Origin of the sequence: Geobacillus sp. JS12 (assembly GCF_001592395.1) — a bacterium.
Lineage (GTDB): Bacteria > Bacillota > Bacilli > Bacillales > Anoxybacillaceae > Geobacillus > Geobacillus zalihae.
The window spans coordinates 2,654,733-2,712,403 of sequence record NZ_CP014749.1; the positions used below are offsets into that span (position 1 = coordinate 2,654,733).

The 57,671-nt window shown below is 52.4% G+C and carries 49 protein-coding genes, 1 tRNA gene and 8 pseudogenes (2 of these 58 cut by a window edge); 11 read left to right on the plus strand and 47 right to left on the minus strand.

The genetic code is table 11. The annotated features are described in order from the left end of the window. Positions 1-1,314: the 5' portion of a carboxylesterase/lipase family protein gene (locus A0V43_RS13090; RefSeq protein WP_063193274.1), read on the minus strand. The gene continues 183 nt to the left of window position 1, outside the view; 1,314 of the gene's 1,497 nt are visible here — the first part of the coding sequence; the start codon lies at positions 1,312-1,314; the stop codon falls past the left edge of the window. Between the two features lie 409 nt (positions 1,315-1,723). Continuing rightward, positions 1,724-2,791: a hypothetical protein gene (locus A0V43_RS13095; RefSeq protein ID WP_063193275.1), complete on the minus strand. Its 1,068-nt coding sequence runs from the start codon at positions 2,789-2,791 to the stop codon at positions 1,724-1,726. Positions 2,792-2,860: 69 nt separating this feature from the next. Between A0V43_RS13095 and A0V43_RS21030 the strand changes: the two are divergent. Continuing rightward, positions 2,861-3,126, plus strand: a pseudogene (locus tag A0V43_RS21030) (DUF4277 domain-containing protein); the annotation flags it as partial. Between the two features lie 237 nt (positions 3,127-3,363). On the opposite strand, the gene A0V43_RS13100 reads toward A0V43_RS21030, so the two are convergent. From A0V43_RS13100 to rpoN, 9 genes are all read right to left on the minus strand, one after another. Next, complete coding sequence (locus A0V43_RS13100) at positions 3,364-4,134, minus strand: YiiX/YebB-like N1pC/P60 family cysteine hydrolase (protein WP_063193276.1); 771 nt, start codon at positions 4,132-4,134, stop codon at positions 3,364-3,366. Positions 4,135-4,519: 385 nt separating this feature from the next. Next, positions 4,520-5,812, minus strand: a complete 1,293-nt coding sequence (eno, locus tag A0V43_RS13105) for a phosphopyruvate hydratase (protein ID WP_063193277.1) — start codon at positions 5,810-5,812, stop codon at positions 4,520-4,522. A 41-nt stretch (positions 5,813-5,853) separates the two neighbouring features. Next, positions 5,854-7,389 carry a 2,3-bisphosphoglycerate-independent phosphoglycerate mutase gene (gpmI, locus tag A0V43_RS13110; RefSeq protein ID WP_063193278.1) on the minus strand — a complete coding sequence of 512 codons (1,536 nt, stop codon included), beginning with the start codon at positions 7,387-7,389 and terminating at the stop codon, positions 5,854-5,856. Continuing rightward, the gene (gene tpiA / locus A0V43_RS13115; protein ID WP_063193279.1) at positions 7,382-8,143 is read right to left on the minus strand and encodes a triose-phosphate isomerase; all 762 of its coding nucleotides are present in this window, start codon (positions 8,141-8,143) and stop codon (positions 7,382-7,384) included. The genes gpmI and tpiA overlap by 8 nt, the downstream gene beginning before the upstream one ends. 61 nt (positions 8,144-8,204) lie before the next feature. Beyond that, positions 8,205-9,389, minus strand: a complete 1,185-nt coding sequence (locus A0V43_RS13120; protein ID WP_063193280.1) for a phosphoglycerate kinase — start codon at positions 9,387-9,389, stop codon at positions 8,205-8,207. 127 nt (positions 9,390-9,516) lie between these two features. Next, the gene (gene gap, locus A0V43_RS13125; protein WP_011232528.1) at positions 9,517-10,524 is read right to left on the minus strand and encodes a type I glyceraldehyde-3-phosphate dehydrogenase; all 1,008 of its coding nucleotides are present in this window, start codon (positions 10,522-10,524) and stop codon (positions 9,517-9,519) included. A 43-nt stretch (positions 10,525-10,567) separates the two neighbouring features. Further along, complete coding sequence (locus A0V43_RS13130; RefSeq protein WP_063193281.1) at positions 10,568-11,587, minus strand: sugar-binding transcriptional regulator; 1,020 nt, start codon at positions 11,585-11,587, stop codon at positions 10,568-10,570. 122 nt (positions 11,588-11,709) lie between these two features. Next, positions 11,710-11,955, minus strand: a complete 246-nt coding sequence (locus tag A0V43_RS13135; RefSeq protein ID WP_063193282.1) for a glutaredoxin family protein — start codon at positions 11,953-11,955, stop codon at positions 11,710-11,712. 34 nt (positions 11,956-11,989) lie between these two features. Beyond that, on the minus strand, positions 11,990-13,297 hold the full coding sequence (gene rpoN / locus A0V43_RS13140; RefSeq protein ID WP_063193283.1) for an RNA polymerase factor sigma-54: 1,308 nt from the start codon (positions 13,295-13,297) through the stop codon (positions 11,990-11,992). Between the two features lie 610 nt (positions 13,298-13,907). On the opposite strand from rpoN, the pseudogene A0V43_RS19225 reads away from it, so the two are divergent. After that, a pseudogene (locus A0V43_RS19225) lies at positions 13,908-14,098 on the plus strand (type II toxin-antitoxin system HicA family toxin). Positions 14,099-14,122: 24 nt separating this feature from the next. Beyond that, a complete protein-coding gene (locus tag A0V43_RS13145) occupies positions 14,123-14,533 on the plus strand; it encodes a type II toxin-antitoxin system HicB family antitoxin (protein WP_033012079.1) in 411 nt (136 codons plus the stop codon). 123 nt (positions 14,534-14,656) lie between these two features. Here A0V43_RS13145 and A0V43_RS19850 read toward each other — a convergent pair whose 3' ends face one another. The 3 genes and pseudogenes from A0V43_RS19850 to A0V43_RS13160 all read right to left on the minus strand — a co-directional run bounded on the left by A0V43_RS19850 (position 14,657) and on the right by A0V43_RS13160 (position 16,868). Next, positions 14,657-14,809: a hypothetical protein gene (locus A0V43_RS19850; protein WP_033012077.1), complete on the minus strand. Its 153-nt coding sequence runs from the start codon at positions 14,807-14,809 to the stop codon at positions 14,657-14,659. 229 nt (positions 14,810-15,038) lie between these two features. Next, positions 15,039-15,110: transfer RNA gene (locus A0V43_RS13155), tRNA-Arg, on the minus strand. Between the two features lie 239 nt (positions 15,111-15,349). After that, a pseudogene (locus tag A0V43_RS13160) lies at positions 15,350-16,868 on the minus strand (ISLre2 family transposase). Between the two features lie 261 nt (positions 16,869-17,129). Between A0V43_RS13160 and clpP the strand changes: the two are divergent. Next, the gene (gene clpP / locus A0V43_RS13165; protein ID WP_011232532.1) at positions 17,130-17,720 is read left to right on the plus strand and encodes an ATP-dependent Clp endopeptidase proteolytic subunit ClpP; all 591 of its coding nucleotides are present in this window, start codon (positions 17,130-17,132) and stop codon (positions 17,718-17,720) included. Positions 17,721-17,846: 126 nt separating this feature from the next. On the opposite strand, the gene A0V43_RS13170 is transcribed toward clpP, so the two are convergent. The 18 genes and pseudogenes from A0V43_RS13170 to A0V43_RS20530 all read right to left on the minus strand — a co-directional run bounded on the left by A0V43_RS13170 (position 17,847) and on the right by A0V43_RS20530 (position 31,841). Continuing rightward, positions 17,847-18,104, minus strand: a complete 258-nt coding sequence (locus tag A0V43_RS13170; RefSeq protein ID WP_015375787.1) for an HPr family phosphocarrier protein — start codon at positions 18,102-18,104, stop codon at positions 17,847-17,849. A gap of 14 nt (positions 18,105-18,118) precedes the next feature. Continuing rightward, on the minus strand, positions 18,119-19,081 hold the full coding sequence (gene whiA / locus A0V43_RS13175; protein WP_011232534.1) for a DNA-binding protein WhiA: 963 nt from the start codon (positions 19,079-19,081) through the stop codon (positions 18,119-18,121). A 120-nt stretch (positions 19,082-19,201) separates the two neighbouring features. Further along, positions 19,202-20,154: pseudogene (locus tag A0V43_RS13180) on the minus strand (gluconeogenesis factor YvcK family protein). Then, positions 20,151-21,047: an RNase adapter RapZ gene (gene rapZ, locus A0V43_RS13185; protein ID WP_013146374.1), complete on the minus strand. Its 897-nt coding sequence runs from the start codon at positions 21,045-21,047 to the stop codon at positions 20,151-20,153. The pseudogene A0V43_RS13180 and the gene rapZ overlap by 4 nt, the downstream one beginning before the upstream one ends. An 18-nt stretch (positions 21,048-21,065) precedes the next feature. Further along, complete coding sequence (locus A0V43_RS13190) at positions 21,066-21,542, minus strand: NUDIX hydrolase (protein WP_014196721.1); 477 nt, start codon at positions 21,540-21,542, stop codon at positions 21,066-21,068. A 331-nt stretch (positions 21,543-21,873) separates the two neighbouring features. After that, the gene (gene trxB / locus A0V43_RS13195) at positions 21,874-22,830 is read right to left on the minus strand and encodes a thioredoxin-disulfide reductase (protein WP_063193284.1); all 957 of its coding nucleotides are present in this window, start codon (positions 22,828-22,830) and stop codon (positions 21,874-21,876) included. Between the two features lie 75 nt (positions 22,831-22,905). Further along, positions 22,906-24,378, minus strand: coding sequence for a tetratricopeptide repeat protein (locus A0V43_RS13200; RefSeq protein ID WP_063193285.1), 1,473 nt, complete (start codon positions 24,376-24,378; stop codon positions 22,906-22,908). A 149-nt stretch (positions 24,379-24,527) separates the two neighbouring features. After that, complete coding sequence (gene hisIE, locus A0V43_RS13205) at positions 24,528-25,178, minus strand: bifunctional phosphoribosyl-AMP cyclohydrolase/phosphoribosyl-ATP diphosphatase HisIE (protein ID WP_020755648.1); 651 nt, start codon at positions 25,176-25,178, stop codon at positions 24,528-24,530. After that, positions 25,175-25,933, minus strand: coding sequence for an imidazole glycerol phosphate synthase subunit HisF (gene hisF, locus A0V43_RS13210; protein WP_063193286.1), 759 nt, complete (start codon positions 25,931-25,933; stop codon positions 25,175-25,177). Before hisF ends, hisIE begins: the two co-directional genes overlap by 4 nt. After that, complete coding sequence (hisA, locus tag A0V43_RS13215) at positions 25,930-26,664, minus strand: 1-(5-phosphoribosyl)-5-[(5-phosphoribosylamino)methylideneamino]imidazole-4-carboxamide isomerase (protein WP_063193287.1); 735 nt, start codon at positions 26,662-26,664, stop codon at positions 25,930-25,932. The genes hisF and hisA overlap by 4 nt, the downstream gene beginning before the upstream one ends. Next, on the minus strand, positions 26,664-27,305 hold the full coding sequence (hisH, locus tag A0V43_RS13220; protein ID WP_063193288.1) for an imidazole glycerol phosphate synthase subunit HisH: 642 nt from the start codon (positions 27,303-27,305) through the stop codon (positions 26,664-26,666). Before hisH ends, hisA begins: the two co-directional genes overlap by 1 nt. Continuing rightward, positions 27,302-27,430: a hypothetical protein gene (locus A0V43_RS20810; protein WP_257722291.1), complete on the minus strand. Its 129-nt coding sequence runs from the start codon at positions 27,428-27,430 to the stop codon at positions 27,302-27,304. The genes hisH and A0V43_RS20810 overlap by 4 nt, the downstream gene beginning before the upstream one ends. 5 nt (positions 27,431-27,435) lie before the next feature. Then, the gene (hisB, locus tag A0V43_RS13225) at positions 27,436-28,023 is read right to left on the minus strand and encodes an imidazoleglycerol-phosphate dehydratase HisB (protein ID WP_063193289.1); all 588 of its coding nucleotides are present in this window, start codon (positions 28,021-28,023) and stop codon (positions 27,436-27,438) included. A 3-nt stretch (positions 28,024-28,026) separates the two neighbouring features. After that, positions 28,027-29,301, minus strand: coding sequence for a histidinol dehydrogenase (gene hisD, locus A0V43_RS13230; RefSeq protein WP_063193290.1), 1,275 nt, complete (start codon positions 29,299-29,301; stop codon positions 28,027-28,029). Between the two features lie 138 nt (positions 29,302-29,439). Then, positions 29,440-30,063, minus strand: a complete 624-nt coding sequence (gene hisG, locus A0V43_RS13235) for an ATP phosphoribosyltransferase (RefSeq protein ID WP_063193291.1) — start codon at positions 30,061-30,063, stop codon at positions 29,440-29,442. Positions 30,064-30,090: 27 nt separating this feature from the next. After that, positions 30,091-30,252 (minus strand): hypothetical protein, encoded by a 162-nt coding sequence (locus tag A0V43_RS19855; protein WP_164834622.1) that lies wholly within the window; start codon positions 30,250-30,252, stop codon positions 30,091-30,093. Beyond that, positions 30,242-31,426, minus strand: coding sequence for an ATP phosphoribosyltransferase regulatory subunit (locus A0V43_RS13240; RefSeq protein WP_013524599.1), 1,185 nt, complete (start codon positions 31,424-31,426; stop codon positions 30,242-30,244). Before A0V43_RS13240 ends, A0V43_RS19855 begins: the two co-directional genes overlap by 11 nt. A 67-nt stretch (positions 31,427-31,493) precedes the next feature. Further along, complete coding sequence (locus A0V43_RS20530; RefSeq protein ID WP_236930828.1) at positions 31,494-31,841, minus strand: hypothetical protein; 348 nt, start codon at positions 31,839-31,841, stop codon at positions 31,494-31,496. A 931-nt stretch (positions 31,842-32,772) separates the two neighbouring features. Between A0V43_RS20530 and A0V43_RS13255 the strand changes: the two genes are divergently transcribed. Then, positions 32,773-33,405, plus strand: a complete 633-nt coding sequence (locus A0V43_RS13255; RefSeq protein WP_236930829.1) for a type II toxin-antitoxin system PemK/MazF family toxin — start codon at positions 32,773-32,775, stop codon at positions 33,403-33,405. Between the two features lie 597 nt (positions 33,406-34,002). Here A0V43_RS13255 and A0V43_RS19245 read toward each other — a convergent pair. After that, positions 34,003-34,290, minus strand: a complete 288-nt coding sequence (locus tag A0V43_RS19245) for a VanZ family protein (protein WP_335339923.1) — start codon at positions 34,288-34,290, stop codon at positions 34,003-34,005. A gap of 186 nt (positions 34,291-34,476) precedes the next feature. On the opposite strand from A0V43_RS19245, the pseudogene A0V43_RS13260 reads away from it, so the two are divergent. From A0V43_RS13260 to A0V43_RS13270, 3 genes and pseudogenes are all read left to right on the plus strand, one after another. Then, positions 34,477-34,941 (plus strand): annotated as a pseudogene (locus A0V43_RS13260) (helix-turn-helix domain-containing protein); the annotation flags it as partial. A 167-nt stretch (positions 34,942-35,108) separates the two neighbouring features. Beyond that, a complete protein-coding gene (locus A0V43_RS13265) occupies positions 35,109-36,776 on the plus strand; it encodes an IS1634 family transposase (RefSeq protein ID WP_015374097.1) in 1,668 nt (555 codons plus the stop codon). Between the two features lie 92 nt (positions 36,777-36,868). Further along, a pseudogene (locus tag A0V43_RS13270) lies at positions 36,869-37,585 on the plus strand (ISL3 family transposase); the annotation flags it as partial. Between the two features lie 466 nt (positions 37,586-38,051). On the opposite strand, the gene A0V43_RS13275 reads toward A0V43_RS13270, so the two are convergent. Further along, positions 38,052-38,540 carry a hypothetical protein gene (locus A0V43_RS13275; RefSeq protein WP_063193293.1) on the minus strand — a complete coding sequence of 163 codons (489 nt, stop codon included), beginning with the start codon at positions 38,538-38,540 and terminating at the stop codon, positions 38,052-38,054. A gap of 584 nt (positions 38,541-39,124) precedes the next feature. Next, positions 39,125-40,156 carry an amidase domain-containing protein gene (locus tag A0V43_RS13280; protein ID WP_063193294.1) on the minus strand — a complete coding sequence of 344 codons (1,032 nt, stop codon included), beginning with the start codon at positions 40,154-40,156 and terminating at the stop codon, positions 39,125-39,127. A 459-nt stretch (positions 40,157-40,615) separates the two neighbouring features. Here A0V43_RS13280 and A0V43_RS13285 point away from each other — a divergent pair, with 459 nt between their 5' ends. Then, positions 40,616-41,791 carry an ISL3 family transposase gene (locus A0V43_RS13285; RefSeq protein WP_033015914.1) on the plus strand — a complete coding sequence of 392 codons (1,176 nt, stop codon included), beginning with the start codon at positions 40,616-40,618 and terminating at the stop codon, positions 41,789-41,791. Positions 41,792-42,087: 296 nt separating this feature from the next. Here A0V43_RS13285 and A0V43_RS13290 read toward each other — a convergent pair whose 3' ends face one another. From A0V43_RS13290 to A0V43_RS13345, 12 genes and pseudogenes are all read right to left on the minus strand, one after another. Further along, complete coding sequence (locus tag A0V43_RS13290; RefSeq protein ID WP_063193871.1) at positions 42,088-42,585, minus strand: acyltransferase; 498 nt, start codon at positions 42,583-42,585, stop codon at positions 42,088-42,090. A gap of 20 nt (positions 42,586-42,605) precedes the next feature. Beyond that, positions 42,606-43,250 (minus strand): pyrophosphatase PpaX, encoded by a 645-nt coding sequence (gene ppaX / locus A0V43_RS13295; protein WP_063193295.1) that lies wholly within the window; start codon positions 43,248-43,250, stop codon positions 42,606-42,608. Further along, positions 43,247-44,184: pseudogene (locus A0V43_RS13300) on the minus strand (nucleoside recognition domain-containing protein). The gene ppaX and the pseudogene A0V43_RS13300 overlap by 4 nt, the downstream one beginning before the upstream one ends. Before the next feature lie 228 nt (positions 44,185-44,412). Beyond that, positions 44,413-45,225 (minus strand): prolipoprotein diacylglyceryl transferase, encoded by an 813-nt coding sequence (lgt, locus tag A0V43_RS13305; RefSeq protein ID WP_063193296.1) that lies wholly within the window; start codon positions 45,223-45,225, stop codon positions 44,413-44,415. A 66-nt stretch (positions 45,226-45,291) separates the two neighbouring features. Beyond that, positions 45,292-46,227 (minus strand): HPr(Ser) kinase/phosphatase, encoded by a 936-nt coding sequence (gene hprK, locus A0V43_RS13310; RefSeq protein WP_063193297.1) that lies wholly within the window; start codon positions 46,225-46,227, stop codon positions 45,292-45,294. 230 nt (positions 46,228-46,457) lie between these two features. Then, a pseudogene (locus A0V43_RS13315) lies at positions 46,458-47,821 on the minus strand (ISLre2 family transposase). Positions 47,822-48,188: 367 nt separating this feature from the next. Continuing rightward, positions 48,189-48,551: a phage holin family protein gene (locus tag A0V43_RS13320; protein WP_063193298.1), complete on the minus strand. Its 363-nt coding sequence runs from the start codon at positions 48,549-48,551 to the stop codon at positions 48,189-48,191. Positions 48,552-48,663: 112 nt separating this feature from the next. Continuing rightward, a complete protein-coding gene (locus A0V43_RS13325) occupies positions 48,664-48,990 on the minus strand; it encodes a magnetosome magnetite crystal formation protein family (RefSeq protein WP_013146395.1) in 327 nt (108 codons plus the stop codon). 119 nt (positions 48,991-49,109) lie between these two features. Further along, a complete protein-coding gene (gene uvrA, locus A0V43_RS13330) occupies positions 49,110-51,968 on the minus strand; it encodes an excinuclease ABC subunit UvrA (protein ID WP_063193872.1) in 2,859 nt (952 codons plus the stop codon). A gap of 16 nt (positions 51,969-51,984) precedes the next feature. Then, positions 51,985-53,961 carry an excinuclease ABC subunit UvrB gene (gene uvrB, locus A0V43_RS13335; protein ID WP_063193299.1) on the minus strand — a complete coding sequence of 659 codons (1,977 nt, stop codon included), beginning with the start codon at positions 53,959-53,961 and terminating at the stop codon, positions 51,985-51,987. Positions 53,962-54,201: 240 nt separating this feature from the next. After that, positions 54,202-54,426: a CsbA family protein gene (locus A0V43_RS13340; protein WP_063193300.1), complete on the minus strand. Its 225-nt coding sequence runs from the start codon at positions 54,424-54,426 to the stop codon at positions 54,202-54,204. 13 nt (positions 54,427-54,439) lie between these two features. Next, positions 54,440-55,612, minus strand: a complete 1,173-nt coding sequence (locus tag A0V43_RS13345; RefSeq protein WP_063193301.1) for a PDZ domain-containing protein — start codon at positions 55,610-55,612, stop codon at positions 54,440-54,442. A 218-nt stretch (positions 55,613-55,830) separates the two neighbouring features. Between A0V43_RS13345 and A0V43_RS13350 the strand changes: the two genes are divergently transcribed. Then, positions 55,831-56,373, plus strand: coding sequence for a MerR family transcriptional regulator (locus A0V43_RS13350; protein WP_015375808.1), 543 nt, complete (start codon positions 55,831-55,833; stop codon positions 56,371-56,373). A gap of 402 nt (positions 56,374-56,775) precedes the next feature. After that, positions 56,776-57,671: the 5' portion of a DUF6044 family protein gene (locus tag A0V43_RS13355; protein ID WP_063193302.1), read on the plus strand. Its footprint extends 778 nt past the window's final position; only the first 896 of its 1,674 coding nucleotides appear in the window; its start codon is at positions 56,776-56,778; its stop codon lies beyond the right edge, outside the window.

Consider the following 57,671-nt stretch of genomic DNA (forward strand, 5'->3'; position numbering starts at 1 on the left):
GATCGCCTCGCGCTCCGGCCGGTTGCCGACGAAATTCGCGACGCCCGGCTGATGGAGATTGTGAAACACAAACGGCAGCTCGAGCGCGTGGCATGCTTTCAGTTGCCCGCCGAACACCGGCGTTTCATAGTCAAAGCGGTACATGTACACATCCGCCCCTTGCGCCGCTTGGGCGTCCGCCGTCCGCAGCATCCCCTCGACAAACACGCGGTACGTCATGATGCGAAGCCACTTTTGCCAGGCAGGCGCCGACGGCTCCGCCGTTTCTTTGTAATAGCGGATGGCCTCTTCTGGCACCGGCCCGACTTCCCGGTTGATTCGGTCAAGAAGTTCCTTTTCGCCAAGCTTTGTCCATGACGGATCCGTCAAGGTAAACAAGTTGTACTCGTCTTTCGTCACACCGATGAGAATCGGAATGCCGCTGGCCGCCCCGTCGCGGAGCGCCTCGATCGGATGGCGCCGCAATACGCGGCCATCCACCACCGGACCGTACATGATTCCCGGACCGAGCGACAGCGCCGCCCGCAGCAGCTCCTCGGCGGGAATCGACAAGAGCCGGCCGCGGTCACCCGGGCGGATGCCGGCACGCTCGAGAATGCGCTTGGTCATCGCCATGGCGGTCTCCGGCGAACGGAGAAGAAGCGAGCCCGAACCGCTTTGCAAAATGGCGCGCCGAAATAGCCCCTTCGCCTCCGGAAGCGACAACAGCACGCCGACGCTCGCCGCTCCGGCCGATTCGCCGAAAATCGTCACATTGTCCGGATCGCCGCCAAACGCCTCAATGTTCTCCTTCACCCAGCGCAATGCCGCCACTTGGTCCAAAATGCCGAGATTCCCGGCTTGAGCGTACTCTTCGCCAAACAAATCCCCCAGATGCAAAAAGCCAAACACGTTCATTCGGTAGTTGATCGTCACGACAACGACATCGCCGTGTTTCGCCAACGCCGTCCCATCATACCACGGCGAAGAACCCGAACCGAACAAAAAGGCGCCGCCGTGAATCCAAACCAACACCGGGCGCTTCTTCCCATCCGCCGCCGGCGACCAAATGTTCAAGTACAGCCCGTCTTCGCTCGGCGGCTCGCTCATCCGCCCGAGCAATCCGCTGAAAATCGGATCCGACGGCTGCATCACGACAGGACCGAAGGCAGTCGCCTCCCGCACCCCATCCCACGCATCGGGCGGCTCTGGCGGCAAAAACCGACGCTCCCCGACCGGCGCTTTCGCGTACGGAATTCCTTTCCAAACGAAAACGCTTCCATTCACCACACCGCGCAGCCGCCCATACCGCGTCTCGACAATCGTTTGTTCCATCCCTATCCCCCTAAATATTCTGATCATTCAAAAATATTATAAACGAACAAACCACCTCTGTCCATCGACCTATGCGGGACAATGTCAGCTCGTTGGAATAGGAAAAGGAACAGCACCTAAAAGGCCGGGGATTTAGTGAAAAATCGCGGAAAATGGACTTTTTTCTCAAATAGAGAAGTCTTGCAAAACCAACGCTTCTCTTTCGACCGAAAACAATGGGTTCGGCGAAATCAGTCGTTTTTCACCAGCCTTCTAAAGATTTCTTACTTTCCAGGCAAAATTGGACGATGGTGTGCCCTATCATACCATGCCATTTATGGATAAATCTCTACCTTTTTTGATGTTCATCATTCCAACATGTGCTTGATGAAACTTTAAGTTGAGGAACCATGCTCATCTGCAGCAAAGTTTATTTTTCAACCGCTTTAACTATACTGCAATTATCTCCAACTTTCATTTTTTTGATTACTTTGCCGTTTTTCACTAATCGCAGAGTTCCATTTCGGGGATTCGAAACGATGAATTCGTCAAAGCGCTTGTTGTAGTCAAAATACGCTGGATTTTCTATTGCAAAAAAAGACTCACTCAAATCATTTTTATCAATTATTGTAAAAAACTCCCCTTTCATATCTAAATCCGTATAATTATTAATGTATAATTTATTACCAATATTAATTATTTTTTGAGGAAAAGGTTTAGACAATTGTTTCTCAGAAATAATTTTGCCATTATTCAAGTCTACAACCATAAGCTTATTGGTATATCTTTCAGGATTTTTCACCCATCCTGGCCTTGGCCCATAAGAAAAACCTGTAAAAACACAGTACATTTTGTTATCTTCAATCACAAAATCACTTGGTGGTAATTCAATATGATCTTTAATGACAGGATGAAAGGAAAGGGATGCATCATGCATTTGGATCCTATATACGTTGCTATGCTCACTGGATTTACCACCAGAATTTATAGTAATGAAAATTTCATTTTTGTAATGTTTCATTGTACTGACCATTCCACTGGTAAATGTCAATTTTTCTACTTTCCCATTAGACACATTCACAACAAAAAAAGGCATGCCTTCTCTAAATATTTCAGATGAAGCCATGTAAATTTTTTGGTTTAGTACCGCATAAGACGACGGAACATGCGGCAACTTTAATTTCTTTTCCACATGACCACTCGAAAGATTGATAATAAGCATCGATGGCTGAGTTCCCGTATATGTACCATCATCTATTGCATAAACTCGATTTCCTTCTATAGAAAAGCTTTGAAATTTATTTTTATTTTCAATTTCTTTGACTATATTCATCTTTTTATCAAGAAAAATTAATTTGCGATCTCCATCAACAAGTGCAACAAAGGCTGGGGGCGACTTCAGTTTTGTATCGTTTTGGGAGACTGTTTCTTTCCATTTCTCACACCCAACCATTAAAAACAAACAGATGCAATAAATGAAAATCATGATTTTCTTCATTATACAGCCCCTCGCAAATAAGTGTTCATGAAAATAGGACTACTTAAAACCTCGTTCACGTGGAACAATTGGGGTCACACGATTGACCTGGAGAACCCCATCCATCCCGGGCTCCATCCTTCCCTGTTGAATGACGATGCGTTGGCTCGTCGTCTCGACCGCCTGTATAAGGACAGCATTCACCACATCATTAGCGCTTGCTTGATTCATATTTCCCCAAAAGAGGCCTTTCTTCTCCCCGAGTCTTCACGCCGATGCGACGAACAAGGCCCTTTACAGCACGTATGAATCGGCCTCGCTAGAAGCTCTGAAGGTCCACACACGGTAACAACCGCCGTACGAGCATTAGCTGAGGCCGATTCGGTCAACATTCCGCGGAACAATCCCTTTACGTCGGCGGAGAGAAACAGTGCCACGCGCCGGGTTCAAGAACCGTCCTCCGCCTATGAAGGTCACCTGGTTATTTAGTGCAAAATTCTGATCAAATACCGTCGATTTGAGCAAAAAACTAGTTTTTCACTAACCTTCTAAAGATTATTTTACCATCAAGTATGGCGTATTAATCAGCAGAGTCATGAACCAGTTGCAAATATTTTAGTATCTCCGTCTTGATAAATATCATCCGGATAAACGTATAGCCCACCATCGTAATCCAAATCACGATTCCCCATCTCGTAATACGCTTTCCAAGCTAATTTACTACAATACCACGTGCTGTCATCCGACTTGTAAGAACCTACAAATTTATATGGTTCTCCCAATTGGTTTCTAATATAATTACGGGCAAGGGTTCTAAATTGCTGTTCTAAAGTATAGACATATAAACCGACCGCTTGGTCGTAGTTTCTAAATTTCCTTGCCGTGGAATAGTGGACATTACTTTGTCCATCACCAGGTTGGTTTTCTACATTCGCTTCAATGAATGCATATGAATCTAAGCTACCAGTATAATAAGTACCGTCCCATACAGCGGCATGGCGATAATACCCCCATGGTGGTGAACCATCATGTACTACAATAATATCACCAGGTGCAAACGCCGCGAAAGATATGTTATTCGTACCTTTGGGTGAACCGAAAGAATCACCAGGCGCCCAGTCCCGCTTAGGGTCATCCTTGTCATAACCTTTTTTAACTCCCAATTCTGATTTTCTTACTAAATCATACTTATCAATATTCACACTTTGTTTGAGTTTTTCTTTTTGTTCTAACACTTCTTTAACTTCTTTGCTTTCATTGTTTACAACCTCTGAGTTTGCAAAAGCGTAGTTTACCAAATTAAATCCAGATAGTAGTGCTACAAACGATGAGGCCACCAAACATTTCTGAAATTTACCTCTCAAGCAAATCCCTCCTCTACCACTGATGTGTGGATGAAAAATTTTACATAACCACTACTTTCCTTCTCAGTAACTTCGAGCAAACCCGATGACCCTCTTGTTTTTCACCAACTTTCGAATTCTTTTTTGCAACTCCATTCTAAAAAAAAAGATCATTACAAAAAATTCGACTATTTTCTACAAATGATGATACTTGACTTTCTCTTCATCATGAGACAACATCCAACGCTACACTACACAGGATAAAACGGCTGTTTTCTCTCCCGTCTAAAGGAGAGGCGCAGCTTTCCTGAACGCATCAAGAATTCTTGATCACCGCGAGCCATTCAATTCTCTTTTCCCCAGTCAAAACGACAGGCGCCCCCTCCGTTGGGGACGCCTGTTCCCGTTATTTTTTCAAATTGTAAAACGAGCGGATGCCTTGGTAAATGGCCGTGTGGCCGAGTTCATCTTCAATGCGGAGCAGCTGGTTGTATTTCGCGACGCGGTCGGTGCGCGACGGCGCGCCTGTTTTAATTTGACCCGCGTTTGTTGCGACGGCGATGTCGGCGATCGTGCTGTCTTCCGTTTCGCCGGAGCGGTGCGAGACGACAGCCGTGTAGCCGGCGCGTTTCGCCATTTCGATGGCGTCAAACGTTTCCGTCAGCGTGCCGATTTGGTTCACTTTGATCAAAATCGAGTTGCCGACGCCTTTTTCAATGCCTTCGGCCAGTTTTTTCGTGTTTGTGACAAACAAGTCGTCGCCGACAAGCTGCACTTTTTTGCCGAGCCGCTCGGTCAGCAGTTTATGGCCTTCCCAGTCGTTTTCATCGAGCCCGTCTTCGATCGAGATGATCGGATATTTCGATACAAGCTCTTCATACCAAGCGACCATTTCTTCCGACGTTTTCACAACGCCTTCGCCTTCAAGATGATATTTGCCGTCTTCTTTGTTGTACAGCTCGGACGAGGCAACGTCCATGGCGAGCATCACTTGTTCGCCCGGTTTGTAGCCGGCTTTTTCGATCGCTTCGATGATCGTTTGCAGCGCTTCTTCGTTCGATTTCAAGTTCGGGGCGAAGCCGCCTTCATCGCCGACCGCGGTGTTGTAGCCTTTCGCTTTCAGCACCGCTTTTAAGCTGTGGAAAATTTCCGCCCCCATGCGCAGCGCTTCGCGGAAGCTTTCCGCCCCGACCGGCATGATCATAAATTCTTGAATGTCGACGTTGTTGTCCGCATGCGCGCCGCCGTTTAAAATGTTCATCATCGGCACCGGCAGCGTTTTAGCGTTAAAGCCGCCCAAGTATTGGTACAGCGGCAGGCCTAGCTCATCCGCTGCCGCGCGGGCCACGGCAAGCGAGACGCCCAAAATGGCGTTGGCGCCAAGCTTGCTTTTGTTTTCCGTGCCGTCTAGTTCAATCAACTTCCGGTCGATCGCCACTTGGTCAGTGACCTCGAGGCCGATGATTTCCGGCGCAATGATTTCATTCACGTTTTCGACCGCTTTTAACACCCCTTTGCCGAGGTAGCGGTTTTTATCGCCGTCGCGCAGTTCGACCGCTTCATATTCCCCGGTCGAGGCGCCGCTCGGCACCAGCGCGCGGCCGAAGCCGCCGTCTTCTGTGTACACTTCCACTTCTACGGTCGGGTTGCCGCGCGAATCGAGCACTTCACGAGCGTAGACATCGATAATGGCAGACATTAAAACACACTCCTTTTCGTATCGTTTTCTCAAGATCATCGTTATTTGACAATCAACGATTTCCCGGTCATTTCGTTCGGCTGCGGCAAACCGAGCAAATCAAGCATCGTCGGCGCCAAATCGCCTAAGATGCCGCCGTCTCTCAGCTTGATGCCCTTTTTCGTCACGATGACCGGCACCGGATTCGTTGTATGCGCCGTTTGCGGCTTGCCGTCCGGCGTCAGCACTTCATCGGCGTTGCCGTGGTCGGCGGTGATGATGGCGATGCCGCCTTTGGCCAAAATGGCGTCGACGACTTTGCCGAGGCATTCGTCCACGGCCTCCACCGCCTTGATCGTCGGCTCGAGCTTGCCGGAGTGGCCGACCATATCTGGGTTAGCGTAGTTCAAAATGATCGCATCGTACTTATCAGCTTCAATTTCCTTGAGGAGCGCATCGGTCACTTCATAGGCGCTCATTTCCGGCTTTAAGTCGTACGTCGCCACTTTCGGCGAGTTGATCAAAATCCGGTCTTCGCCTGGAAATTTCTCTTCGCGGCCGCCGCTCATAAAAAACGTCACGTGCGGATATTTTTCCGTCTCGGCGATGCGCAGTTGGCGCAGTCCGTGCTGCGACAGCACTTCGCCGAGCGTGTTGTCCAAGTTCGTCGGCTTGAAGGCGACATAGCCTTTCACCGTTTCGCTGAAATGCGTCAAGCAGACAAAGAACAAATGCTTCGGATGTTTCGGGCCGCGGTCAAACTCGCGGAAATCTTCGTTCGTAAACGTGTTCGAAATTTGAATCGCCCGGTCGGGGCGGAAGTTGTAGAAAATAATCGCGTCGTTGTCTTGAATCGTCGCCACCGGCCGGCCGTCTTCGCGAACGATGACCGACGGCAGGACGAATTCGTCGTAAATGCCATGCTTGTATGAGTCTTCAATGCATTCAAGTGGATCGCGGTACGTCGGGCCTTCGCCGTATACCATGGCCCGATACGCCTTTTCGACGCGGTCCCACCGCTTGTCGCGGTCCATCGAGTAGTAGCGGCCCGATAACGTCGCGATTTCGCCGACGCCGTACTCCTTAATTTTTTCCTGCAGTTCTTTAATGTATTGCGGCGCCGTTTGCGGGCCGACGTCGCGGCCGTCCAAAAAGCCGTGGATGTACACACGCTTCACGCCTTCTTTCGCCGCTAAGCGCAAGAGGGCGTACAAATGGTGAATATGGCTGTGCACCCCGCCGTCGGACAGCAGACCAAACAAATGCAAGCTCGTCCCATGCTCTTTCACATGGTTCATCGCCGCCAAAAACGTTTCATTCCGGTCAAACTCGCCTTCGCGAATGGCGATGTTGACTCGCGTTAAGCTTTGGTATACAATGCGCCCGGCGCCGATGTTCAAGTGTCCGACCTCGGAGTTGCCCATCTGCCCTTCCGGAAGCCCGACCGCCTCGCCGCATGCCTTGAGCGTTGTGTGCGGGTATTCGTTCCAATAGCGGTCAAAATTCGGTTTATTCGCCTGAGCGACCGCATTGCCGTACGTTTCCTCGCGCAGCGCAAACCCGTCCAAAATGATGAGCGCAACCGGTCGTTTACTCATGGCGCCCCGCCTCCACCAATTGCAGGAATGAAGCCGGCTCGAGGCTCGCCCCGCCGACTAAGGCGCCGTCGATCTGTTCTTGCGCCAAAAAGTCGCGGATGTTGTCCGGTTTGACGCTGCCGCCGTATTGGATGCGGATCGCTTCCGCCGCTTCCGGGCCAAACAAACGCGAGACGACCGAACGAATATGGCCGCACACGTCGTTCGCATCTTCCGCCGTCGACGATTTGCCCGTGCCGATCGCCCAAATCGGCTCGTAAGCGATGACCGCTTCCTTCACTTGATCCGGCGTCAATCCCGCGAGCGCTTTTTCCACTTGCGAGGCGACAACGGCGTTCGTCTGCCCCGCTTCCCGTTCTTCCAACGTCTCACCGCAGCAAACAATCGGCGTCAAGCCGCGGGTGAAAGCCGCCAATACTTTTTTATTGACGGTCTCATCCGTCTCCGCAAACATCTGCCGGCGCTCCGAATGGCCGAGGATGACGTACGTGACGCCGAGGTCTTTCAGCATGACCGGGCTCACTTCGCCGGTGTACGCCCCTTGGTCGGCAAAATGCATGTTTTGCGCCCCGATTTGCAAATCGGTGCCGTTTGTATTTTGCACCAACCGATCCAAAAACAAAAACGGCGCGCAAACGACGGAATCGACTTCCGCTCTCGGCGGTACAAGCCCTTTCACTTCCTCGACAAACTGAACAGCTTCCGCCAATGTTTTATGCATTTTCCAGTTGCCTGCAATGATCGGTTTTCTCATCGTTCACCTTTCCTTTCGCTAAGCGGCGTCTGCCGCCATTCGCGCCATTGGACGCGATAAGTCATTTGTCGTTTAACGCCACAACCCCTGGGAGCTGTTTTCCTTCCATAAACTCAAGCGACGCGCCGCCACCGGTGGAAATATGATCCATTTTGTCGGCCAAACCGAATTTCTCAACCGCCGCCGCCGAATCCCCGCCGCCGATGACCGAATAAGTATCGGGCGCTTCCGCCAGTGCTTGGGCGACGGCTTTTGTCCCATGGGCGAACGCCTCCATTTCAAAGACGCCCATCGGGCCGTTCCAGACAACGAGCTTCGACCCGCGAATGACATCGCGGTACAATTCGCGCGTTTTCGGGCCGATGTCAAGCGCCTCCCAATCGCTCGGAATGGCGTCAATCGGCACGACTTTCGTGTTGGCGTCGTTCGCAAACCGGTCCGCGACGACCACGTCCACCGGCATATAAAAACGGACGCCTTTTTCTTTCGCCTTTTCCATAAACGATTTGGCGAGTTCGATTTTGTCCTCCTCAAGCAGCGACTTGCCGACGTCATGGCCGAGCGCTTTGACGAACGTATACGCCAGTCCGCCGCCGATGATCAAGTTGTCGACTTTTTCAAGCAAATTGTCGATGACGCCGATTTTGTCTTTCACTTTCGCACCGCCGATGATCGCTGTAAACGGGCGGTCCGGATTCGAAAGCGCCTTGCCGAGCACTTCGAGTTCTTTTTCCATCAAAAACCCAGCTACCGCCGGCAAGTAATGGGCGATGCCTTCCGTCGACGCATGGGCGCGATGGGCGGCGCCGAACGCATCGTTGACATATAGATCCGCGAGCTCCGCAAACGCTTTGGCCAGCGCTGGATCATTCTTCTCTTCGCCAGGGTAAAAACGGACGTTCTCAAGCAAGAGCACATCGCCTTCGTTCAAACGGTCGACCGCCGCCTTCACCTCATCGCCGATCGCTTCATTCGTTTTCACGACCGGGCGTTCAAGCAGCTCGCCGAGCCGCTTGGCAACGGCATCCAAACGCAATTCTTCGACCACTTTTCCTTTCGGGCGGCCGAGGTGGCTCGCCAAAATGACTTTCGCCCCGTGCTCGATCAAATAGCGGATCGTCGGGAGTGCGGCGCGAATGCGCGTGTCATCGGTGATGGCGCCTTGCTCCATCGGAACGTTGAAATCGACGCGGCAAAAGACGCGCTTTCCCCTCACCTCAACGTCACGGATCGTCTTCTTGTTCATCGTTCTAGCCCCCTTCAACGATGGTGTTGGAAAAGGAAAAGGAAAAGGAGTGGGGATCATTTCCCCGCTCCCCTCCATTTTCCTATTATAGACTTGAACGGATGGAAAACTCAACGCCAAGCTGGTTTTACAGCCCTTTCGAGGCGATGTAGGCGGCCAAGTCGACGACGCGGTGCGAATAGCCCGTTTCGTTGTCATACCACGAAACGACTTTCACCATTTTGCCTTCAATGACCATTGTCGACAGCGCGTCGATCGTCGACGAAGCGGTGCTGCCGTTGTAGTCGCGCGACACGAGCGGTTCTTCGCTGTAGGCCAAAATGCCTTTCAGTTCGCCTTCCGCTGCTGCTTTCAACGCGGCATTCACTTCTTCGACCGTCACTTCTTTTTCCAATTCCGCCACCAAGTCGACAACTGATACGTTCGGCGTCGGCACACGCATTGCCATGCCGTTCAATTTGCCTTTCAATTCCGGCAAGACAAGCGCAACAGCTTTCGCCGCCCCGGTCGTCGTCGGAATGATCGATTCCGCGGCCGCGCGAGCCCGGCGCAAATCTTTATGCGGCAAGTCCAAAATTTGTTGGTCGTTCGTGTACGAGTGAACGGTCGTCATCATGCCGCGGACGATGCCGAATTTTTCATGCAGCACTTTGGCAAACGGCGCCAAGCAGTTCGTCGTGCACGAAGCGTTCGAGATGACATGATGGGCTTTCGGATCGTATTTGTCTTGGTTGACGCCCATGACGATCGTAATATCCTCGTCTTTCGCCGGCGCGGAAATGATCACTTTTTTCGCACCCGCTTCCAAATGTTTGGCGGCGTCTTCGCGTTTCGTGAAGCGGCCGGTCGACTCAACGACGATGTCAACGCCGATCTCGCCCCACGCCAAGTTCGCCGGATCGCGTTCCGCCTTGACGATGATTTCTTTGCCGTTGACGACCAAGTTGTTGCCGTTCACCGACACTTCGGCATCCAGACGGCCATGGACGGAGTCGTACTTCAACAAATGAGCAAGCGTATTCGCATCCGTTAAATCGTTCACCGCCACCACTTCAATGTCCGGGTTTTTCAATGCCGCGCGGAAGACGTTGCGTCCGATGCGGCCAAATCCGTTGATTCCCACTTTGACTGCCATCTTAATTTTCCTCCTTGCGATTGGATTGTATCAGCAAGGGAGATTACTCCCCTACGAACGCTTTTGCGGCTCCTTCGTCCGTCACCAATAGCGAGTGCGGCGCCCGTTTCATATACGCGCGAATGGCTTTCGCCTTCGACGCCCCTCCGGCGACGGCGATGACATGCTCGACATGCGGGAGGTGTTCAAGTTGAATGCCGACCGTTTTCACTTTATGGACGACGTCGCCGTACTCGTTGAAATAGTAGCCGAACGCCTCGGCGACCGCATGGCGGGCGATGATTTTCTCCATCTCCACAGGCGGTGTCTTCCGCCGCTTGGCCATCGTCACCGCTTCACCGATGCCATGGACGACCATGCGGCATGATTGGATGAGCTCAAGCACTTCTTTCACCGCCGGCTCTTCGACAAGCGACGCGTACGCTTCATCGCTCAGCTGGTCAGGCACGTGCAGCAACCGATAGCGGCCCATCGCTTTTTCCGCCATTTTCGCACAAATCGTGTTCGCCTGATTCTCGACATCTTCGCCAAGGCCTCCGCGCGCCGGCACGAACAACACATCGCGAAGCTTCGAATCCGGAGTCATCATCTCCGCGACCGCCGCCATCGTCGTTCCGCCGGCCACGGCGACGATGTCCCCGGGCTCAAGCAGCTCCTTCATGCAGGCGACACACGCTCTACCCATTTCTTTTTTTACCCAAGGGGAACGGTCGCTATCCCCGGCAACGACAATCACGCGCGGAATGCCGAGCTGCTCCTGCAGCGCGGCTTCCAGCTCTTTGAGCCCGAGCGCTTCCCGCATCAAATCATTGAGCGTATGAAGGAGCGCCTGGCCTTCCTCCGTCAACCGCATGCCCGACACATCGGCGGAAAGCAAGTTTTGTCCTTTCAAAAATTCTGTTTCCGACCGGAGAACCCGCTCGCTCATGCCGAGGCTCGCCGCCAGCGCCCGCCGCCCGATCGGCGCCATGAGTGAAATGGAGTGCAAAATTTCGTATCGTTTGTGCATAACGTCAAGCAAGTCGGGCGATAATTTTTTCAACGCCTCTACTAACGGTTCCATCGATCCTTCTCCTCAGCGAAACATAGGGACATTTATTGTCCCGGTATGACATATTATGTCCCGCTTTTCCATAAAAAATTCCTCCCGCGTCAGTTTCATTATAGCAGGAGGACGATAGCCGTTCAACTGTTTTGCGTCCGCCGCAACCGTTTTTTCACCGCTTCTTTTTCAATCGCTCCGTAACCGATGACTTCGCCATCCAATTCCACAACCGGGATCATCAGCTGATATTTTTCCAGCAGTTCATCATCTTTGTAAATATCAATTTCTTCCAGCGTAAACAAATAATCCGCCAGCAGTTCCGTCAAAACGGCTTTCGCTTTGTCGCAGAGCGGACAATTGGTTTTCGTATACAATCGGATATGCATTCATTTCTTCCTCTCTTTCTACAGCAGTTTCCGTTTATGGCAGGCCGATATATTGCCTCCGCTTTGCCGAAGACGGGATGCGCAGCTGCTCGCGGTATTTGGCGACCGTGCGGCGCGAAATGGCGATGCCGTATCGATCGCGAAGCAAATCAGCAAGCTGTTGGTCAGACAGCGGCGCCCGCCGATCTTCCTCGGAAATAAGGGCCTCCATGATCGCTTTCACGCGGGCGGACGAGGCCGCTTCATCTCCTGCGGCCGTCGCGGCGTTCGAAAAGAAGCGGCGCAGCTCCACGGTGCCAAACGGCGTTTGCACATATTTATGCCGGACCGCGCGGCTCACCGTCGATTCATGAACGCCGAGCTCCTCGGCCACCTCGCGCATCGTCATCGGCTTGAGCGCCGAAAGCCCAAACTCCAAACACGAGCGCTGGCGGTCGATGATGACAGCCATTAAATGCAGAAGCGTCTGTTTTCGCTGCTCTAGGCTTTTTGCGAGCCATGTAAACTGCCGATATTTTTCTTTGATAAACTGTTCGGCATGCCGGTCGCCGGATGCAGCGATGCGCCGCTCGTAATCCCGATTCCATCCGAGCTCCGGATGGATGTCATCATTATAGGCGGCCATCCAGTCTCCATCCGCCCCGCGGGTGACGATGACATCCGGCACGACCAAAGGCGGCGTTTCGCTCGAATAGTGAATGCCCGGCCGCGGCTCGAGTGTGCGAATGAGCTCGAAGACGCGCTGCAGTTCGCCAAGGCTGACGCCAAGCTGCTTGGCCAGCGTTTTCCACGACTTTTCCGCAAAAGGAACAAAATGATAACGGACGATCGTTTCCGCCAGCTCGTCGCGCTCAGGAAGACGTTCAAGCTGCAGCAAGAGGCATTCCGCCAAATCGCGGGCGCCGACTCCCGGCGGGTCGAGCGACTGCACAAGGCGCAGCCCCCGTTCCATCTCTTGTTCCGATGCGGAAAACCGCGCCGCCAGCTCGGCAAGCGGCACGCGCAAATAACCGTCCTCATCGAGCGAGGCAATGAGATAACGGACGATGCGCTCTCCCCGATCACCGAGCTTTAACGCAGGCAGCTGAGAAAGCAAATGGCCAACAAGCGTCTCTGCGCGGGCGCCAATGTTCTCGAGCCATTGCTTTTGGTCTCTTTCTGTCCGGCTTGGCCGTTGCCGCACCCGGGTGCGGCGAATTTCCAAAAACGGGTTTTCCAGCGACTGTTCATATAAAAACGCTTCCAAATCCACTGCAGAATATTGCAACAGTTCAATCGCCTGCACAAGTTCCTTTGTCAGCGACAACTGCAGCCGCTGCTCTTGCCATAACTCCGCCCTCATCGTCACGCCTCCCTTTCTTTTATTGTACACGACGGGAGCGGGAGGGGGTAGGAGAAATTTTTGACGGCGGAAAGCGGCCTTGGCGACCGCCCGAACCGGCGCCTGTTCAGACGAAAAAACCCAATGCCCCGCCCGAGCCCTTGATTTGGGAACCCTCTCGAGGAAAGCGGCGCGTCCGCTGCTGATCTAAAAGAAAAACAGCCTCCTAGGCGGCTGTTTTGCCTCGGCAGGATTATAACCATACACCAAGTATATGTTTTTTAACCTAAGGGTCTTTATTCCTTCCCATTTCCTCCTCACCGCCCCGCGCACTCGTTTATACGTATCGCGCCGGACCCCATGATCTCCATCCAGTCGCCCCAGGTCATTCTGTCCTTTTTCTTCATGTGGTTTAGCTTTTGTTATCGTTCAATACCTCGTGCAACTTCTACACGTGTATCACCTCACCTAAATAAAAAACGCCGCCCAATCGGGTGACGCAACGGAAGGAGGATTCGGTTTGCACCTTTCACTTATTAGTGGCATTTACACGACAAAAAACAAAAAATTGATTAAAAACTGTTTATACGTGTTAAAATACGTGTTATAATGTAATTAAGGAGGGAGGGAAATGAAGAGTTACTCTTCAAAGGAATTAATAAAAATCATACAACAAGATGGGTGGTACATAGTAAGAACAAGTGGCAGTCATCATCAGTTTAAACATCCCAGTAAACCTGGACTAGTAACCATCCCCATCCAAAGAAAAACTTACCGATCAAAACAGTAAAAAGCATACTCAAACAGGCGGGACTATTATAAGCCCCCTAAAGGAGGTTAACATATATGCACAAAAAAGACCGCTATATTTATCCAGCTATTTTCGATTACAGCAGCGATGGAATATCTGTTGAGTTTCCTGATCTTCCTGGCTGCTTTACTTGCGGAGATACAGAAGAAGACGCTTTTAAAATGGCTAAAGAGGCGATGGCATTACACTTATACGGCTTGGAACAGGAAAATGAAGAGATTCCTGAGCCTTCAAAAGTATCGGAAATTCAAACAGAAAACAATCAAGTAATCGTGTTCATCGAGGTATGGATGCCACCTTTTAGACATGAAATGGAAAACAGAGCCGTTAAAAAGACGTTGACTATCCCGAAATGGCTTGATGATCTAGCGAAAGAACATAACGTGAACTACTCCCAAATTCTTCAAGAAGCATTAAAGAAGCATCTTGGCGCTACCGACCGATAAATACATTATAAAAAGCCTCTTCACTCGCAAAGGCAGCAGAAGAGGCTTTCGTTTATACGTTTTTTTTATTTTTTCTCCGACCGTTCAATCATTGTCTGAACACCACTTGAAGAGGTACACAAATCATTTGCAACTGTAGTCTGGATGAAGAAAGAGCGCTTCCAGATACTCCGTGGCGCCATACGCTTTGTCTGCGGACAAGGTCCGAATCGTGATCGACGGTTGGCGAAACCGAATCGAAGCCAGCTGCTCCAAACTCGTTTCCCGTTCCGCCATATTGTCACTACTCTGCAAACGTACTCGCATATTTTAGATGAGATGGAACAAAAAGAATCCCGGCAGGTCGATCTCGCGATGGCGGAACTGGATTGTACCAAATAGCCGTGCAAAATTTTTTCGGATTCTATCGTTTTTTTCGGGATTCCCCAAAAATGAAAAACGACCGCAAACGCGGTCGTATCAAGGAGTTTAGGAATTCCGATCCGAACAGGTCGGATACAAGTAGCGCCCTCGGCAGGATTCGAACCCACGCTAAGAGAACCGGAATCTCTCGTGCTATCCACTACACTACGAGGGCATATCGTTTCATTATTTCTCTATTTCGTTCCGTCGCATGTTCTATTATAGCAGGATCGCGCAAAAATGCAAGAGGAAAAATGCCATCAGAGTCAGTCAAGACTTTGTGGAGAACATTTTTTCGATTCACTACGGGCGTTGTCAATCACTAGTTAGCGAACCATTTTCAGGAATTCATATCGTAAGCGCTTTCGGACTCTCATCCCTCATCTTGAGACGATGATACGATATTCCATTTTTTTACACCCAACCACCATCCCGGAGCGCCGACAACGCTTGATGGATCGGCGTCCCGGATGACTGTTGCAGACACGGTATATTCTGACGCACCACATCCGCCCACAACTGTCCGGCCTTCCGTTTGGCCTGTTCGATCCGCTTGGACTTTGTTGAGGCCGAGACGGTCGACTGGGGCTCTTGCTCCTCCCACCGTCCCTTTCTCCACCCGATCCCGTCGATTCGGGCTGCCATCGCCCTCAGAAACGCCCGAAGCCCTTGGTCTTTCCAGCTGCGGCGGGATTTCACCCGATGCGCAAACCGGCTCATCACACTCTCCGCATGGCCCATCGGACGCATGCCGGTCGTCTCCACCCCTTGCTCCGACAGCCACCCCGATAGTCCCGGATGCATCCCGGCATCGACTCGATCCGGCGGATCATGGCAGCCAGCTGCTTCTCTTTCGCTTCGTCCTCCAACGTGCCGACCGCGCTGTTCAGCTCTACGAGAAGCCCTTCTTCATCTTGTTTCGCCAGCTTCTTCCGCACCTCCCGCCAACGCGGATGGCCGGACAGACACTGACGCAGCTCCCGCGCCACATGAAATCGATCCAGCTGAAAGCACGCCCGCTTCCCAAAATACTCCCGGCAGGCCGTGATCCACGACGCCGCGTCGCCGTTGATGACCAACAGGTCTTGGCACGGATCATAGGCATATTCCTTCATCAGCCACTCCTCAAACTGTTCCCACACGTCCCCGTCCCTTCATGGAGGTAGTGGCGCCGGTTCACCAGCTCAAGCTGCGACCCGTTTCGTCTCCATCCCTCGTGAACCGCCAGGATTTTCTCTTCTTTCGCCCGTTTCCCTTTCCCCTGGCGGGAAATAAACAGTCCATCGGCCTCCACAAACAGCACCCGGCCGTGCCGTTTGGAAACAGGGTGATGCAGCGAGACAGGGGCCTCCAGCACCAGTTGGCGAATCGCCTCGTGGCTGAGGACCGCATACCCCACGATCGACTCCAGCGTGCGAGCCGCTTTGCGGTAGGAAGAGCACTCGACGGCCAACTCGACCGCCGTTTCCTCGAGGCAAGGGCTGATCGACTGCGCTCCATCAAAGCCCAGTTCGGCATCCAGCAAGAACGTATACGCCCCCGTTTGTCGATCATAGTAGTAGTTCCGTCGGAACGTCACTTCCCCAAACAGCGTTTGGATCGTAGTCGGCCGTTTGTCTTTCAGCTGATACCGGCGCTTGTCCCGCGCTTCCGCCAGTTGTTGATCGATCTCCTCCAAAAGGGCCGCCAACAAGACAGCGAACACCTTTTGAAGAGTTCTCAACAATTGTTCCTCCAACTCTTTTAATAAAGGCCATTCTGTGGTAAGATGTTTCATGGACTCTCTCCCTCCTGTTTTCGGTTGATGTTGACAATCACCATCATAGCAGGGAGAGAGTCCTTTTTGCATGACATTTGCTTGTTCTACCGCGCTTCGCTTGGTGGCCCCGACGAGCGTCGCGAACAAAAGTTCGCAACCCTCGTCGGGGATCATTTCGGAATGTCACCCACAAATATTTTACTCACACATGCCATCAAAAGCAGGAAAAATTGCACCTTTGTTCCTTCCCCCATCAACGGGGCAACAGGTTAAAAAAACGAAAAAGCGGTTATGATGAAAAAAGGGATGTTTGCCGCCAGCCGCGAATATGTTATAAAGGATGGGGAAGGTCGTTTTGTTTGACCTTCATTGACCATGCCTGTATGATTAAAGCGTACATATTGATCCATTAGGATGGAAAAGGAGGCGTTTTTGATGTATTTGATTCCGACTGTCATTGAACAGACGAACCGCGGGGAGCGGGCGTACGACATTTATTCGCGCTTATTGAAAGACCGAATCGTGTTCCTTGGCAGCCCGATCGACGACCAAGTGGCCAACTCGATCGTGTCGCAGCTGCTGTTTTTGGCGGCGGAAGACCCGGACAAAGATATTTCCTTGTACATCAACAGCCCGGGCGGCTCGATCACAGCTGGCCTGGCGATTTACGACACGATGCAGTTCATCAAACCGGACGTATCGACGATTTGCATCGGCATGGCCGCTTCCATGGGGGCGTTTTTGCTTGCCGCCGGTGCGAAAGGGAAACGGTTCGCCTTGCCAAACAGTGAAATCATGATCCACCAACCGCTCGGCGGCGCCCAAGGGCAAGCAACGGAAATCGAAATCGCAGCGAAGCGCATTTTGTTCTTGCGCGACAAATTGAACCGCATTTTATCGGAAAACACCGGCCAACCGATCGAAGTGATCGAGCGCGATACGGATCGCGACAACTTTATGACCGCGCAAAAAGCGATGGAATACGGCATCATTGACCGCGTGCTGACGCGCGCTGATGAAAAATAAGACATGCACACGTTGGCAGAACCGCTATAGAGCTGCGCCTGCACCGACATTGACGAAAAAAGGCTGCTTCCGTCCAAAACGGAGCAGCCTTTTCCATTCCTTTCCCCGCCAGCCCCACATGCTGCTTTACTTTTCCTTTTGCACATAGGCGGCGAGCTTTTCGATCGCTTCTTGCTCATCCGGACCGTCGGCAATGAGCGTGATCACCGCTCCATGGCCGACAGCGAGGCTCATCAAGCCCATAATGCTTTTCGCGTTGACCCGTTTTCCATCTTTTTCCAAAAACACATCAGCGGAAAAACGGTTCGCTTCTTGGACGAACAACGCCGCCGGGCGCGCCTGCAGCCCGGTTTTTAATTTCACTTCCACTTGTTTTTCCACCATTCTCCATCTCCCCTTTACAGCGATTTATGGAAATCGACCGGCTTTCCAGCCCGCAGCCGCTCCGCGATCTCATCAATTTTGCGCAGCCGGTGGTTGATGCCGGATTTGCTGATTTTTCCACCAGCAACCATCTCGCCGAGCTCTTTCAGCGTCACGTCTTGATGCTCGATGCGAAGCTTCGCGATTTCCCGCAGCTTGGCCGGCAGTGAATCAAGGCCGATCGTCTCGTCGATGTAGCGGATGTTCTCCACCTGGCGAAGCGCAGCGCCGATCGTTTTGTTCAAATTGGCGGTCTCGCAATTGACAAGCCGGTTGACCGAGTTGCGCATGTCGCGGACGATGCGAATGTCCTCAAAGCGGAGCAGCGCTTGATGGGCGCCGATGATGTTCAAAAACTCGGCGATTTTTTCCGCCTCTTTTAAATACGTAATAAACCCCTTTTTCCGTTCCAACGTTTTCGCATTTAAAAAAAAGTGGCTGTTCATCAATTCGCATAACGCCCGATTATGCTCCTCATACAGCGAAAAAATTTCCAAATGGTAGGACGACGTCTCCGGGTTGTTGACCGAACCGCCGGCCAAAAATGCGCCGCGCAAATACGAGCGCTTGCAGCATTTTTTCTTGACGAGCTCCGGGGAAATGTCATGGATGAGCGAAAAATCGCCGTTGACAATGTGAAGTTCACGAAGCAAAGAGGCCGCACCGTCGGTCACGCGGACGATGTAGACGTTGTTTTTTTTCAAGCGCATTTTCTTGCGGACAAACAGCTCGACGGCGACATCATACCCTTTTTTCAGCAGCGTATAAATGCGCCGAGCGATCGCCGCATTTTCCGTCTGGACATCGATGGCCATTCGCCCGCCGGAAAACGACAGCGAACCATTCATGCGCAAAAGCGCCGACAGCTCGGCGCGCAAGCAGCAAGGCTTCACCTCTAAATGGGTCAATTCCTTTTTCGTTTCCGATGCAAAAGACACGATCGCTCCACCTCCATTCGTTCCCCGCATCCGGCCGGTTGGAGGTGCCTGACTTTCGGCGCGGCCATCGGGAGCATCACCGCCCATAATGGCGCTTTGCGGCCTACTCGGGTCCCGCCTTTAACGGTGAGGGAGAAGCCCGAGAAGAAGGGCGGCGACTTTCGCCGTATTATGGCGAATGACCCCATCCTCGTACGTGACAATATCGTCGCGGATGACTTGCAACGAAAGCCCGCTGCTGTCGTCACGCACCGGCTCGGCCCGCTCCGCCTCGTAGCGGCGGCGGATCGCTTCCGGGATCGCTCCGCTGTTGATGATCACCGCGTCCAAAAACGGGCCGCCAAGATGAGCATGAAGCGCCTCCACATGGTCGCTCACCGTATAGTGCGGCGTCTCGCCGGCCTGAGTCATAATGTTGCATATATAGACTTTTTTCGCTTTCGCCTTGCATACTTCCTGCCCGATTTTCGGCACGAGCAAATTCGGCAAGATGCTCGTGTATAGGCTCCCCGGCCCGATGACAATCAAATCGGCGCGGCGGATGGCATCAACCGTCTCCGGCAGCGGCTCAATGTCTTCCGGCGTTAAAAACACCCTCTTAATTTTTTTTTCCGCACTCGGGATTTTTGACTCGCCAGAGACAATGGAACCATCTTCCATCTCCGCGTGCAATACGACGCTCTTGTTCGCCGCCGGCAGCACCTGGCCGCGCACGTTCAACACTTTGCTCATCTCACGGATGGCTTTCACAAAGTCGCCGGTGATCGATGTGAGCGCCGCCAAAATCAAATTGCCGAGCGAATGGCCGGATAAGCCGTTGCCGTTTTGAAAACGGTGCTGGAACAGCTCGACAATGAGCGGTTCGACGTCAGACAGCGCGGCCAATACGTTGCGGACATCCCCGGGCGGCGGAATGTGCAGTTCATCCCGCAGCCGCCCGGAACTTCCGCCGTCATCGGCGACCGTGACAATGGCGGTCAAATCCAATTCATGCTGCTTCAGCCCCTCAGCAGCACGGGAAGCCCGGTGCCGCCGCCGATGACGACCAGTTTCGCTGCTCGTTCGTTCCTCATCGGTGTATGTCCTTTCTCCTCTCCATGTCCCGGTGCGAGACAACCGTTTTATAGTCGGCCGAAAAATGGCGGGCGATATATTCTGCGAGCGCCACCGAACGGTGCTGGCCGCCCGTGCAGCCGATGGCGATCACCAGCTGGCTTTTTCCTTCTCGCTGGTAATACGGCAACATAAACGACAACAAATCAATGAGCTTTTCCAAAAACTTTTGCGTTTCCCCCCACTTGAGCACGTAGGACGATACGTCATCGTCCAACCCGGTTTTCGGCCGCATATGTTCAATGTAATGCGGGTTCGGCAAAAAGCGGACGTCAAACACCAAATCCGCATCAATCGGAATGCCGTACTTAAATCCAAACGACATGACGTTGATGGTAAACCCGGATTGAGCATGCGATGAGAACTGGCGGATGATTTTCTCCCGCAGCTCGCGCGGCTTGAGCCCCGTCGTATCGTAAATGATCTGCGCCCGTCCTTTCAGTTCTTCGAGCAGCTTCCGCTCCAAACGGATTCCTTCAAGCGGGGGCTCGTTCGGCGCAAGCGGATGCGTCCGCCGCGTTTCTTTGTAGCGGGCCACCAATGTCGAATCTTGGGCGTCCAAAAACAACACCTGGGGGACGACCCATGCCTGCTCAGCCAACTCATCGAGCGCAGCGAACAAATGATCGAAAAAATCGCGGCTGCGCAAATCCATGACAAGGGCGACTTTGTTCATTTTATTCCCGGACTCTTTGACGAGCTCCAAAAATTTCGGCAGCAGCGTCGGCGGCAAGTTGTCAATACAAAAAAAGCCGAGGTCTTCGAAGCTTTGAATCGCCACCGTCTTTCCCGCGCCGGACATGCCGGTGATGATGACGAGCTGAATCGGCTGCAGCGCCCCATTTTGCCCCATTGTCGTCTCTCCTCTCCATCAACTCGGATCCAACCGATACGAAAGCAGTTCAAACTCCTCTGTATACACAAACACCCCGTACATAACCCCTTTGCCTTTCAAGGCGTAGTCCAAAATATGATAGTCGCCAGGGGCCATCGGCAGCGTCGAAAGCGTCTCCACCTGATGCCAAGCAAGCGTCCCTTCTTCGGAAGACGGCACGTTTTCGCCAATGAAGTCGTCGGCGAAAAACGTAAACATCATCCACTCCGACACTGTTTCATTCCCATTTTTCATCACGATCGTAAAGACGCCTTTCAGCTCTGGATTTTTCAAATAAATGCCCGTCTCTTCCCGGTATTCACGAATGCATGCTTCGCGCACCGTCTCGCCGGGCTCCATTTTCCCGCCCGGAGCGACCCACCAGCCGCGCCTCGGCTTTTGCAACAGCAGCACTTGGCCGTCTTTATATAATACGCAGTTTGTCACCCGTTGCAATTCGTTCACCCCAACCATCCGCAAACACGCACATAATCATCTTTATTTTACCATAAATAGTTAGGCCGCTCCACCTTCAAACCGCTGGAAACCGTCCGCTTCCCGTCTGCAAAAACCTCGGGGCCCAACATTCCGCTTCCAGCCGAAAGACGCCATCCCCGCCGTTTCAAGCGAAACGGCAGGATGCAAGCGCCCGGCAAAAAAAGAGACGCGGACAAACGCCCGCGCCAAAAAGGATCTATATAAAAGGGGGTCAATTACTTACTTATAGCATACGACAAATGTGTTGCGCCCGTGTTACATCTGGGTTAAATAACCATTACGATTTGATTGCGATTTGGTTACCGGATCAGCTGACCCCTTGCTTATGGAGCTTTTCTTTCAGTTCCTCAACGTAATGCTGGGCGCTTTGCGCGGCGATGCTGCCGTCGCCGGTAGCCGTCACGATTTGCCGGAGCGTTTTTTCCCGCACATCACCGGCGGCGAAAATTCCCGGCACTTTCGTCTCCATCTTTTCGTTCGTGACGATATAGCCGTTTTCATTCGTGATGCCAAGATTGGCAAACGGCTTCGAGAGCGGCACCATCCCGATGTAAATGAAAACGCCGTCGCACGGAAATTCGCGCTCCTCGCCCGTTTGCGTATGCACAAGCGTCACGCTGCCGACTTTTCCGTCCTTTTCGTTGATTTGTTTCACCGTATGGTTCCAGATGAAATCAATTTTTTCATTGGCGAACGCCCGGTCTTGCAAAATTTTTTGCGCCCGCAGCTTGTCGCGGCGGTGAACGATCGTCACTTTATTGGCAAACCGCGTCAAATAGACGCCCTCTTCGACCGCCGAGTCGCCCCCGCCCACGACGACCAAATCTTTCCCTTTGAAAAACGCCCCGTCGCACACCGCACAGTACGAAACGCCGCGGCCGCCGAGCTCCGCTTCACCCGGTACGCCGAGTTTTTTATATTCCGCTCCGGTGGCGATGATGACCGCGCGGGCCTTGTACTCTTTGTCGCCGACGATGACCGTTTTGTACGCCTCGCCATCGATGATTTCTTTCACATCGCCGTATGCGTACTCCGCGCCGAATTTTTTCGCATGCTCAAACATTTTCGTCGCCAATTCCGGGCCTAAAATCGTTTCAAAGCCAGGATAGTTCTCGACTTCCTCAGTGTTGACCATCTGCCCGCCCGGGACGCCGCGCTCGATCATCAGCGTCGACAAATTGGCGCGCGATGTATAGACAGCCGCCGTCAGCCCAGCCGGCCCGGCTCCGGTAATAATGACATCGTAAATTTTTTCGTCTGCCACACCGTCCACTCCCTCGCTTGAGAATCCTTCCATTTTCATCGTATAGAAGTCGATTCGCCCTGTCTATTGATTTGCTCATGTATAGAGCCGGCGCACTTTTTGCACGTATTTTTGCACCGTCGCCGCCGAAACGCCGTATTTGGCCGCCATCTCTCTTTGCGTCACACGCTCTCCTTGCTGTCGGCGCCACATGTATTCGATCGCCGCCGCCCACGCGGCTCCGTTCGCAAATGGCTCGCGATCAGCCGACGGATGGACGGCCATCGCGAAGGCGAAGCGGCAGAGCGCTTCCTTTTCCTCATTATGCGCCGAAAGCGCATCGACCATGCGGCCGATGTTCGCCGCCCAAGCGGACGGGCCATCGGTTAAGCCGAACAAAAAGCAGTCGATAAACGGGCGCAGACGGGGATCGGACGGCAAGAGGCGGCATACCGCAAGCGACATCGATGCCTCTTTCGCCTGCGGCGAGCGGCTGAACAAGTACAATCCGTACAGACGGTCGGCCAGCTCGTCGCCCTCCAGCCAAGCCATCAAGCGGATGAGCGCCTCATCCACCGGCGCTGAAACGGCCCACGGCTCCTCACCGCGTTTTTCGGGATGAAGGGTGGCAAGCACCTCCCACATTTGCCGAGCGAGCGACTCATGGCCAGTATAGTAGGCAGCGCAAGCGAGCCAATAATAAAATGGCCCATCACCGTCAAAGCCTTGTTTATACAAACGGTGCAGCCAACGGAACGCCAGATCGAACCGCCCGACAAGCGCGAACGTCGCCCCGAGCTTGTATTGATGCTCGCGAAAAAACGGATACAAACCGGCCAGCGTCTCGCAAAGCGCGACCGCCTGTTCTTCCTCACGCAAGTAATAGGCGAAGACAAGCGCGTTGCAAAGCGCATGCAAATTGCCGGGATCGCATTTGAGCACTTCACGCACTTTCTGTTTCGCTTTGTCGACATCGCCGCTGTAAAAATAAGCAAGCGCCAAATTGTTATGCGCCGACCAAACGTCCGGATAGCGCGCGACGAGCGCTTCAAGCGCTTCAATCGCTTCCGCAAACCGCTCCTCCTCAAGCAAACGGCGGGCCCGATCCTCCAGCACCATCAGCTGCTCTTCTTCTTCCGTCCATTCCGAGCCATCGAGCCGAAGCAGCTCAAGCAAGTCAGCGGCATCGTCGGCAAACTCTCCGGCCGGCTCATGCGCCAAATAACGCTCCGCGTATTGCCTCGCTTCACGAAACAAGCCGAGGCAGGCGAAATTGTTCGCCAAAAAATACAAACAGTCGTACATCGTTTCGTCCAAATCATGGATAATTTTAAACAGCCATTGATTGGAAAATTGATATTCACCAAGCTCCGACAGCACAAGGGCGAGCTGCAAGGCGAATGAGGCGTCGCGCTCATCCAAACGAACGGCGCGCTCCAAATATTTCCTCGCCTTTTCCAAATCGCCTCGGTCGTATGCTTTCATTCCTTTTTTAAAAAAGTAATCTCCGCTTTGAATGAATGGTACAATCGTCGCTTTTCGTGATGATCGCTTCAGTTGTTTTCCCATTCTGTCCTCCGTCGTCCGTAAAATTCGTCGAACAACAGTATACCATATCGGCGGCGAAAACAAGCAAGAAACTTTAGGAATGCGGTTTTTCCGTGCAAAAAAGGAACGCCGGCGCAATGACAGACGTTCCTTTTTCTCACCTAACCATCTTATTCTTTTTTGTCGCCCGCTCCCGCCTTTTGCGCGTGCCGCTCGGCAAGCGTCGCAAGCACCGCGTCAAGCGGCAGCTTTTGTTCGCGCAACAGCACAAGCAAATGGTACAATAAGTCGGCTGCTTCCCATTTCAATTCCTCGTGGTTTTGGTTTTTGGCGGCGATGATGACTTCCGCCGCTTCTTCGCCGACTTTTTTCAAAATCTTATCGACGCCTTTTTCAAACAAGTACGTCGTGTACGACCCTTCCGGCCGTTCGGCGTCGCGCTTGGCGATGATCTGTTCCAACTCGTTCAAAATGGCGAACCGGTCGGCCGCCGGCGTGCGCGCCGCGCCGTCCAACGAGCGGGAAAAACAGGAATACGACCCGGTATGGCAAGCCGGGCCGGCCGGCTCGACGAGAACGAGCAGGGCGTCGGCGTCGCAGTCGTAGCGGATGTCAACAACGCGCTGCACGTTTCCAGATGTCGCCCCTTTATGCCATAGTTCTTGGCGCGAGCGGCTGTAAAACCATGTTTCTCCGGTCTCCAGCGTTTTTTCAAGCGACTCTTTGTTCATATAGGCGAGCGTGAGCACTTCCTTGCTTTGCGCATCTTGGACGATCGCGGGCACCAGCCCTTTTTCATCAAAGCAAATATCCGCCGTCATCGCACGTTCACCCCTCTTTCTTTCAAGTACGCTTTCACTTGCCCGACCGACGTTTCTTTGTAATGGAAAATCGATGCCGCGAGCGCCGCGTCTGCTTTCCCTTTTTCGAACGCTTCGAGGAAATGCTCCGCCTTGCCAGCGCCGCCCGAGGCGATGACCGGAACCGAGACCGCTTCGCTCACTTTGCGCGTCAACTCAATATCAAAACCGTTTTTGCCGCCGTCCGCGTCCATGCTCGTCAGCAAAATCTCCCCGGCGCCAAGACGGACCGCTTCCTGCGCCCACGCGACGACTTCCCATTCGGTCGCGTTGCGGCCGCCGTGCGTATAGACGCGCCATGAACCAAGCGTTTCATCGTATTTCGCGTCAATGGCGACGACGATGCATTGCGAACCGAAAAAGTCCGCCCCTTCCGTGATCAAGGTCGGATGGAGCACCGCGGCGGTGTTGAGCGACACTTTGTCCGCCCCGGCGCGAAGCATCCACTTCATATCCTCAAGCGAGTGGATGCCGCCGCCGACCGTAAACGGAATGGCGAGCTCGGCGGCGACGCGCTCGACGACATCGACCATCGTTTTCCGCCCTTCATGGGAAGCGGAAATGTCCAAAAACACGAGCTCGTCCGCCCCTTGCTCATCGTACGCCTTCGCGAGCTCCACCGGATCGCCGGCATCGCGCAGCTGGACAAATTGCACTCCTTTGACGACGCGCCCGTCTTTCACATCGAGGCACGGGATGATGCGCTTCGTGATCATCGCCCGCTCACCGCCTTTAACGCTTCCGCGAGCGTAAACTGATTCGTATAAAGTGCCTTGCCGACGATCGCGCCGCCGATGCCTTGTCCAGCATATTGGCAGAGCGCGCGCAAATCGTCAAGCGAGCTGACGCCGCCAGAAGCGATCACTTCTTTTCCCGTCGCCTCGGCCAACCGGACCGCGGCGGCGATGTTCGGGCCCGACAACGTGCCATCGGTCGCAATATCGGTGAAAATAAACGTCTCCGCCCCCGCCTCAGCGAGCATCCGCCCGAGCTCTTCCGCCTTGACGTTCGACGTCGCCAGCCACCCTTCTGTCGCCACGAAGCCGTCGCGGGCGTCAATGCCAATCACGATGCGGCGGCCGTATTTTTGGAGCATCTTTTTCACAAACGGCGGATCGGAAATGGCCGCGCTTCCTAAAATGACGCGGGCGACCCCATTTTCTAAATAATGCACGATATCCTCTTCCGTCCGGATGCCGCCGCCCACTTGCACGTTGACGCCCAAGCGGGCCGCTTCAATGACAAACCGGTCGTTGACGCGGCGCCCTTCTTTCGCTCCGTCCAAATCGACCATATGAATCCACTCCGCCCCTTGAGCGGCGAATTGCTCGGCCATCGCGACCGGCGAATCGCCGTACACCGTTTCTTTGTTGTAATCGCCTTGCAGCAGGCGGACGCACTTGCCGCCGCGCATATCGACCGCCGGGTAAATCGTAAACGCCGCCATCAGCCGTTCCCCCTTCCCGTGACGATGCCGACATAATTGTTCAAGATGCTCATGCCGACCGCACCGCTTTTTTCCGGATGAAACTGTGTGCCAAACACACAGCCGCGCCCGACGACCGCCGGAACATCAACGTCATATTCACTGCTCGCGAGCACGACGTCCTCATCCCCTGGAATGACATAATACGAATGGACAAAATAGACATGCCCTTCCTCGACGCCATGAAGGAGCGGCGACGAACGGTGGAAGCGGAGCCGGTTCCAGCCCATGTGCGGCACTTTGTATGGCTCGCCGGTTTTCGTGACGCCCGGAAAGCGGACGGCGCGGCCGCGAAGCAAGCCAAGCCCTTTTGTCGGCCCGTTTTCTTCGCTTTCGTCAAACAACAGCTGCATCCCTAAACAAATGCCGAGCAGCGGCGTGCCGTTTTCAACCGCCGAACGGATGAAAGCAGCTAGGCCTGTCTCATTTAAAATGTGCATCGCATCGCGAAACGAGCCGACACCGGGCAAAATCAGCCCGCGCGCCTGCTCGAGCTCCTCTTTGTCGCCGCTTAGGACATACGGACAGCCGAGCCGCTCGAGCGCTTTGCTGACGCTGTATAAGTTGCCCATGCCATAGTCGATGATCCCGATCATCGTCATCCCATCCTTTTCATTGCCATCATGTTCCCGCCAATTTGCGCGCCGATTTCGCCGGCGCGCAAATTCGTCAAGCCGCCGCCCCTTGGGACGGCCTGCCGGATCGCTTTCGCCAACCCAACGCCCATGGATGCTACAGCATCCCCTTCGTCGACGGAACGCCTTTGACGCGCGGGTCGATCATCGTTGCTTCATCCAACGCCCGCCCGAGCGCCTTAAACACCGCTTCGATCATATGGTGCGTATTGCGCCCGTAATGGACGATGACATGCAAGTTCATCCGCGCTTCAAGCGCCAGTTTCCATAAAAACTCATGCACGAGCTCGACATCAAACGCGCCGACTTTCGCTGCCGGAAACTCGCCGCGAAACTCAAAATGCGGGCGATTGCTCAAGTCGATCACAACTTGCGCCAAGGCGTCATCCATCGGCACAAACGCGTTGCCGTACCGCTTGATTCCTTTTTTGTCGCCAAGCGCTTCCTTGACCGCCTGCCCGAGGCAAATGCCGATGTCTTCCGTCGTATGGTGGTCGTCAATATGCGTGTCGCCTTTCGCGTCAATGCGCAAATCGAACTGGCCGTGCTTGGCGAACAAATCGAGCATATGGGTTAAAAACGGCACGCCCGTTTCCAGTTCGGCTTTTCCTTCGCCGTCAATCGCCAAACGCAGCTCAATGCTCGTCTCGTTCGTCGTTCTCGCGACCGTCGCTTCCCTTGCCATCGTTCATTCCCCCTTCTTCAGCCGCATCTCAACGGCGCGCGCGTGCGCCTCGAGCCCCTCGAGGCGGGCAAAGGCGGCGATTTTTTCTCCATGTTGTTTCAATGCCGCTTCACTGTAAACGATCACGCTTGATTTTTTCACAAACTCATCGACGCTCAAGCCGCTTGAAAACCTTGCCGTCCCGTTCGTCGGCAGCACGTGGTTCGGCCCGGCGAAATAGTCGCCGACCGGCTCGGAGCTGAAGCGGCCGAAAAACATCGCTCCCGCATGGCGGAGCCGGCCGAGCAGCGCGAGCGGTTCCACCGTCATCACTTCCAAATGCTCCGGCGCCAGTTCGTTCACAACATCGACCGCTTCCTCAAGCGTCTCGGTGACGTAAATGGCGCCGTAATTCTCAAGCGCCGCTTGGGCAATGTCGCGGCGCGGCAGCGTTTCAAGCTGCCGTTCGACTTCGCTCGCCACCGCCAGCGCCAATTTCATCGACGGCGTCACCAAAATGGCCGACGCCCGCACGTCATGCTCGGCTTGCGACAACAAATCGGCCGCAATCTCATCCGGTCGGGCCGTTTCATCCGCCAGCACAACAATTTCGCTCGGCCCCGCGATCATGTCGATCGCCACATGCCCGAACACTTCCCGCTTCGCCAATGCCACATAAATATTGCCCGGCCCGAAAATTTTGTCAACCGGCCGGATCGTTTCCGTCCCGTACGCGAGCGCGGCGATCGCCTGCGCGCCGCCGACTTTGTAAATTTCCGTCACCCCAAGTTCATAGGCCGCCGCCAGCACGCCAGCCGGAAGCGCGCCGTCTTGGTTTGGCGGCGAGGTGATGACAATCCGCTTCACCCCCGCCACTTGTGCGGGAATAACGTTCATCAGCACAGACGACGGATAAGCGGCCGTCCCGCCTGGCACGTACAACCCGACCGCATCGAGCGGCGTCACCTTTTGTCCGAGAATGGTGCCGTCTTCTTTCGTCATCCACCATGATTCGCGCTTTTGCCGCTCATGGTAGTCGCGAATGTTCGCCGCCGCTTGGCGAATGATCTCAAGCATCTCCGCGTCCATCGCCGCATGCGCGCGCTTCATTTCCTCTTCCGTCACCTTGAGCGAATCCAAGCGGACGCCGTCAAACCGTTCTGTATATTCTTTGAGCGCCGCATCGCCGCGGGCGCGCACGTTGGCGATGATATCAAGCACCGCGCGCCGCTGCTCCTCCGTTCCGCTTTCAATCGTGCGCCTTAGGGACACGCCGCCTCGGATCCGTTCTATTTTCATCGTTCGCTCCCCTTTCTATAGCATCCATCGGTTCACATCTGTCGAAACCCCATCGGCGCGGCGGACGCCGCCCCGCCAGCCGCCAACGCCGCGCCTCCATCAAGCTCTCTGCGGACACCCGCCTGTTTCCACCTTTTTCTACGATTGTGGGATCACCGCCGCCAATCGCTCGACCAACCGTTCAATGTCCCCGCCGTTTAGCCGGTAGCTCGCCGGGTTGACAATCAGGCGCGACGTCACCTCGGCGATCCGTTCAAGCTCGACAAGCCCGTTTTCTCTGAGCGTCCGCCCCGTGGAAACGATGTCCACGATCCGGTCGGCAAGGCCGATCAGCGGGGCGAGTTCAATGGATCCGTTCAGGCGGATGATTTCGACTTGCTCGCCTTGCTCGCGAAAATACGTTGACGCGATGTTCGGGTATTTCGTCGCCACCCTTGGTGCGATCTCGTTCATCTTGGCGCCGGGCAGCCCGGCGACCGCCAAATGGCAGCGGCTGATTTGCAAATCGAGCAGTTCGTACACATCCCGTTCTTCTTCCATCAGCACGTCCTTGCCGGCAATGCCCAAATCCGCGACCCCATGCTCGACATAGGTGACGACATCCATCGGTTTCGCCAAAATAAAGCGCATGTTTTCCTCTGGCACATCAATGACGAGCTTGCGCGACTCGTCAAATTCCGGCGGCAGCGCATAATCCGCTCGCCGCAGCAACTCGACCGCCTCTTCAAAAATGCGCCCTTTTGGCATGGCAATCGTCAGCATCATTCTTCCTCCTTGCTCCTCATCATGTCAAATGCGGCGCTGGTCCTCGAGTACACCGCATGCTCTCCACCGCCATGGGCAGCCTCTCCCGTCCGTTCTTCGCATCCGCTCTGTCCCGCCAATCGCTGCCGTTTTCAACAGCGTCGATGACCAACCGGCGGCCCCTTCTCTGTTATGTTCACTGCCCATCGCGCCCGCTGCGGCCAAGCAAATACACGATCGACCGGTAGCGCTGGCTGTAGGCGTCAATATCACGAATGCCGGCAATGTGCTGCAAGACGACGCGCTTGCCTTCCGCCCGTTTCACTTCGGCCAATTCCACCGCTTCCGCCAGCCGCTCTTGGCTGAACACGATGCACTCGATGTCATCGCGCACATCCGTTTCCCCAATCGCCTCAATCAACCGATCGACGCGCAACCCAAACCCCGTCGCCGGCGCCGGGCGCGAGAACTTCGCCAATAAATCATCATACCGCCCGCCGTTGCCGATCGGGAATCCAACCTGCTCGGCGTACACTTCAAACAAAATGCCAGTGTAATAGCTCATATGGCTGACAAGCGCCATATCGAGCTTCACCGCCTCGGCCACTCCGTACGTCCGAAGCGCCGCCATGAGCGCCGCCAGCTCATCGGCCGACCGCCGCCCCTCCTCGCTTGTGACGAGCGTTTTCGCCTGTTCAATCACGTCCGTTCCACCGCGCAAGGAAAGAAGATCCAACAGCCGCTTTTGATCGATCGACGAAAGCGGCCACGACTTCACATGTTCACGGTAGCCGACGTAATTTTTCTCATATAAAAAACGGCGCAATACACTCGCCCGCTCCTCATTCCCTAAAATCTCCAAAAACAGTGCGTTCACATACCCAATATGGCCGACCGCCACCGAAAAGCGGCCCAACCCCACGCGCTTCAACAACGCGACCATTAAGCTAATGACCTCGGCGTCGGCCGTCACCGTGCCGTCGCCGATCAACTCCACACCGATCTGCTCAAACTCCGCCGGCCGCCCGCCTTCACGCTGCTGGGCGCGGAACACATTGGCGTTGTACGCCAACCGGAGCGGATTGCCGTCTTCATAAAGCCTTGACGCCGCCACCCGGGCGATCGGCGCCGTCATATCGGGCCGAAGCACGAGCGTATGCCCTTGCTGGTCGAGAAGCTTAAACAGCCGATGATCAGCAATCGCCGACGCCGCCCCGACCGTTTCATAATACTCAAGCGTCGGCGTTTCAATAAACTCGTACCCCCAGCGCTCAATTTCCTCCGCCATCACCGAGCGCACTTGTTTTTTCAACTCATATAAAAACGGCAGCGTATCGCGCATGCCTAACGGTTTTTCAAACATAAACAGCTTTTTTGCCATGTCCCCACGCCCTTTATCAAAATGCTTTAGTTTGCTAATATGGTAGAGAAGTGAAGTTATTAGTAGTTTACTCCTTTGCGGCCACAGCGTCAAGGGGGGAATGCTTTATAAATAACAAAACGGACAAGATCGCTTCAAAAACAAGAAGCGCTTGTCCGTTTCGTTCCATGTCGCATAGGCGATTATCCACACTAATGGAATAAATCCCTAACAAAGTAGAGTACTTATTTAGATTTTCAATCCGGTAGCTATTCCCTTTTGTATCGGTAAAATGGGCAGTAAAATTTGGTCGGTAAGATGAGCCGCCAGCTATATTCACGACCCAACGCACAACCTCGTTTCTATTGTAAGTCAGTTGATTAGTGCTTAAATCCACTTCTAAAGGATAAAACGCAGGAAATACATTTGCTGCCACTGTTTTGTTCGTTCCTAATCATTATGCTCACACTTAAAAACCAGTATAGTAACAAAGCCGCGTAATTTGTTCATAGAATGACCACCCTAGTTAATAGCTTAAGCTAGGATTATAAATGGATGTAGACGCCGTCGTATACTCTTCATTGCCGAAACTAACATTTGCAACGATCTCCGCACCCCTTGGCAGCCCAATAGAGATTCCTAGATCCGCAGCCCATGTGTCATGCCCGTACCAAGCCTTAAAGGCAGAATAAGTTGTTGATTTGATTTTTGACTCGTCATTGCCAATTAAATACACATACGTCGTTCCTTTCGCGTCATACGCCGTACTGGTTAAATCATATAGAAAACCTCCGCCCGACAGACGATCTTCATCAGTCGCATTATAAATGTTCTTTGTGTCCCAATCTTTTTATCACTTTTTCTGGAAATCTTCATTTTTCCAAACAAAACCCTGCTCCCATTCAATTGGAAGGCGGTTCATTCGTGCGGACTGTCGTCGATCCCACAATAGATGGTGCTCAATAATGAATATTTTGTCTCTTTAATGAATTCGATGTTTCAGTGCTATAATTGTTGGTAAGTGAAAATATTGAAAAAAATTTGGTTCATCACCAAAAGATGTACTTGACTTTTAAAGACAAACATGATAGCAATGTTGCTCAAAGAGATGTGTGGTATAAAAAGGAAAAATGCTGTTTTGATTTTCTCTATCATAATCGTCTTTCTTTGTCAAGTACACTTTGTGGTGAAGAGCCAAAAATTTCTAGATGTCATGGAATTTAAGCATACTTTAAAAATCATGATAGCCGAATCCGACATAAACAACATGGCTGCGATCGCCAAGCATTTGTGACATTTCGTTCATCTATTAATAACAACTCGTTAAGGGCTGTCGACTTTATAAAGGTTTGCGGATTGATGGGGGGATGGAATTGCGGTTAGAGATACAAAGCCTCAATGATCGTTTTAACGGAGAGAGGAGAGAAACCATGTTAAAAAAGTTGCATGAGAATAAAGATTTGGTAAGAGAAATGAATAGACAGCTAATGGAACTGCAAAAAATCATTGAGAATATGGACGAAAAGCGGGGAAGAATATTTATTGAGTGGCTTGAAACACAAAACAAATATCTCGTCTGGGAAGAAACATTTGACCCATCTTACCTAAGAGCTTATAAGCGGTCAGAAATCGTTTTAGCGCATTTTGGCTTTAATGTCGGCGCTGAATTCGGCGGCATGCACTATGCTGTTGTCATTCGCGATAGTTCAAAAAACAATCCCGTCGTCAACGTCGTTCCTTTATCTTCATTAGACGAAAACGAAACAGAACAGGATGTACATAAAGACTCGGTCTTTTTAGGTACGATTGAGGGACTGAACGAAAAAAAGGCAGTGGCCATTCCAAACCAAATGCGCCCTATAAGCAAAATTCGCATTTTCAAACCCAAAAAAGCAAAAGACGGCGTTTTCAAATTAACAAGCGAACAAATGGACTTGATTGACGAAAAAATCCGTAGGATGTACACTAAACTTAGAAAAGATCCAGAAAACCGTTCTTGACACTTCTGTCAAAATGCTTTATTATCTTCTTTGCATGAGATTCGGAAAACAAGCATACGATAAATAATGCCCTTTGGGTTCCTTGAACTCAAGTGCGGCCAAAAATATTTTTCAACTGACCGCCGCATGCGCGGTCCAAAAGGAAAAGCCGCCCCATTTACGGGGTGGCTTTTTACGTGTTTCGCTGACTTTGCATCTTGTGAACTCTCTCTTATCCACTTTCACCGAAAGTTGTTATTCCCATTCTCACCTAAACAGGTTAGACATGAAAAGCCCAATATCGTTTATCATATAGGCATGTACATGCGACGAGCCACACGCAAAAACAAAGACGGAACGACCGTGGCGTATCTCCATCTTGCTCACAACGAATAGGATCCAAAGATCAAATGGAGGAAAGCAAAGGTGATGGGGATGGAAGGAATTTTGTTTGTGTCGTGATCGTCGAACTCAGGTAAACAATTCCCTCACTTTTTCTGGCCCCTCATTTTTCCAAACCAAAACCCGCCCCCGTTCAATCGGAAGGCGGTTTGTTCGTGCGGACAATGCGCATCGGGCAGCCGACGGCCATCGCTCCGGGCAGGACGAAATGATAAGCTATTCCTTGAATCTCAAGTTGTTTGTAAAACGTGATAAATCAACATTCCTTTCAATTGAAGGAATCGTGATTCGATATATGAGGTAACCAAATTGTCCTCCCAATGTGTTCAATATCACATCATCGACATCTACTGCTTTATAATGATAATTTAATATCAAAGAAATGAAAAACTGCATAGATTCAATCATGAATGAGCATAAACAAACAATGAAAGATACTCTTTTAAAGCTATTCACTCTATAAAATAAAAGTGGCAGATATATTCCTAGAGGAAGTAGCAACAAAAAGTTGCCCCCAATTTGTGCGAAACCTGTTCCAATTGAGTGTAACGATAATATTTTGGCTCTTCACCACAAGTTGTACTTGATCATTGAAGATCGGTGTGCATAGAGAAAATAGAGGGTACAAAAAAATGCGAATTTTCCTGTATGGTAAAGGTGTTCAAACCAAACCATTGGAGGAAAATTCGCATGTACGCTCAGTTTATCAAAGAACTCATCGATTTACCAGATGTTTTGATTCAAAAGGTGCGAAAAGAAGAAGAACGTTGGATTTTCGAACTTTCTCTTCCCGAACAATGCCCGTTATGTCCTGTTTGCTTGAAACGCACGATCAAAATGACAGGAAAAAAGAAGCAATGGATGCATGGGTATGCTCAACGGATCGGCATCTTTTGGATGGAACTCCCTGTGGAGCGTAGACGTTGTTGTACATGTGGCATGACATTCAGCACGTCTTATCCCGGAATTTCCCCTCGAAGTGCAGCGACGGATGCGTTTCAGCAATGGGTGGCGCAATCTTGCATCGGAACATCCATTCAGGCGGTGGCTCGTATGCTCAAGCTTCCGTACACGACCGTTGAACGCTGGTTTTATACCCATGCCCCTTCCTTCCTATCGAATGACATCCAACCAAAGGCAGTTTGTGTCGATGACCCGAGTTCGACAGTTTTGAGGCCATTTTAGGCAAATGAAAATGGTTAAAATGCTGTAATATCAAGGATTTCACGATGCGGATCCTAGAAAAAAACGCTGAATTTCATAGGCACACGACTTGATGATTTAACCTTTTAAAATAGCCGAATATCGTTTATAATATAGGCATGTACATACGGAGAGTCACACGCAAAAACAAAGATGGAACGACTGTTGCATATCTTCAGCTTGCTCACAACGAATGGGATCCGAAGGCCAAATATGCGAAAGCGAAGGTGATTTATTCGTTTGGGCGCGAAGACGAGGTGGATCGCGCTGTCTTGGAGCGTCTGGCCAAAAGCATTTCGCGATTCCTTTCTCCTGAGCAGGCTTGGGAAATCGAGACGTTGACAGGAGAAGTGTCGGATGACTTTCAGTTTCAATCAAGCAAACGCCTTGGTGGCGCTTGGCTTTTGGATCAGCTCTGGAGACAACTGGGATTGGGAGAGATTCTCCACTCCTTGTTTGCCTCCCGACATCATCAGATTCCGTTGGAACGGCTCATTTTTGCCATGGTGGCGAATCGTGCCCTTCATCCGTCAAGCAAGTTGGCGATGGAGGAGTGGGTGGAGAAGGACGTGCATATCCCTCATCTTCCCCAAGTCGCCAGCCACCAGTTATACCGGGCGATGGATGAGCTGCTGGCTGTGCAGCCGGAATTGGAACGCCAAGTGTTCCATGCCGTGGCCGATTTATTGAACCTGGAAGTCGATTTGATTTACTTTGATACGACTTCGTCGTACTTCGAAGTGGATCCCTCTGAAACACCGGAAGGAGAATCGCTTCGAAAGCAGGGGTTTTCCAAAGATAAGCGTCCTGATTTGGTTCAAATCGTCATTGGGCTGGCTGTCACCCGGGAAGGAATCCCGATTCGCGCTTGGGTATGGCCTGGCAATACCATGGACATGACGGTCATCAAACAGGTGAAACAAGACTTGATTGGCTGGAAGCTTGGACGTGTGATCAGCGTCATGGACCGCGGCTTTTCCTCTGAAGAGAATTTGCGAATCTTGCAACAGGCCGGGGGACACTATATTGTCGGCGAAAAAATGCGATCCGGCAAAGCCGCCGTCGAAGAGGCCCTAAGCCGTCGCGGGCGCTACCAACAAGTTCGCGAGAACTTGCATATCAAAGAAATCATCGTGGGCGACGGAGAAGCGCGTCAGCGCTATGTTCTCGTGTACAATCCCAGCGAAGCCGAACGCCAACGCAAGGAACGGGAAACGCTGCTCGAATCGCTGAAAGAGGAGTTGGAGGGGCTTCGCCAACTCCCCAATGAAGCTCATCATAAGGCCACCTGCCGGCTGCGTTCCCATCCGTCCTACGGAAAATACTTGCGCCAGTTGAAGGATGGAACGCTTCGCATCGACAAGCAGGCGGTTCGTGAAGCGGAAAAGTATGACGGCAAATATCTCATCCGAACATCCGACGATACCTTGTCTGCGGAAGATGTCGCCATCGGGTATAAGCAGCTGGTGGATATCGAGCAGGCCTTTCGGACGTTGAAATCGACACTTGAGCTGCGTCCCATGTATCATCGCTTGGAAGACCGCATCCGGGCGCATGTGCTGCTCAGTTGGCTGGCTCTCTTGTTAGTTCGGATCGTAGAGATCCGGACTCATGAATCGTGGCCGAAAGTAAGGGATGAATGTGAGCGTCTTATGCTTGGACATTTTTCTTCCAAAAACGGCGACCTTTATCAACGAACCGAGCTGACGGCCAAACAAGCGCAACTCTTTACGGCTCTAGGGCTGGAGCCTCCTCCGAAGATCCTAGGCATCCATCCTCGCGCCTAGATACACGCCCGAAGTGTGCCCAAATGTCTCTCGTCCCTTTTGCATCAAGGGGCGAGAGGCATTTTGTTTGCCTAGTCACTGTCGAACTCGGGGATGAGTTTGCGTTTCGAAAAGGACATGATTACGGAGTGGCAGTCATGGATGCCGAAACGGGAGAAGTGTATGCCGTTGAAGCAGGAAAGAACGAGGAAGCCATTGAACGTGTGTTGGCTCCTGTGTCTGGTTCTGTTCAGTATGTCGTGAGCGATTTGGCTCCAGCGATGAAAAAAGCCATTCAAGGGGTGTGTCCGGAAGCGAAGCATGTGGTCGATTATTTTCATGTGATTCAATTGTTTACGGAAGCGTTGGATCGATGTCGCAAATCCTTCGGAAAAGGGAACAAGAAACACGGGCATGTTCGGTATGTTTGCTGCTTATTGACCCAGTGTCCCGAGAAACTCACCGAGGAGGAGCGCCAAACGGTGCGGGAGTGGCAGAAAGAGAGCGATTCCTTGCAGGCTGTCTATCAATCCCTTCAACATTTTCGTTATGTATCCAAAAGCCAAAGCGAGCGACAAGCGAAACGTCGTTTGAACGCCTGGGTTCATCGGTATTTGTTTTGTCCTTGTTCTGCTGTTCGCGCCATCGCAAAATCACTCGTCAAACGAACAGACGAAATCATATCGTGCATTTTATCCCCTTATTCAAATGGGAAAATGGAGGGAACAAATAACAAGATCAAGCTGATGAAACGTCGGGGATACGGATACAGAAATATCCAGCGTTTTGCATTGCGGGTTCGGCTAGAAACAGCTAACATACTTTCATGACAGGTGCAAGTACAACTTTTGGTGATGAACCGTTTTATTTCCAGACCGGGGAGCTTTACTGGAGCCAATATAATCATCTGACCAAAATCCATCTCTATATAAGGCTACGTTGAATGTATCTGTAGTGTCAAAAGTATTATTACAATTGTAATCACGACACGCTACCGAGTAAAACACTCCCACTAAATCTTTACCACCTGTGAAACTTCTTGTTTGACCCGTTAAACCTGTTTCAAAAAAGTAAGATATAGAATAACTATACAAATGCACGTTGAAGTTTTAACATTTTTCGATTGTCACGTGAACGCGTGACGAAGGCAAGTCAAAGGCTTGCCTCCGTCAGTTAAAAAAATGGAGCACCTACTTCTCCACCAACCATCAATCAGTAAAACTTTCCAGTTGTATTCAGATTAACTCGCAAAACACGACTTGCAAAAAAGAGGCCATTTTGTTCTGAAATAACGCATTAATTTACAGTACCAGAACGTGATTCATAATACTTTTTTGCTCTTTGAAAAATTTCCGTTTCAATTTCTGCTTTTTCTGAATTACTTAAATCGATCTTAATATTGTTAGGGAATATCTTTTTGATATCCTCTAAGTACTTATTGTCTCTCGGCATATTAAAATTCTTTACAGATTCACTTTCTAAATCAATAGTTAATGCCATCGGGATCTTTAAACCACTTCCTTTCTCGAATTTATTTGTGAACTCTAAACAATATCCATAAATATAGTATCGAATTTCGGAGTTAGATATTTTTGTACTACCTAACTCTTTATAGGAACAAAAGGGTTTGCCGTTTTTGCTCTTAAAAGCAACTTTATCCTCTAAATACTGAATAGTTACAGCCTTAATCTTTTTTTTATTAATATCATTTAATAAATAACTGTACTCTGGTTGGCAACCAATTAATAATGTTATAAATAACGTAATTAATAGGATTTTATTCATATATTCCTCCTGATTTCCCCCTGTCGTATACAGAGTTTTCCCCCATATCAAATTAGAGTTGGAACGTTCAAATATTACTTGATCCAGTGGAAAAACACTTTAACGGTTCAACATGTTTGATACATCTCTGCAGTCTTTTCCGTGAAAATCCCGTCGGCAAGCGGTCATTTTCATCCCCGGGTGGAGGGCAGATCGCTGCCCATGGAACTTTTCTGTGGGTTCTTTTAGCACATTCGTGACGATGCGAATTTCACGACCAGTCACATTTTGAAAGACGTGCATTGTTAGGCGCAACTGCTCTCTTTTAGAAACCATTATTTCAATAATCGATCGACTTTCTTTTCTGGAAATACCACATGTGACAGGGAGATCACCAATATGGAAAAAAGCCCTGCTCAAAATTTTTCTTTTTGAAAACTTACTTTGCGCTCGACCCTCTCCGGCAGTTGGTGAACATCCTCGGCCAGTTTAGTTATTTTCAACGGATTAGAACAATCTCGTTGGTATGGAGTTCATTGCTACTTACCACATGTGGAATCATGCACACTTTTGAATTTTTACTCTGATTTTGCAACACCGTCAAATCAATGAGAATCTGTTCCCATTTTCCAACCGTAAACCTTATATCCACTACTAAACCATGCAGAAAGCGGGGCATCTTTTTTATCCGATGTATGCTGAGTAACATATAGATTTCCGTTAGATACCAAAGTTACAATTGCTGTATGATCGATATGACCATCTCCACTAAAATCTGCGTTTACTACATCTCCCACAACTAAATCAATATCGTATTTAGCTAGAGTAGCCCAATGCTTCCAGTGATTATAAAAGTTATGAGCGCCACCCCAACTATTTGAAGGTTTTGGCCAATCTCTATAATACCATTGCCATTGATCTGAAGCAAAATATGGATCATTCATTTCTGTTTTACCACCATATTTTAGCGCTTGAGACACAAAGTTTGTGCAATCATTCCAACAGTCATAACAATTATAGTATTTAGAATAATAACCGTATTGGGTATTGTTACGATCATCCCACCACGTATAAGCGTAATCTCTCGCCTTTGTTCCAGAATATGAACCAGCTGCAACAATATTACCATTTAAATTCTGAAAAAGTTCATGAAAGAAACCATACAATTCCTTTAAATCTTCTAGCTCCTCTTTCGTTAAATTTTCATTATTTTTTAATTTGTCTTTGTATTTTTTTAATTTATTATTTTGTTCGTAATTTTCGTACAAGTCTATAAATTTAACCAACCCAACAATTTTTTTGTTTTCTTCCTCTGTAAATACTTGATGACCAAAGGCAAATTGTTTAATAAATCTTTGGAATCTCTCATTATCCAAGTCTACTATTATATTAATGTTATTTTCTTTGATAAACTTTTCTAGCAGTTTAATAGCTTCTTTGTGTTCTGCCAACCCTTTATTTTTTGCTTTCATTTTATCTACATCAGGTACTTTTAACATTCGTATATTCTCTGGTTTCATCTTTTCTTGAGTTAAGTTAGCATTAGGTTTTTCAGCAAAAATAGGTGTCCGTGCATTTGTAGCCACTATACCAAGTACAAGTATAAACACCACTAAAAGTTTCCGTGTTTTTGTCATTAAAACTCCCCTCCTAGAAACTAACTCTATTTATTAAATCCTTGTGTAGAATTAAGAGAGTAAACTCTACCGTTACTACTGGTTAAATTCAGCTATGATGGAGAAAATGTATGTGGATGTACCATAGATCTCTATAATCATTGATGATAACGTACCATCATTTCCCCAAAGCTCCTGTCGGCTCAATCTGTAAACTGAGCCATGGGGAAGGAAGCTCGTTGCAAGAGAAGACAAATGTTCATTTTTCAATGAGCATGTATATACTTCCTGCAGCCAAAGCTATTGTGGGCAGCACTAATGATAAACTAAGTGCAATTGACGAAAATATTTTGGCTCTTCACCACAAGTTGTACTTGAGATTTTAAGATAGGTATGCATAGGGAAAATAGAGGATACAAAAAATGCGAATTTTCCTGTATGGTAAAGGTGTCCAAACCAAACCATTGGAGGAAAATTCGCATGTACGCTCAGTTTATCAAAGAACTCATCGATTTACCAGATGTTTTGATTCAAAAGGTGCGAAAAGAAGAAGAACGTTGGATTTTCGAACTTTCTCTTCCCGAACAATGCCCGTTATGTCCTGTTTGCTTGAAACGCACGATCAAAATGACAGGAAAAAAGAAGCAATGGATGCATGGGTATGCTCAACGGATCGGCATCTTTTGGGTGGAACTCCCTGTGGAGCGTAGACGTTGTTGTACATGTGGCATGACATTCAGCACGTCTTATCCCGGAATTTCCCCTCGAAGTGCAGCGACGGATGCGTTTCAGCAATGGGTGGCGCAATCTTGCATCGGAACATCCATTCAGGCGGTGGCTCGTATGCTCAAGCTTCCGTACACGACCGTTGAACGCTGGTTTTATACCCATGCCCCTTCCTTCCTATCGAATGACATCCAACCAAAGGCAGTTTGTGTCGATGAGTTTGCGTTTCGAAAAGGACATGATTACGGAGTGGCAGTCATGGATGCCGAAACGGGAGAAGTGTATGCCGTTGAAGCAGGAAAGAACGAGGAAGCCATTGGACGTGTGTTGGCTCCTGTGTCTGGTTCTGTTCAGTATGTCGTGAGCGATTTGGCTCCAGCGATGAAAAAAGCCATTCAAGGGGTGTGTCCGGAAGCGAAGCATGTGGTCGATTATTTTCATGTGATTCAATTGTTTACGGAAGCGTTGGATCGATGCCGCCAATCCTTCGGAAAAGGGAACAAGAAACATGGGCATGTTCGGTATGTTTGCCGCTTATTGACCCAGTGCCCCGAGAAACTCACCGAGGAGGAGCGCCAAACGGTGCGGGAGTGGCAGAAAGAGAGCGATTCCTTGCAGGCTGTCTATCAATCCCTTCAACATTTTCGTTATGTATCCAAAAGCCAAAGCGAGCGACAAGCGAAACGTCGTTTGAACGCCTGGGTTCATCGGTATTTGTTTTGTCCTTGTTCTGCTGTTCGCGCCATCGCAAAATCACTCGTCAAACGAACAGACGAAATCATATCGTGCATTTTATCCCCTTATTCAAATGGGAAAATGGAGGGAACAAATAACAAGATCAAGCTGATGAAACGTCGGGGATACGGATACAGAAATATCCAGCGTTTTGCATTGCGGGTTCGGCTAGAAACAGCTAACATACTTTCATGACAGGTGCAAGTACAACTTTTGGTGATGAACCAATATTTTTTTATATATACTCTTATCTCCTTTAAATCAATTTATCTCTATAAAAAGAAATATCTGTATAAATTGTAAAATAAAAAAAGAATAAAATCAACAATTTTTTGCTCTGCCACCTAAAAGTTTCATATTTTCATCATTTTTTCATCATTGATCCTATATAAATCCAACTGGAAGTTTAACTTATAGGGGACAAAAAACAGACTCTCTGTTTTTTCGTTTCTTTCATTTTTTCCTATTCCAAAATGGAAAACCGCCCCCGTTCAATCGGAAGGCGGTTCACTCCGGCGAACGATGCGCATCGGGCAGCCGGCGACCATCGCCCCGGGCGGGACGTCTTGATGGACGACGGTGCCCGCGGCGACGACGGCGCGGTCGCCGATCACCACGCCGGGCAAAATGGTCGAGTTCGCGCCGATCATCACCTCATCGCCGATCACGACATCGCCGAGGCGGTATTCGTCCACTAAATATTCGTGGGCGAGAATCGTCGTGTTGTAGCCGATGACGCAGTTGCGGCCGATGTAAATTTTTTCTGGGAAGAGAATGTCCGGCATGACCATAAAGGCGAGCGCCGTTTGCTCGCCGATCTTCATGCCGAGAAACGTGCGGTACAGCCAGTTTTTCAGCGGCAAAAACGGCGTGTAGCGCCCGATTTGAATGATGATGACGTTTTTCAGCACTTTCCAAAACGATACGGTGCGGTACAATTGCCAGAGCGAGTTCGCCCCTTGGACAGGGTATTTTGTCGTTCGTCTCACCGGGAGAACGATTCCCCCTTTCATTCGTTAATGCCGACAATGGCCAACAAGTCGCTCATTTTTTCCAGCATATAGTCCGGTTCATATTGTTCCAAATACTCGCGCCCTTTAATCGCCCAGGCGACGCCGGCTGTTTTCACTCCGGCGTTTTGGCCGGCCAAAATGTCGTGGTAGTTGTCCCCGACCATGAGCGCTTCGTCCGGCGTTGACTGCAACATGCCAAGCGCTTTGTGAATCGGCTCGGGATCGGGCTTTGGCCGCGTGACGTCATCGAGGCCGATGACGCACGAGAAAAACGGCGCCAGCCGCGTTTTTCTTAACCCCATCAGGGCGGTGTCGTGCATTTTCGTCGTCACAACGCCGAGGCGAAAGCCATGGCGGTGGAGCGTTTCGATTGTTTCATACACGGTGTCAAACTCGCGGATCAGTTCGTCATGGTGGGCGTGGTTGAACGTGCGATACGTCTTCACCATCTCCTCGACCCGTTCCGGATCGAGCGAGCTGAACGTCTCATACAGCGACGGGCCGATGAACGGCAGGACGTCCTCGCGCCCGTAGCGGCCCGGGTAGTACTTCTCCAGCGTATGCAAAAACGACTGGATGATGAGCTCATTCGTATCAATCAATGTGCCGTCAAGGTCAAACAAAATCGTGCGAATCGTCATGAAGCGGCTTCCTTTCTCATGGGATGTTCAAAACGGCGCCAAACGAATGCCACCGCCATGGTCAACAGCACCGCCGTCACCAAGCGGATGAAAAGCAGCGGCCAAACAGAGATGCCAAGCGGGACGAAAATGAGCGTATCTTCGACGACTGCATGGCATGACACAAGAAAAATGAACGCCAGCGTTAAATCGCGCTTCGAGACGCCGTCTTCTTTCGCCGCCTGAATCATGACGCCCGCTCCGTACGCCAGACCGAACACAAAGCCGGCCGCGAGCGTGAGCGATGTGTTCGGGCTCATGCCCAGCATCTTGGTCGCCGGCGCCATCCAGCGCGAAACCGTCTCGATCCAGTGGCGTTCTTTTAAAATTTGAATGACCGTCATGAGCGGGATGACGATCGCGACGAGCTGCACAATGCCGGTAACCGCTTTTTTCAGCGCCGCCAAGATGATCTCTCCCCAACCGGACGGCGGGGCGGCTTCATGCGTGACAAACCCGTATCGGGCGATCTCCTGCCCCCGTCCCAGAAATGGGCGATCAACAAACCTGACACGACAGCGAGCCCGACGCGCACGACGATCATGAGCCAGACGCTCATGCCGGTGCGCGAGGCGACCGATGACTCGACGATCAAGTTATGGGAAAAGGAAAGCATGACCGCGAGAATGAACACTTCTTTCACCGTCAACTCGATCGTCAGCATCGCCCCGATCGCCGCATACAGCCCGAGCAAGTTGCCGAGCACAAGCGGCACAGCCGCATCGCCGGATAAGCCGAACCATTTCATGAACGGCGTGACAAAGTCAATGAGCCACGAAAACAGCGGCGTCGGCTGCAACAGCGCTAAAATGAGCGTCACTGGAAAAATAATTTTCCCAAGCGCCCACGCGGTCTTCAGCCCGGCGAGCACGCCGCGCTGCAACATTCCTGTCATGTTCTCCTCTCTCCTTTGCTTGCCTTCATGCCGCGGTGCGATGAAACCTCAATTCTCTTGATGCCGCGCACAAGCATCTTTTTAATTCGCCCCAGGCCAACCTAAAAAAGAGGGAATGCGGCTCCCAACACGGTTGTTCCCATTAAGAAGCGCGGCGGCGAAGCAGCTTCATTCATCGTGGTTTCCCGCAAACCGAACAAGTCCGAAGCGTTTCGCCGCCTCTAACGGCTATTCATCCCGATAGCGCGCGTCCGCCCAGCCTTTCGCCCGGCGCACGATCCAAAGCGCCACAGACAAAACAATGAGCGTCACGGACACCACTTGCGCCGCGCGCAGGCTGCCGGCGAGCATCAAGCTGTCGGTGCGCATCCCTTCAATCCAAAAGCGGCCGACGGAATACCAAATCAAATACGACAAAAACAGCTCGCCGCGCCGCAAGTTGACGCGCCGAAGCCAAAGCAAAAGACAAAAGCCGGCCAAATTCCAAAGCGACTCGTACAAAAACGTCGGATGCCAATAGCGCCCGTCAATGTACATTTGGTTGATGATCCAATCCGGCAAATGCAAATTTTCAAGAAACTGGCGCGACACAGGGCCGCCGTGCGCCTCTTGGTTCATGAAGTTGCCCCAACGCCCGATCGCCTGGCCTAAAATGATGCTCGGCGCGGCAATGTCGGCGAGCTTCCAAAACGACAGCCCGCGCACGCGGGCAAACACGACGCCCGTCGCCACCGCCCCGATCAAACCGCCGTGAATGGCGAGGCCGCCTTGCCAAACTTTTGGAATCTCGGACAAATGCTTTGAATAATAGTGCCATTCAAACAGCACGTAATACGCCCGCGCGCACACAATGGCGATCGGCACGGCGAACAGCACCAAATCGACAAACGTCTCTTTCGGCAAGCCGCGCCGCACCGCTTCGCGCGTCGCAAGCCACAAGCCGATCAAAACGCCCGTGCCGATAATGACCCCGTACCAATAAATCGTAATCGGGCCAAGGTGCAAAAACACGCGGTCGAGCGGCTGAATCGTTGAGTCCATCGTGTTTCCCTCCTCTGCTTCATGCCCAAACGAGATCCATTCCTTTGACGCAAGAAACGCCGCCGATCAGTCGTAATCGTGCGCGCCGTCTTCGATGGCGTCGCTCAATCGCGCCGAAAACTCCTCGGCCGCATTGACCCCCATCCGTTTCAGCCGGAAGTTCATCGCCGCCACTTCAACGATGACCGCCAAGTTGCGGCCCGGACGAACCGGAATCGTCAGTTTCGGCAATTCGGTATCCAAAATTTTCACTTTTTCTTCTTCCAACCCAAGCCGGTCATATTGCTTTTCCGGGTCCCACAACTCCAAATCAATGACAAGCGAAATGCGCTTATGCGTCCGCACCGCCCCTGCGCCGAACAGCGTCATCATGTTGATGATGCCGAGCCCGCGAATTTCAAGCAGATGCTCGATCAGCTCCGGCGCACTGCCGACGAGCGTATCTTCATCTTCTTGGCGGATTTCCACACAGTCGTCGGCGACCAACCGATGGCCGCGTTTGACGAGCTCCAGCGCCGTTTCGCTTTTGCCGACGCCGCTTTTGCCTGTAATCAATACGCCGACGCCGTACACATCAACGAGCACCCCGTGCACCGCGGTGGTGGGGGCGAGCTTGCTTTCCAAATAGTTTGTCAATCGGCTTGACAGGCGGGTCGTTTTCATCGTCGAGCGCATGACCGGCACCGACTGGCGCTCCGACGCTTCGATCAGCTCCGGCGGCACCTCAAGTCCACGTGAGACGATGATCCCCGGCGTAATGTCGGTGCAAAGCCGTTCCATCCGCGACTTTTTTTCTTCCGGCGTCAACGTTTCATAAAACGACAGCTCCGTCCGTCCGAGCAGCTGCAGACGCTCCGCCGGGTAATAGGCGAAATAGCCGGCCATTTCAATCCCCGGCCGCGACAAATCGCTTGTCGTAATCGGGCGGTAAATGCCTTCCGCGCCGCTCACGAGCTCGAGCTGGAACTGTTCAATGATGTCTTTCGTCCGCACTTTTGGCATACGTCGCCTTTCTCCCCTTTCTTCATCTTTTTCCATTGTAACACGTTTCGTTCCGCCGTTGAATGGAAAACATTCCGCAGAGTCAGTCAAGACTTTGTGGAGAACATTTTTTCGATTCACTACGAGCGTTGTCAATCACTAGTTAGCGAACCATTTTCAGGAATTCATATCGTAAGCGCTTTCGGACTCTCATCCCTCATCTTGAGGCGATGATACGATATTCCATTTTTTTACACCCAACCACCATCCCGGAGCGCCGACAACGCTTGATGGATCGGCGTCCCGGATGACTGTTGCAGACACGGTATATTCTGACGCACCACATCCATCCACAACCGTCCGGCCTTCCGTTTGGCCTGTTCGATCCGCTTGGACTTTGTTGAGGCCGAGACGGCCGACTGGAGCTCTTCTGCCTCCAACGGCCCCTTTCTCCACCGGATCCCGTCGATTCGGGCTGCCATCGCCCTCAGAAACGCCCGAAGCCCTTGGTCTTTCCAGCTGCGGCGGGATTTCACCCGATGCGCAAATCGGCTCATCACACTCTCCGCATGGCCCATCGGACGCATGCCGGTCGTCTCCACCCCTTGCTCCGACAGCCACCCCCGATAGTCCCGGATGCATCCCGGCATCGACTCGATCCGGCGGATCATGGCAGCCAGCTGCTTCTCTTTCGCTTCGTCCTCCAACGTGCCGACCGCGCTGTTCAGCTCCACGAGAAGCCCTTCTTCATCTTGTTTCGCCAGCTTCTTCCGCACCTCCCGCCAACGCGGATGGCCGGACAGACACTGACGCAGCTCCCGCGCCACATGAAATCGATCCAGCTGAAAGCACGCCCGCTTCCCAAAATACTCCCGGCAGGCCGTGATCCACGACGCCGCGTCGCCGTTGATGACCAATAGGTCTTGGCACGGATCATAGGCATATTCCTTCATCAGCCACTCCTCAAACCGTTCCCACACGTCCCCGTCCCTTCATGGAGGTAGTGGCGCCGGTTCACCAGCTCAAGCTGCGACCCGTTTCGTCTCCATCCCTCGTGAACCGCCAGGATTTTCTCTTCTTTCGCCCGTTTCCCTTTCCCCTGGCGGGAAATAAACAGTCCATCGGCCTCCACAAACAGCACCCGGCCGTGCCGTTTGGAAACAGGGTGATGCAGCGAGACAGGGGCCTCCAGCACCAGTTGGCGAATCGCCTCGTGGCTGAGGACCGCATACCCCACGATCGACTCCAGCGTGCGAGCCGCTTTGCGGTAGGAAGAGCACTCGACGGCCAACTCGACCGCCGTTTCCTCGAGGCAAGGGCTGATCGACTGCGCTCCATCAAAGCCCAGTTCGGCATCCAGCAAGAACGTATACGCCCCCGTTTGTCGATCATAGTAGTAGTTCCGGCGGAACGTCACTTCCCCAAACAGCGTTTGGATCGTAGTCAGCCGTTTGTCTTTCAGCTGATACCGGCGCTTGTCCCGCGCTTCCGCCAGTTGTTGATCGATCTCCTCCAAAAGGGCCGCCAACAAGACAGCGAACACCTTTTGAAGAGTTCTCAACAATTGTTCCTCCAACTCTTTTAATAAAGGCCATTCTGTGGTAAGATGTTTCATGGACTCTCTCCCTCCTGTTTTCGGTTGATGTTGACAATCACCATCATAGCAGGGAGAGAGTCCTTTTTGCATGACATTTGCTTGTTCTACCGCGCTTCGCTTGGTGGCCCCGACGAGCGTCGCGAACAAAAGTTCGCAACCCTCGTCGGGGATCATGTCGAAATGTCACCCACAAATATTTTACTCACACCATTCCGCAGAAACAAAAGAGGGACGGCTCCCCCGTCCCGATCAAGCCAAACACATCAAACCGAAACGATCTTCACCGCATCGTTTCTCCCATTGCAACCCCTTGCCGCATTCGCCATCTTTTCACACGATCACGGAAAACCATGGCGCCACCGGCCTTCCAATGGATCACGCCCCGTTACGACCGGTTGCGCAGCGGCTCGATCACCGCTTTTTGCACGAGCAGGTGGAAAAACGACAAGACGATTGAGGCGAGCAGCGCCGTGCCAAAGCCGCCGATTTGAAACGCATCACCCATCAGCGCGGCGGTCATCATGAGCGTGATGGCGTTAATGACAAACAAAAACAATCCAAGCGTCAACACGGTCACCGGCAGCGTCAACAAGATGAGCACCGGGCGGACGACGGCGTTGAGCACCGCCAAAATGACGCTCGCCAAAAACGCCGCGCCGATGCCGCTGAAGTGAATATCGTCAAAATAGCCGTCAATCGCCATGAGCAGCACCGTATTGATCAACACACCGATCAGCCAATTGAGCATCCCATCACCATCTTTATTCGAGTCTCGCGCCCGCCGGTCAATGCCTTCTTGCAGGCTCCATGCGGGGCGGTTCGCTGCTCGCGCGGCATCGCCGGCAAACGGACGCTTTCTCTTATTTTAACACTTGAATCCCTTTTATGACATTCCAAACGATGACAACGAGATTCACCGCCCCAGCAACGAGGAACCCAAGCCAGACGAGCCCGCCGCCAAAAAGAAGCGATTCCTCGCCCCAATGGCCGAACAGCACCGGCGACGCGGCTAACGCAATGAACAAGAGGATCGTAACGGCCGGAATCAAATGCGACACGAGCGACCGCTTCGCATGATGTTTCACTTCCACATCCTCCACGACAAAATAGACGACAATCGGCAAAATGAACGGCGCAAAAAAGACGCTGAAATAACAAAGCGCGGATAACACTTTGTTCGTCGACAAGCGGAAATCCCCTTTCCATAAGGTTCTTTTACCTTGTATATACGACCGCGGCTTGGAAAAGTTTCCTTTTTCTCTTTTCAAAAGCGGCCGTCTCCCATATGCCAAAGCGGCCAAGGCCTTTACGCCTTCGCCGCTTCATATTGCGCCTGCATGCGCGCCCGGTCGCGCTCGAGAATCGGTTTCAAGTAGCGGCCGGTGTGCGACTCCTTCACCTCGGCCACCTCTTCCGGCGTGCCGACGGCGACGATTTGTCCGCCGCGGTCGCCGCCTTCCGGACCTAAGTCAATGATATAGTCCGCGGTTTTGATGACGTCCAAGTTATGTTCGATGACAAGCACGGTATCGCCGTTGTCGACGAGCCGATGGAGCACGTCGAGCAGCCGGGCGATGTCATCGACATGAAGCCCGGTCGTCGGCTCGTCCAAAATGTAGAGCGTCCGGCCGTTGGAGCGGCGGTGAAGCTCCGCGGCGAGCTTGACGCGCTGCGCCTCGCCGCCCGAGAGTGTCGTCGCCGGCTGGCCGAGCTTCATATACCCAAGCCCGACGTCATAGAGCGTCTCGAGCTTGCGTTTGATTTTCGGGATCGAGGCGAAAAAGTCGAGCGCATCTTCGACCGTCATGTCCAAGACATCGGCGATGTTTTTTCCTTTATACGTCACCTCGAGCGTCTCGCGGTTGTACCGTTTGCCGTGGCACACTTCGCACGGGACGTACACGTCCGGCAAAAAGTGCATCTCAATTTTGATGATCCCATCGCCATGGCACGCCTCGCAGCGCCCGCCTTTGACATTGAAGCTGAACCGCCCTTTTTTGTAGCCGCGCACTTTCGCTTCGTTCGTCGAGGCAAACACGTCGCGGATGTCGTCAAACACCCCGGTGTACGTCGCCGGGTTCGAGCGTGGCGTGCGGCCGATCGGCGACTGGTCGATGTCAATGACTTTATCGAGATGCTCCAGCCCGCGAATGTCGCGGTGCTCGCCCGGCTTTGCTTTCGCCCGGTGCAGCTTTTGCGCCAGCGCCTTATACAACACTTCGTTCACGAGCGTGCTTTTGCCCGAGCCCGACACCCCGGTGACAGCGACAAACGTGCCGAGCGGGATGTTCACCGATACGTTTTTCAAGTTATGCTCGCGCGCGCCGATGACCTCAAGCCAGCGCCCGTCTGGTCGACGTCGTTCGGCCGGAATCGAGATGAATTTTTTCCCCGATAAATACTGGCCGGTGAGCGAGTTCGGATTGTCCATCACCTCTTCCGGCGTGCCGGCGGCGACGACCTCGCCGCCGTGGATGCCCGCCCCCGGACCAATGTCAATCAAATAGTCCGCGGCCAGCATGGTATCCTCGTCGTGCTCCACCACAATGAGCGTATTGCCGAGGTCGCGCATGCTTTTCAACGTCGCGATCAGCCGGTCGTTGTCGCGCTGATGAAGCCCGATCGACGGCTCGTCGAGCACGTACAGCACCCCCGTCAGCCGCGAGCCGATTTGCGTCGCCAAGCGGATGCGCTGCGCCTCGCCGCCGGAGAGCGTTCCTGCTGAGCGGCTGAGCGTCAAATAGTCGAGGCCGACGTTTTGCAAAAAACCGAGCCGGTCGCGAATTTCACGCAAAATAAGACGGGCGATTTGCGCCTCTTTTTCGGTCAGCTCGAGCCCGTCAAAAAAGGCGAGCGCCTCGGTCACCGACATGGCGGTGACCTCGCCGATATGCTTGCCGCCGACAAGGACGGCGAGGCTTTCTTTTTTCAGCCGGTAGCCTTGGCATGTCGGACATGGTTGTTCCGCCATATACTTTTCCATCTGCTCACGGATGTAGTCCGAGCTCGTCTCGCGATAGCGGCGTTCGACGTTCGGAATGACGCCTTCAAATGCGATGTATTGTTCGCGCACTTGCCCGAAATCATTCGTATAGCGGAAATAAATCGGCTCTCCGCCGCTGCCGTACAAAATTTTATCGAGCTGCTCTTTCGGCAAATCCTTCACCGGCACGTCCATCGGGATGCCGTAATGGCGGCACACGGCTTCGAGCAGCTGCGGGTAATATTGCGAGCTTTGCGGCTCCCACGGAGCGATGGCGTGTTCTTTTAACGTCAGCTCATCGTTCGGGATGACCAAATCGAGATCCACTTCGAGCTTCACCCCGAGCCCGTCGCAGTCCGGGCAAGCGCCGAATGGACTGTTGAACGAAAACAGACGCGGTTCAAGCTCCCCGATCGAAAAGCCGCAGTACGGACAAGCGTGCTTTTCGCTGAACAGCAGCTCCCCCTCGCCGATCACGTCAACGACCACTTTGCCGTCGGCGAGCTTCAGCGCCGTCTCAAGCGAATCGGCAAGCCTTGATGCGATGCCGTCTTTGATGATGATGCGGTCGACGACGACATCAATCGAATGTTTTTTGTTTTTTTCAAGCTCAATGTCCTCCGTCAACTCGCGCATCTCGCCGTCAATGCGGACGCGCACATACCCTTGTTTGCGAATATCCTCCAATGTCTTGGCGTGCGTCCCTTTTTTTCCCGAGACGATCGGCGCCAAAATTTGCATTTTCGTCCGCTCCGGGTAAGCAAGCAGCCGGTCGACCATTTGCTCGATCGTCTGCGATTGGATTTCAATGCCGTGCGTCGGGCAAATGGGGCGGCCGATGCGGGCGAATAGAAGCCGCAAGTAGTCGTAAATTTCCGTCACCGTGCCGACGGTTGAGCGCGGGTTGCGGCTCGTCGTTTTTTGATCGATCGAAATGGCCGGCGACAATCCTTCAATCGCATCGACGTCCGGTTTTTCCATCTGCCCTAAAAACTGGCGGGCATACGCCGACAGCGATTCGACGTAGCGCCGCTGGCCTTCCGCGTAAATCGTATCAAACGCCAGCGACGACTTCCCCGACCCGGACAGCCCGGTCAAGACGACGAGCTTGCCGCGCGGGATTTCGACGTCAATGTTTTTCAAGTTGTGGGCGCGCGCCCCTTTGACGATAATTTTATCCATTCCGTTCACCCGGCCATCACCCTTCCGCTTTCAATTCGAAAATGATATCGCGCAGCTGGGCGGCCCGCTCGAAGTCGAGCGCTTTGGCCGCCTCTTTCATTTCCGCTTCGAGCTTTCGAATCAGCTCTTCCCGCTCTTGTTTCGTCATCGCTGCCCCCGGCTTTGCCTCGTACATCTCCGTCTCTTCCGCCGCATACGTCGCGCGGATGACGTCGCGAATCTCCTTTTTCACCGTGCGCGGCACGATGCCGTGCTTTCGGTTGTACTCTTCTTGAATCGTGCGGCGCCGCTTCGTCTCTTGAATGGCGATTTCCATCGATTTCGTGATCGTATCGGCGTACATGATCACATGGCCGTTCGCGTTGCGCGCCGCCCGGCCGATCGTCTGGATGAGCGAGCGCTCCGAGCGCAAAAACCCTTCTTTGTCGGCGTCCAAAATGGCGACAAGCGACACTTCTGGGATGTCGAGCCCTTCGCGAAGCAAGTTGATGCCGACCAGTACATCGTATTTGCCGAGCCGCAAATCGCGGATGATTTCAATGCGCTCGAGCGTCTTAATTTCCGAATGCAAATACGCCACCTTGATCCCCGCTTCTTTCAAATAATCGGTCAAATCCTCCGCCATCTTTTTCGTCAGCGTCGTCACCAACGTCCGCTCGTTCCGCTCGACGCGCTCATGAATTTCGCCGATCAAATCGTCGATTTGCCCTTTCGTCGGACGGACGTCGATCGTTGGGTCAAGAAGCCCGGTCGGGCGGATGATTTGTTCGACAACGCCCGGGCTGTGCTCGAGCTCATACGGCCCCGGCGTCGCCGAGACGTAAATAATTTGATTGATTTTTTGCTCGAACTCTTCAAACGTGAGCGGCCGGTTGTCAAGCGCCGACGGCAGACGGAAGCCGTGGTCGACAAGCACTTGCTTGCGCGCCCGGTCACCGTTGTACATGCCGCGCAGCTGCGGCAAGGTGACGTGCGACTCATCCACGATGATCAAAAAATCGTCCGGAAAATAGTCAAGCAATGTATACGGCGTCGACCCCGGCGGCCGCAGCGCCAAATGGCGCGAGTAGTTTTCGATGCCTGAACAAAAGCCCATCTCGCGCATCATTTCAAGGTCATAGCGCGTCCGCTGCTCAAGCCGCTGCGCCTCCAAAAGCTTCCCTTGCGCGCGCAGTTCGGCAAGCCGCTCCTCAAGCTCTTGTTCGATGTTTTGAATGGCGAGCCGCATTTTCTCCTCGCGCGTCACGAAGTGCGACGCCGGGAAAATGGCGACATGCTCGCGCTCGCCGAGCACCTCGCCGGTTAAGGCGTCCACCTCGCGGATGCGCTCGATTTCATCGCCGAAAAATTCGACGCGAATGCAATGTTCATCGCGCGACGCGGGGAAAATTTCGACAACATCGCCGCGGACGCGGAACGTGCCGTGGCGAAAATCGATGTCATTGCGGTCGTATTGGATGTCAACGAGCCGCCGAAGCAACGCGTTGCGCTCGATTTCCATCCCAACGCGCAGCGAGACGACGAGCTCCCGATATTCTTCCGGCGACCCTAAACCGTAAATGCACGACACGCTCGCAACGATAATCACATCCCGGCGCTCAAACAAGGCTGATGTCGCCGAGTGCCGCAATTTGTCGATTTCATCGTTGATTTTCGCGTCTTTTTCAATGTACGTATCCGTCTGCGGCACATACGCTTCCGGCTGGTAGTAATCGTAATAGCTGACAAAATATTCGACGGCGTTGTGCGGGAAAAACTCTTTCAGCTCGCTGTACAATTGGCCAGCGAGCGTTTTGTTGTGGGCGATGACAAGCGTCGGTTTGTTGACTTGGGCGATCACGTTCGAGATCGTAAACGTTTTGCCCGTCCCCGTCGCCCCAAGCAGCGTTTGATGCTTCACCCCAAGCTGCAAACCGTCAACGAGCTTGGCGATCGCCTGCGGCTGATCGCCTTGCGGTTCGTATGGCGACACTAATTGAAAACGGCCCTCCACCGTTTCGCCTCCTCCTTCGTACCATCTTTCCCCATTGTATCACATCGTGATGATCCATGCATCAAAAATGCGAACTCATATTCGCACCATTCTGCACAGCATTTTCCATTCCCCTAACGCGAAAAAGCGGACCCATTCATGCCCAAGGTCCGCGTCTTCGCTCCGTTCCGTTTCGACAATCCGAGGTTCAGCCGACGATGCCTTTTTCCAAAAACAGACGGTTGAACCGACAACGCCGCTTCATTTTTGCTTCAGATGGTCGAGCATGCGGCCGGCCCAAAGAAAGCCGGCGATCGTCGATGCAATGTCAGCGACGATTTCATGTAGCTCGTCCGTATAGCCTTTCAAGTAGGAAGCGACAAGCAGCGCAACAGTCAACAGCACAGCAATGTACCGATTGTACGTCACCCGCGCAAACAACAGCACCAATAGGCACGGAATGATGAGTGCCGCCAAAAACCACATGATCCATTCTCCTTTACGAAACAGCTTCAGACGCTGATGCGTTCCGATCACGGACGAACAGCAGCCCGAGTTCATGATGCTCATCCTCATAGAGCGCCCCTTGGACGAAACGGACTTCGCCGTTATGTCCTACGACATCCAACTTGCAGAATGCGCGGTTGCGTTGGAGCGCCTCGTAAAACTCGGTTTCACTCCGCACCGGGGCGCCGTTTGTTTTGATGATGACTTCCCCGATCGAAAGCCCCATTTTTTCCGCTTTCGAGCCGGGAAGCACGCCGACAATCACCAAGCCGTGCTGATGGCGGGCAAAGCGGGGCGGGCGGGCGCGGTCGGCGCGATGCCCGGAAAACGCGATCCATTCGCGGCCGATGATGGCCATAGCCCCCGCCGCCACCGCCAGCGGTGGATACCATATACCGGAAGCAGCCAATAGGGCGACAACGAACGCCAGCCGAACAACAAGCCGCCCCTCCGCGCGCGCCGCTTCCGCCGGCAGCATGTGCTGGCGGCGCTGGGAAAAGCCGAGAAGAAACGGCACGAGCCAAAATGAATAGCCGTCTCCCGGCGAAACGAGCGGCCACCAGGAAGCCGGAGGCAGCGCGCCGCCTGATACGGGCAGCACAACCGGCACAAACCAAAGACGCTGCGTCCATTGCAGGCCGACCGTCATCCCCCGCTTGCTTTTCGCAAGCTGCGGCGAGGCCGCCTCGTTTCGCGTGCGAATGATGAGCCATCCTTCCGAAAACAAAAGCAACGCAAGCCACACCGCCAAAGCCGGCGCCGCCGCCATGCCATCGGGAAGCCAGCGGGACAACGCGCCGCTTCTCTCCGCCAAACCGAACACGAGAAGCGCGCCGCCAACTGGATAAGCAGGCGACAACAACCGCGCTTCCATCGTCAAGCTAAAGAGCACCGTCAGCACCGTCACCGTCCAAACCGCTTCCTGCGGCACCGTGATCCCGATGCCGACGGCCGCCGCCGACAACATCGCTCCAGCCATCCATCCCTTCGTCCAAAGCCCGCGCCACTCTTGCCATAGGCTGTAGACGCGCACATGAAAATCGCGGCGCTCCCGCTTCACCCGCCGCCAACCGACGGCCAAAGCGAGCGCGGCGCCATAATAAAGAAGCGGCTGCCGCCAAACCGACGCGACGCCCTCAAGCCATTCCAGCCACCATGTTGCCATCCGCTTCACCCCTTGCGTCGTTCATCATTCTTTATCTTCTATTCTACCAAATGGCATGGCCAATTCCCATGCCCACAGCCATCTTTTTTCGCCAATGGCGAATCTTCGCTGTTTTCCACTTTCTTTGCCGAATCAACACTAGTTTTGTCGGCTGGGAAGGATTTTCAAAGATGCAGAGGAAAAAGGATAAACAAGACGAAACAAGGAGGAGTGAAACGATGGAATTGAAAACGTCCGACGTCGCTGCTCGCCTTGGTGTATCGCCGAAAACGATCCAGCGCTGGGTGCGCAAATACGACATTCCGTTGCGGAGAAACGAGGCCGGCCACTACTTGTTTGATGAAAAAACGGTCGCCTTGCTCGAACGGGTTAAATTTGAACAAGGCGCCGCCATGGAAGCGCCGCCAGAAGCAACACCCGAAGCACCGCCGGCCTCTAGCCGTTCTTCCACAACGCCGCCAAACGTTCCCATTCACGCTCTGTTCCAAGAATATATCGAACCGGAAATGGACCGCGTCTCCTCGCGTTTGGATGAACTCGAGCAACAATTGGAACAAAAAGCGGATGATGTTGTCTCCATTCAACTGTTGCATCACCGTCAAGAAATGGAGGAAATCGCCGCCCGCCTCGCCGTGCTGGAGCAAACGGTCGCCCGTCTTGAACAGCAGTTGAACACCCGGCCCCCATCCCCGCATGAACCGCCGAAAGAAGCGAAACGAAAACGGCGCGGCTTTAGGCGCGTGATGGGGCTGTTTGCCTGACGGGTTTCATGCAGGTTGGACCGAAAAGATCGTCGCCCTTTCAAGAAAAGATGATCGATCATTTTGTGAAGGTGTTTCACGCGTATATGATGGTGGTCATAAACGGTGCACCATTGGGCGTTGGGACACTTTCTTTTTTTATGGCTGTTCATCCTAAAGTTGTCCTGGACGGTTTCCAATTATGTCTTACTCACGCGCATAAAGAAAAATCAGTCCATCCATGTTTGAGCTATATAGCGGATCCAAAAACGCCTTGCTTGTCAAGTACGTGTTGTGGTGATAAGCCTTTTTGTTTTTCTTCTTCACTATTTCTTTACGATTTTTTTATTCTCTTTTAATCGCAGCGGTTTATAATGGATCATGTTGTGCAATCTTCCCGTATGGGAAAGGAGGGCGCGCGAGATGGAACAAAGAGAACGAAAAGCGGTCGCCATCGCGTTCATCGTATTGGCTCTCTACCTTTCTCCGCTGTACATGTTAGGCGAACACGCCCATATTCGCGTGCACGACAATATGGATTCGAACATCGCCTGGTATCGCGTGCTCGTTCGCAGCGGCCAACTATTTGGCCCAATCGATGCCGTCATCCCGCAAGTGATCAACGGGTTGCCGCGCAACGCCTTCGGCACAGAATTCAGCGGCATCGTGTGGCTGCACGCTTTGTTTCCCTCCATGGTGGCGTACGCGCTCAGCCAGACGATCACGAGGGTATTCGCCTTTTTGGGTATGTATTGGCTGCTCAGGCGCCACTTTTTGCCTTCACCGGAATCATGGCTCATTCGCGTCGGGGCGGCGCTTGCTTTTGCGCTGACACCGTTTTGGCCGTCCGGCATGTTAAGCACGCTCGGCATGCCGCTGGCGCTTTGGGCGTTTCTGTCGATCCGCAACGGAGAAGCGACATGGAAAGAATGGCTTGCGATCATCTTGCTTCCGTTTTACGCCAGCTTTGTGCTCGGATTTTTCTTTTTCCTCGCCGCGATGGCGGCGGTGTGGCTGTTTGACGGCGTTGTCCGCAAGCAGTGGAACAAGCGGTTTTTCGCCGCGATCGCCCTGATGACAGGCTTGTTTTTGGCCATCGAGTACCGCCTCGTGTACTCGCTTGTCTTCAGCGGCGAACCGACGAGCCGGAACGAGTTCCTCTCCTCGCGGCTCAGCTTCGTCCACTGCCTTCGGTTGACGTTGAAAAACTATGTGCTCGGCCATACACATGTGATGACCGTCCATGGGCCGATCATCTTGCCGGTGCTTTGGGCGGCGTTTTTTCTCGTTTTGCGCCGCCGTCAGCGCGGGCCATTGGA

What these genes read in the sequence shown, in the direction of transcription:
- A0V43_RS13095 (WP_063193275.1), bottom strand. Translation starts at nt 2,791, where the DNA reads ATGAAGAAAATCATGATTTTCATTTATTGCATCTGTTTGTTTTTAATG.
- eno (WP_063193277.1), bottom strand. Translation starts at nt 5,812, where the DNA reads ATGTCTGCCATTATCGATGTCTACGCTCGTGAAGTGCTCGATTCGCGC.
- gpmI (WP_063193278.1), bottom strand. Translation starts at nt 7,389, where the DNA reads ATGAGTAAACGACCGGTTGCGCTCATCATTTTGGACGGGTTTGCGCTG.
- tpiA (WP_063193279.1), bottom strand. Translation starts at nt 8,143, where the DNA reads ATGAGAAAACCGATCATTGCAGGCAACTGGAAAATGCATAAAACATTG.
- A0V43_RS13120 (WP_063193280.1), bottom strand. Translation starts at nt 9,389, where the DNA reads ATGAACAAGAAGACGATCCGTGACGTTGAGGTGAGGGGAAAGCGCGTC.
- gap (WP_011232528.1), bottom strand. Translation starts at nt 10,524, where the DNA reads ATGGCAGTCAAAGTGGGAATCAACGGATTTGGCCGCATCGGACGCAAC.
- A0V43_RS13130 (WP_063193281.1), bottom strand. Translation starts at nt 11,587, where the DNA reads ATGGAACCGTTAGTAGAGGCGTTGAAAAAATTATCGCCCGACTTGCTT.
- A0V43_RS13135 (WP_063193282.1), bottom strand. Translation starts at nt 11,955, where the DNA reads ATGCATATCCGATTGTATACGAAAACCAATTGTCCGCTCTGCGACAAA.
- rpoN (WP_063193283.1), bottom strand. Translation starts at nt 13,297, where the DNA reads ATGAGGGCGGAGTTATGGCAAGAGCAGCGGCTGCAGTTGTCGCTGACA.
- A0V43_RS13145 (WP_033012079.1), top strand. Translation starts at nt 14,123, where the DNA reads ATGCACAAAAAAGACCGCTATATTTATCCAGCTATTTTCGATTACAGC.
- A0V43_RS19850 (WP_033012077.1), bottom strand. Translation starts at nt 14,809, where the DNA reads ATGGCGGAACGGGAAACGAGTTTGGAGCAGCTGGCTTCGATTCGGTTT.
- clpP (WP_011232532.1), top strand. Translation starts at nt 17,130, where the DNA reads ATGTATTTGATTCCGACTGTCATTGAACAGACGAACCGCGGGGAGCGG.
- A0V43_RS13170 (WP_015375787.1), bottom strand. Translation starts at nt 18,104, where the DNA reads ATGGTGGAAAAACAAGTGGAAGTGAAATTAAAAACCGGGCTGCAGGCG.
- rapZ (WP_013146374.1), bottom strand. Translation starts at nt 21,047, where the DNA reads ATGGGGCAAAATGGGGCGCTGCAGCCGATTCAGCTCGTCATCATCACC.
- A0V43_RS13190 (WP_014196721.1), bottom strand. Translation starts at nt 21,542, where the DNA reads ATGGTTGGGGTGAACGAATTGCAACGGGTGACAAACTGCGTATTATAT.
- A0V43_RS13200 (WP_063193285.1), bottom strand. Translation starts at nt 24,378, where the DNA reads ATGGGAAAACAACTGAAGCGATCATCACGAAAAGCGACGATTGTACCA.
- hisIE (WP_020755648.1), bottom strand. Translation starts at nt 25,178, where the DNA reads ATGACGGCGGATATTTGCTTTGATGAAAAAGGGCTGGTGCCCGCGATC.
- hisF (WP_063193286.1), bottom strand. Translation starts at nt 25,933, where the DNA reads ATGATCACGAAGCGCATCATCCCGTGCCTCGATGTGAAAGACGGGCGC.
- hisA (WP_063193287.1), bottom strand. Translation starts at nt 26,664, where the DNA reads ATGGCGGCGTTTACGATTTACCCGGCGGTCGATATGCGCGGCGGCAAG.
- hisH (WP_063193288.1), bottom strand. Translation starts at nt 27,305, where the DNA reads ATGACGATGATCGGGATCATCGACTATGGCATGGGCAACTTATACAGC.
- A0V43_RS20810 (WP_257722291.1), bottom strand. Translation starts at nt 27,430, where the DNA reads ATGGGCGTTGGGTTGGCGAAAGCGATCCGGCAGGCCGTCCCAAGGGGC.
- hisB (WP_063193289.1), bottom strand. Translation starts at nt 28,023, where the DNA reads ATGGCAAGGGAAGCGACGGTCGCGAGAACGACGAACGAGACGAGCATT.
- hisD (WP_063193290.1), bottom strand. Translation starts at nt 29,301, where the DNA reads ATGAAAATAGAACGGATCCGAGGCGGCGTGTCCCTAAGGCGCACGATT.
- hisG (WP_063193291.1), bottom strand. Translation starts at nt 30,063, where the DNA reads ATGCTGACGATTGCCATGCCAAAAGGGCGCATTTTTGAAGAGGCGGTC.
- A0V43_RS19855 (WP_164834622.1), bottom strand. Translation starts at nt 30,252, where the DNA reads ATGGGCAGTGAACATAACAGAGAAGGGGCCGCCGGTTGGTCATCGACG.
- A0V43_RS13240 (WP_013524599.1), bottom strand. Translation starts at nt 31,426, where the DNA reads ATGGCAAAAAAGCTGTTTATGTTTGAAAAACCGTTAGGCATGCGCGAT.
- A0V43_RS13255 (WP_236930829.1), top strand. Translation starts at nt 32,773, where the DNA reads ATGGAATTGCGGTTAGAGATACAAAGCCTCAATGATCGTTTTAACGGA.
- A0V43_RS13265 (WP_015374097.1), top strand. Translation starts at nt 35,109, where the DNA reads ATGTACATACGGAGAGTCACACGCAAAAACAAAGATGGAACGACTGTT.
- A0V43_RS13275 (WP_063193293.1), bottom strand. Translation starts at nt 38,540, where the DNA reads ATGAATAAAATCCTATTAATTACGTTATTTATAACATTATTAATTGGT.
- A0V43_RS13280 (WP_063193294.1), bottom strand. Translation starts at nt 40,156, where the DNA reads ATGACAAAAACACGGAAACTTTTAGTGGTGTTTATACTTGTACTTGGT.
- A0V43_RS13285 (WP_033015914.1), top strand. Translation starts at nt 40,616, where the DNA reads ATGTACGCTCAGTTTATCAAAGAACTCATCGATTTACCAGATGTTTTG.
- ppaX (WP_063193295.1), bottom strand. Translation starts at nt 43,250, where the DNA reads ATGACGATTCGCACGATTTTGTTTGACCTTGACGGCACATTGATTGAT.
- lgt (WP_063193296.1), bottom strand. Translation starts at nt 45,225, where the DNA reads ATGGACTCAACGATTCAGCCGCTCGACCGCGTGTTTTTGCACCTTGGC.
- hprK (WP_063193297.1), bottom strand. Translation starts at nt 46,227, where the DNA reads ATGCCAAAAGTGCGGACGAAAGACATCATTGAACAGTTCCAGCTCGAG.
- A0V43_RS13320 (WP_063193298.1), bottom strand. Translation starts at nt 48,551, where the DNA reads ATGCTCAATTGGCTGATCGGTGTGTTGATCAATACGGTGCTGCTCATG.
- uvrA (WP_063193872.1), bottom strand. Translation starts at nt 51,968, where the DNA reads ATGGATAAAATTATCGTCAAAGGGGCGCGCGCCCACAACTTGAAAAAC.
- A0V43_RS13340 (WP_063193300.1), bottom strand. Translation starts at nt 54,426, where the DNA reads ATGTGGTTTTTGGCGGCACTCATCATTCCGTGCCTATTGGTGCTGTTG.
- A0V43_RS13345 (WP_063193301.1), bottom strand. Translation starts at nt 55,612, where the DNA reads ATGGCAACATGGTGGCTGGAATGGCTTGAGGGCGTCGCGTCGGTTTGG.
- A0V43_RS13350 (WP_015375808.1), top strand. Translation starts at nt 55,831, where the DNA reads ATGGAATTGAAAACGTCCGACGTCGCTGCTCGCCTTGGTGTATCGCCG.